This is a genomic window from Paraburkholderia sp. BL6665CI2N2 (assembly GCF_004366535.1).
In the GTDB taxonomy this organism is placed as follows: Bacteria; Pseudomonadota; Gammaproteobacteria; order Burkholderiales; family Burkholderiaceae; genus Paraburkholderia.
Map to the genome: position 1 here is coordinate 1,320,487 of NZ_SORC01000001.1, position 57,671 is coordinate 1,378,157.

A 57,671-nucleotide genomic window follows, 5' to 3' on the forward strand; every position below is an offset into this window, starting at 1 on the left:
CGATTGCATCCGGGCAGCGCGTGCGAAATGCGCAACCGGAAGGCGGATTCAGCGGAGAGGCAATTTCGCCGCGCAACAGCAGATGACGGCGCGCGCGCTCCACCACCGGATCGGGCACCGGCACGGCGGAGAGCAACGCGCGCGTGTACGGATGGCGCGGTGTGCCATATACCTCGCGCTTGTCGCCGAATTCCATCACCCGGCCCAGATACATCACCAGCACGCGGTGGCTGATCGCTTTGACCACGGCCAGATCGTGCGCGACGAACAGCAAGGAGAGCGACAGTTCGCGCTGCAAATCGCGCAACAGGTTGACGATCTGCGCCTGGATCGACACGTCGAGCGCGGAGACCGGCTCGTCGCAGATCACCAGTTGCGGTTCGCCGATCAGCGCGCGCGCAATGCCGACGCGCTGACACTGCCCGCCGGAAAACTCATGCGGATAGCGGCGCAGATGCTGCGCGTTGAGACCGACGCGTTCGAGCATTGTGAGCACGCGCCGCTGTACGTCGGCGCGCGCGATGTCCTGGCCGTGCGTCATCAACGGTTCGGAAACGATCTGTTCGATCGTCATGCGCGGATCGAGCGAAGCGAGCGGATCCTGGAAAATCATCTGCACGTCGCGGCGCAAACGCGAGGTATCGCGGCGCGCGCCGGGCAGCACGGTTTCGTCGCCGAGCCAGCGCACGCTGCCGCTCGCCACCGGCGCGAGTCCGATAATCGCGCGCGCCAGCGTCGACTTGCCGCAACCCGATTCGCCGACGAGCCCCACGGTTTCGCCGCGCCGCACGTTGAACGACACGCCGTCCACCGCGCGCAGCGTCGCTTTGCCGGACCACGGAAAGCCGCCGCGCGGCACGCCGAATTGCACCTTGAGATTGTCGACGCGCAGGAGCGTGGCCGCGTCCTGGTTTGCGATAGGCGTGGCGTTCATACGTGTTGTGCCTCCAGGATTTCGCCTACCGGCTTAAAGCATGCGCGCAGGGCGTCGGGATAGCCTTCTGCAGCAACAAGGGACGGCCGCGATTCGCGGCAGCGTTCGGTGCAATACCCACAGCGCGGCGCGAACGCGCAACCTGCGCCGACTTCGCCAGGCAGCGGCGGATTGCCTGGAATGGTTTGCAACGGACGGTCGTCGTCATCGTCGGTCAGACGCGGCAGCGCGTTCAGCAGGCCGAGCGTGTACGGATGCGTCGGCGCGGCGAACAGCGCGGTGGCGCTCGCCTGCTCGACGGTCTGGCCGGCATACATCACCATCACGTCGTCGCACAGGCCGGCCACCACGCCCATGTCGTGCGTGATCAGAATGATCGCCGTGCCGCGTTCGCGATTCAGTTCGCGCAACAGTTCGATGATCTGCGCCTGCACGGTGACGTCGAGCGCGGTGGTGGGTTCGTCGGCCATCAGGATTTCGGGCTCGGAGAGCAGCGCCATCGCGATCATCACGCGCTGGCGCATGCCGCCGGAAAACTCGTGCGGATACATGCCGATGCGGCGCGCGGCATCGGGAATGCGCACCGTTTCGAGCGTTTCGATCGCGCGGCGGCGCGCTTCGCGGCGCGACATCTTGCGATGCAGTTGCAGCGTCTCGGTCATCTGCCGTTCGATTGTCAGGAACGGATTGAGCGAGGTCATCGGGTCCTGAAAGATCATGCCGATGCGGTCGCCGCGAATCTTGTTCAGCGCTGCTTCGTTCATGGTCAGCAGATTCTCGCCGCGATAAGTCGCGCTGCCGGACACCTTGCCGTTGCCGGCAAGCAGGCCAAGCAGCGCCATCACAGTCTGGCTCTTGCCCGAGCCCGATTCGCCGACAATGCCGAGCGTGCGGCCCGCCTCGAGTGAAAACGACACGCCTTGCACCGCGTCGACGGGTGCGCCTTCGCGGCGCGTAAAGCGCACGCTGAGGTCTTTGACTTCGAGTAGCGGCATGTCAACGGTCCTTCGGATCGAATGCGTCGCGCAGACCATCGCCGACGAAATTCACGCAATACAGCGTGACGCACAGCATCACGGCCGGGCACAGCAGCAGCCACGGCATCGATTCGAGCTTCTGCGCGCCGTCCTGAATCAGCACGCCCCAGCTCGTCATCGGTTCCTGCACGCCGAGGCCGAGAAACGACAGCACCGATTCCGTCAGCACGATGTTCGGCACCGTTACGCTGGCGTACACCACGACCACGCCGAACAGATTCGGCACGATGTGACGCGCGATGATCGAACGCGAACTTACGCCGATCGCCTTCGCGGCGTCGATGAATTCGCGCGAGCGCAGCGACAGCGTCTGACCACGCACCACGCGCGCCATATCGAGCCATGAAAACGCGCTGATGGTGAGCACCACCAGATAGAAGGCGCGGCCGAACATGGTCATCATCAGAATGGCGATCAGCATGTAGGGAATCGCGTACATCATGTCGACGATACGCATCATCACCGCGTCGACGCGCCCGCCGAGATAGCCCGCGGTCGCGCCATACGCGACGCCGATCAGCCCCGACACCAGCGTGCCGAGCAGCCCGACTTCGAGCGATACGCGTCCGCCTTGCAGTGTGCGCGCGAGCAGATCGCGGCCGAGTTCGTCGGTGCCGAACCAATGCATGTTCTGCAAAGTGGGCGGCAGGCTGATTGCGCTCCAGTCGCTATCGATCGGGTTGTTCGGCAAAAGCCACGGACCGGCCACGCAGGCGATCACGATCAGCATCAGCACGACGAAGCCGGCGAAGGCGGCGCGGTTGCGCACGAAGCGCCACGCGGCGGTGGCGAGCGGGCCGCGCGAACGCGGCGCCCTGGCGATGGCCGCGAGCGGATCGAGCGCCGCGGCAGTCGATTGAAGAGAGCGGGGCATGGATCAGTACCGGATGCGCGGATCGAGCCACGCATACGCGAGGTCGACCAGCAGATTGAACAGCACCGCAACGGCGGTCGTCAGGACGACGAGGCCGAGCACGAGGGTGTAATCGCGATTGATCGCGCCGTTGACGACCAGTTGGCCGAGGCCCGGCAGCGCGAACACCGATTCGGTGACCACTGCCGCGGTGATCGACGAGATGCAGATCGAGCCGAGCAGCGAGACGACCGGCATCAGCGCCGGTTTCATCGCGTGACGCAGGACGATCGTGCGGCCCGGCAAACCCTTGGCGCGCGCCGTGCGGATAAAGTTGCCCGACAGCACTTCGATCATGCTGCCACGCATCACGCGCGCAATCGCGGCGACGTTGATGATGGTGAGCAGCACGATCGGCAGCACGCGGTAGCGCCACTCGCCTTCGCCCCAGCCGCCGGCCGGCAGCCAGCCGTGTCCTTCGGAGGTTTTCAGCAGAATTGCGAAGATCCACACCAGCACCGGCCCAAGCACGAACGGCGGCACCACGTTGCCGAGATTGCCGAGCACCATCACGAAGTGATCGACGAAGCGGTCGCGCCGCACCGCGGCCACCGTGCCGAGCGCGACGCCGATCACGAGCGCGATCGGCACCGACACGCCGCCCACGCCGAGACTCACCGGCAGCGCCTTCCACACCAGGTCGTTGACCGACCAGTCGGCGTAGCGGAACGACGGCCCGAGGTCGCCGTGCAGCAGCGAGCCGAGGTAGTGCAGGTACTGCAACCACAACGGTTCGTCGAGGTGATACTTGGCGTTGAGGTTCGCCAGCACGGCTGCCGAGAGTTGCTTCTCGGTGTCGAACGGGCCGCCCGGGGTGAGATGCAGCAGCAGATAGCACGCGGTGATCACGGCGAGAATCGTCGGGATCGCCCAGAGCGTGCGGCGCAGCGTATAGGCCAGCATGACGGTGCTCCCGCGTTTAGTGCTTGGTCAGATACATGTCTTGCGTGGCGCGCATGTCGAGGTAGTTGGTCGGCTTATAGCCGCCTACGTACGACTTGACCAGCCGGTCGGCCGAATACTGGAAGAGCGATACCACAGGGTAATCGTTCATGGCCAGATCGTGTGCCTGCGTGAACAGCGCGGTGCGCTTCGCGTCGTCGAGCTGCTGGTTGCCTTCGTCGATCAGCTTGTCGACTTGCGGGTTGCAGTAGCGCTGGTCGTTCTGCACGCTGTTGCAGCGGATCAGATCGAAGAACGAGTTGGCGTCGTTGTAGTCGACGAACCAGCCGTCGCGCGAGGCCTGCACCTTGCCTTCGTGGCGTTGCTTGAGCAGCACCTTGTATTCGACGTTTTCGAGCTTTGCCGTGACGCCGAGCTTGGTGCGCCATTCCGACGTGGCGAACAGCGCGACCTTCTTGTGCAGGTCGTTGGTGTTGTAGGTGAGCGTGAACGTCAGCGGCTTCGCGTCCGAATAGCCCGCGGTCTTCAGCAGGTTGCGCGCGTAGTCGATGCGCTTGGGCATCGGCCAGCTCGCCCACTCCGGCGTGAAGACGCCCGAGCCTTCGGTGCCCTTGGCGATCAGGCCGTACATCGGCACTTCACCGTCGGCGGTCAAACGCTTGGTCAGCAGGTCGCGGTCGAGCACCATTGCCAGCGCCTGGCGCACGCGCTTGTCTTTGAAGGCGGGGTCTTCGTTATTCAGGCTGTAGTAGTACGTGGCGATCTGCAGGCCGGTTTTCAGCTCGGGGCCGAACTGCTTGCTGACCTGCGCGTACACGCCTGACGGAATCGAATACGTGTAGTCGAACTGGCCGGCCTGGTACATGCGCATCGCCGTTTCGTCGTTTTCGATCGGCAGGTAGGTCACTTTCGTGATCACGACCTTGCCGTTATTCCAGTATGTCGGGCTTTTGGTCGCCACGAGACGGTTGCTCGGCTGCCAGTCGGTCAGCGCGTACGGGCCGTTGCCCACGAAGTTGCCCGGACGGGTCCAGTCGCCGCCGAACTTCGTCACGACCGCGCGGTTGACCGGCGTCATCGTCGCCATGGCTGTCAGCTGCGGGAAAAACGTGGCGGGCACTTCGGTGGTGACTTCGAGTGTGTAGGGATCGACCGCGCGCACGCCGAGGCTCGTCAGCGGCGCCTTGCCCGCGAGAATCGCCTTGGCGTTCTTCACGAATTCGACCAGCACCGTGTATTTCGAACCCGTCTTCGGATCGAGCACGCGTTGCCAGGAGTAGACGAAATCGGCCGCCGTGACCGGCTGCCCGTTGCTCCAGCGCGCATCGTGACGCAGCTTGAAAACCCATGTATTCGGTCCGCTACGCGACCACGACTCCGCGACACCGGGCACGATCGCGCCGCTCGCGTCCATGCGCGTCAGGCCTTCGAACAGGTCGAGCCCGATCGTATTGCCGGTCCATGACTCGATATGCGCGGGGTCGAGCGATTCGGTTTCGCCCGGCACCTGGCGAGTCATCTCCTGGCTGGCGGCGAGCGTGACGCCGGCGGGCACCGTAACGGCGAAAGCGGAAGGGGCAAACGTGAGGACGAGCGCGGTCAGCGCCGCCGTGTAGACGAACGGGGTTTTCATCGGTTGAGATCGCAGGAAAGGTCGAGAGAGAAACGCGCTGGCGCCAGGGCGCCCGTTTAGCTGCGTTGCTCGGGCCAGGGCGGCCCTTGTTGCTCGTGATGGTAGCGCGACATGCAGGATTCCTTACATTGCGTAATGCAGGCAATCCCTCGCCGGCTCAACCGGATAAGGTGCCCGCCCTTTAGAACAGTCTTGGTGTGCCCACCCAGACGACCACCGACTCGATGCGCGCGGTGTTCACCCAGCTGTGCGGCACCGTCGATTCGTAATGCGCGCTGTCTCCCGCGTGCAACACGAACGTCTTGCCTTCCAGCGTCAACGACACTTCGCCGTCGATCACATAAACAAACTCTTCCCCGGCGTGCGTCGTGACTTCCGAGCGCTTCTGCCCGGGCGGCATCCTCACCAAAATCGCTTCGAGCTGACGGCCGCCCGTCAAGTTGGTCAGCCGCGCAAACAGATTGGCCGAATCCGCAAAACCGAAAAACTTCAACTGATCGCCCCGGCTCACGCAGCGTTCCTCGCTGGGTGTGTCGACGAAATACTGCACCGTGACCCCGAGTGCGTGGGCGATACCGGCCAACGAAGTGATGGACGGTGACGCCAGCCCGCGCTCGACTTGCGACAAAAACGGCTTGGAAATACCCGCTGCGGTTGCCGTGTCATCCAGCGTGCGCTTGAGCCGTTGGCGCAGCGCGCGGATCTTGCTGCCGATTTCTAAAGCCGGATTGCTTTTTTGAATTGTCGTGACCATAGCAGGAGGAAATTAGCCCGTCAAAATTTGTTTGATATAAGTAAATATGGTTTGATTGCGGTCTTGGGCGGGACTGCGGGTCTTTTCAGCCCTGGGTGGTTGCGAGTGACCACATTTCGAGACTGGACTCTATGTTGCCAGAATCGAAACTAACCCCGGCCAAAACGGCCGTTTATTTCTGGAAACGGCGAACAATCGGCGTATCGACCGCGGTCTGCATGCTGATAAACGCGGTTATGCAATACGAGTATCAGGACGATTAAGCGTATGACACCAAAGGTTATTTCCGACGGCACGCGTCGATTTGGCGAAAAGACATGGCTGTAAGAGCAAGTAATCGACGCGGACTCAGTGGATTCCCTGAGTGACTTGGGATGTATCTGTTTGCAGAATCAGGCCCGCTTGCGGACGGGCGCGCATTGGGACACCACACGTGCGCATCCGGCCGCTGTTTATCATTTCGCCCGCAGCGATCCTGCGTGGCGGAGCACTGTCCGGCACGTTCCAACCGAACGGCGGCCGGCGCAAGGACATGACTATCACCGCCGATTCTTTCCACTGCGGGCTTTACGTCCGCCGCCGCGTGGTAACGCCTCTCTCTACGGCCCGCGGAATCTCCCTTGTCCGCCATGCTTTATCATTGAGCCCGCTCCGCATGCCGGAGTCCGAGCCCGGTGTGGCGCAGCGTCCTCCAAGAGGACTTGCTGCGGGGCGTTTCGCGAGGCGTGCGTCGATCCTTTCCCCTGGTTTCTCCGCTGGTTTGGCGCTTTAGCGCGCGCAAGAACGGGCTAAAGCGCTGCATCAATGCGCCTGTGCGCCTGTGGATCCACGTGATGGTGCGCGCTTCGCCGACTGTCTTTCCAGCTTCCGTTTCACGCGCCGCGCGGCCAGTTCGCGCGACGCCGCAACCGTTTGAACAAGAGGTACACGATGAATTCATCCAATCCGGCGGGCGCACACGTCTCGCAGACCCGTTCGTTCTCGACGGTCTTTCTGATCGAGATGTGGGAGCGCTTCGGCTATTACGGCATGGCCGCGCTGCTGGTGCTGTTCATGATCGACAAGCTGCAGTTCACCGACAGCCACGCCACGCTCACGTGGGGCGCGTTCACGGCGCTGGTGTACGCGTCGCCGTCGATCGGCGGCTGGATCGGCGACAAGATTCTCGGCGCGCGGCGCACGATGATCTTCGGCGCCGGCGTGCTGTCGGTCGGTTATTTCATGCTGGCGCTGCCGAATGACCAACTCGCCTATATGTACGCGTCGCTCGGCGTGATCGTGGTGGGCAACGGCCTCTTCAAGGCCAACGCGGCGAATCTGGTGCGCCGTATCTATGAAGGCGACGACGCGCGCATCGACAGCGCGTTCACGATCTACTACATGGCGGTCAACATCGGCTCGACGGTGTCGATGCTCGCCACGCCGTGGATCAAGGACCATTGGGGCTGGCATACGGCCTTCGCCGTTTGCTGCGCGGGGATGCTGTTGTCGGTGCTGAACTACTTCATCATGTTTCGCACGCTCGCGCATATCGGCTCCGCGCCGGACGCCGAACCGGTGCGCTGGAAGCGTGTCGGCGCGGTCGCGCTGGGCGGTCTCGCGCTCGGCGCTACGACCATGTTCGTGCTGCAGCATAAGGCGATCGCGGTGGCCTGCGTGTACACGGCGGGCGTCGCGATTCTGGCGATCTTCGGCTACATGCTGATGAAGTGCGAGCGCTCGGAGCGCTCCGGGCTGGTCGCCGCGTTGATCCTGACGGCGCAGGTGATCCTGTTCTTCGTCTTCTACGTGCAGATGTCGACGTCGCTCACGCTGTTCGCGCTGCGCAACGTCGATCCGCGTTTCATCCTGTTCGGCCAGACGTGGTTCACGTGGAGCGCCGCGCAGTTCCAGGCGCTCAACCCGATCTGGATCATGTTGCTGAGCCCGCTGCTCGCGCTGCTGTATACGAAGCTCGCGAAGAGCGGCAAGGACGTGCCGGTGGCGGTGAAATATGCGTTCGGTTTCGCCGTGGTCGCGGCCGGTTTCTTCGTCTATGCGGCAAGCGGCAACTACGCGGTGAACGGGCGCGTGTCGTCGTGGTTCATGGTGGGCGGCTACGGCCTGTATTCGCTCGGCGAATTGCTGGTGAGCGGCCTGGGGCTCGCAATGATCGCGCGTTACGTGCCGGCGCGCATGAGCGGCTTCATGATGGGCGCGTACTTCGTGGCGACCGGCGTGTCGCAATATCTGGGCAGCGTGGTGGCGAATTTCGCACAGATGCCGGCGGGCGATATGGATCCGCTGGAATCGTTGCCGCTCTACACCAAGCTGTTTACAGGCCTCGGCTGGCTCGCGGCGGTGGGCGCGCTGGTGGCGGTTCTGTTGCTGCCGTTGATGCGCAAGCTCTCGCGCGAACATCAGCGTTGCAGCGATGAGGCGCGTGAGAGCGCGCGGCAAACGGCGGCGTTGAATGGGGTGGTGGTGGAGTAATCACGCTCGGGTTGACGAACGAGGCGCACGCCATGACGTGCGCCGGTAAAACAGGAATGGCGCGCCTCGTAACGCAAGGCGCGCCATTTTTGCATCCGGAAGCGCCGCGCGCGCTGAAGTGTCCAAAGTGTCCATCCGATAGCACAGCCGGAGGTAATCTAACGGTTGCAATTGGTCTTCCCACGCAACCGTTTCCCAAACACCCAAGGTAGCCACCCGGATGGAAATCCATATCGCGGTAGAAGGTCATCACGATCTGTCCGGCCAGATCTATCGCCAGTTGCGCGCGGGTATTCTCGAAGGACGCCTTGCGGGCGGCACGCGTCTGCCGTCCACGCGCGACCTCGCCACGCAACTGGGCGTGTCGCGCAAGACCACGCTCGACGTGTTCGAGCGGCTGCTCTCCGAAGGCTATCTGAGCGCGCGCGGCGGCTCGGGCACCTTCGTCGCCGACGGTCTGGAGCGTCTGCCGGTGGAGCGCTCCGCGCATGCGCGGGCCGCGGAGTCGTCGCGCGAGCGGGCCAAGGCGAAGGCTGCCGCGCGCGCCCAGCCGCTGTGGGACGAGATGCCCGAGAGCCTGCCCCTGCCGAGGCCTTCGGTGGCGTCGCCGCAAGACTTCGTCGGCGGCGCGACTGACAAGACGCTATTTCCTTTCGACGTCTGGCGCCGCTGCGTGAACCACGCGTTGCGTGCCCAGGCGCGCGGCCCCGGCATCTATCGCGACACGGCCGGCGAGCAGGAGCTGCGCCTCGCGATCTCGCGCTACCTGGCCTTCAACCGCGCCGTCGCAAGCAACTGGGAAGACGTGATCGTCACGCAAGGCGCGCAGCACGCGCTCGATCTGCTGGCACGCATCACCTTGCGCACGGGCGAAGTCGCGGCGATCGAGGATCCTGGCTATACGCCGGCGCAGGCGTGCCTGAAGGCCACCGGCGCGCGCGTGGTGCCCGTGCCGGTGGACGCTGAAGGCCTGATCGTCAGCAAGCTGCCGGACAAGGCGCGGCTCGTTTACGTGACGCCCTCGCATCAGTTTCCGCTCGGCATGCCGATGAGTCTCGAGCGGCGCGTGGAACTGCTGGAATGGGCGCAGAAACGCGGCGCGGTGATCATCGAGGACGACTACGACTGCGAGTACCGTTTCGAAGGTCGGCCGATGGAGCCGCTGAAAAGTCTCGACCGCGCCGGACTAGTCGCCTATGTCGGCACGTTTTCGAAGACGATCTTTCCCGAGCTGCGAGTCGGCTATGTGGTGCCGCCGGCCTCGCTCTACGGTGCGCTCATCAAGGCGCGCCAGATTGGCGACTGGCACGGCTGCACGCTCACGCAAACGGCGCTCGCGTCGTTCATGCTCAACGGTGAATTCGCCAAGCATCTGCGGCGCATGCACAAGACCTACGCGGCACGCCGCGCGATGCTGCTCGATCATCTGCACGGCGGTCTCGCGCCCTGGTTCGATCCGATCGTGCCGACGGCCGGCATCCACATGGCGGCGCGTCTGAAGGCGCCGCTGACGGAAGAAGCGGTGGTGGGCGCGGCGCGAGAAGCATCGATCGGCTTGTATGGACTCGCGCGGTTTCATGTGCGCGCGAAGGCGCAGCCGGGCCTGATGTTCGGCTACGGCAATATCGCGGTCGAGCATATCGATGCCGCGCTCACGAAGCTCGCCGGCATCCTGCCGCGGCTCGCGCAATAGGCCCGCGATCCGCGCGTGCAGATTACTTATAGCTATCCGATGCCATACAAATCATTGTCATAAAGCCACCGTACGCTTGCGTCTCTGTAATTGTTTGTAAGGCAGAGCCGGCTCGATGGACCGGCGTGACAACACAACAAACCGGAGGGCGTAAGGATGCGAGTGACCTTGATGGCGGGCAAGCGGCTGCGCGCGCGTGGCGCGATCGGCGCGGTGGGAACCTTGGGTGCGCTGAGCGCGATCGGTATCGCCGTGGGTATCACGGCGTGCAGCAGCAGCGTGGACACACCTGCGCCGGCAGTGGCGAACGGCACGACCGCGACGCTCGCGTTGCTGGAAACCACCGACATCCATACCAATCTGCTGAGCTACGACTACTACAAGCTGGCGGAAGACAAGTCGCTCGGTCTGGAGCGCACGGCGACGCTGATCGCGGCGGCGCGCAAGGAATTTCCCAACACGCTGTTGCTCGACGACGGCGACACGATCCAGGGTACCGCGCTTGCCGATTATCAGGCGCAAGTCGCGCCGGTCGATTGCCAGACCACGCTCGGCGTCTACAAGGTCATGAATCTGCTCAAGTACGACGCGGGCACGATCGGCAATCACGAATTCAACTACGGCCTGCCGTTTCTGGCGCAAGTCACCGGCAGTGCGTTCGATGTGCCGAACATGAGCCCGGTTGCGTCGCAGCCGGCCTGCTCCGGGCCGAACTTTCCGCTGGTGCTGTCCAACGTGCTCGGCGCGAAATCGCAGCAGCCGATCTTCAAGCCGTACACCATTCTCGAACGCACGATCACGGCCACGACACCCGACGGCAAGACCGTCAGCGCGCCGATGAAGATCGGCGTGATAGGCTTCACGCCGCCCGCGATCATGGCGTGGGACAAGCGCTGGCTCGACGGCAACGTCTATACGCAAGGCCTCGTGGAAAGCGCGTCGAAGTATGTGCCGGAAATGAAGGCGAAGGGCGCGCAGATCATCGTGGCGATGTCGCATGGCGGCCTCGATAACTCGACCTATTCGCCGTCGATGGAAAACGGCAGTTACTATTTGTCGAAAGTGGCCGGCATCGACGCGATGCTGATCGGCCACTCGCACCAGGTTTTCCCCGATAAAAACAGCACCGTCACGCAATTCAATCTGCCGGGCGTCGACAAGGTGAAGGGCACCGTCAACGGCGTGCCGACCGTGATGGCGAATTTCTGGGGCAAGCATCTCGGCGTGATCAAGCTCGCGTTGAACTACACGAACGGCACGTGGACGGTGGACCGCACCTCGAGCACCGCGCAAGCACGCTCGATCCAGAACGCGGATAAAAGCTACGTCGCCGTCGATCCGTCGATCTCGCAGGCGATCGCCGCCGAACACGCCGCGACCATCAACTACGTGAAAACGCCGATCGGCACGACCGATTTCCGCATGACCACTTACTTCGGGGATGTGGGCGACGTGTCGGCAATCGAGATCGTGAACCAGGCGCAAGCGGCCTACACACAGGACTACATCAACGCGAATCTGCCGCAATATGCGGGCATTCCGGTGCTTTCGGTGAGCGCGCCGTTCAAGAGCGGCTTCGGCGGCGGTAACGATTTCACCGACGTCGCGCAAGGCAACGTGGCGATCAACAACGCCGCGGACCTGTACCTGTACCCGAACACGATCTACGCGGTGAAGGTGACGGGCGCCGATCTGAAGGCCTGGCTCGAAACCGCGGCGAAGCGTTTCAACCAGATCGATCCCGCGAACACCGCTTCGCAGGCGCTCGTCAGCACGTATCCCGGTTATAACTTCGACATGATCACGTCGAAGGATTTCAGCTACGAAATCGACGTCACGCAGGCGGTCGGCAGCCGGATTCGCAACCTGAAATATCAGGGCGCGGCGATTTCGGATACGCAGTCGTTCATCGTCGCCACCAACAACTATCGCGCGAGCGGCGGCGGGAATTTCCCGGGGCTCGACGGCAGCAAGACGATTTACGCGTCGCCGGACGCGAGCCGCGACGTGCTGATCGCGTACATCAAGAAAGTGCAGGCCATCAACGCGGCGAGCAACGGCAGCGATCGTAGCTGGCGCTTTACGAAGGTGGTGACGGCCGGTCCGGTGACCTTCCTGTCGGCGCCGAACCTGACGGCGCTCGCGCAGGCCAACGGCATTACCAACGTCGCGCAGATCCAGGCCGACGACGGCACCGGCAAGGGGCTCGCGGTCTACTCCGTGGACCTCGATCAATGAACGCGCGCTTCGCTTTGACGCTGGCGGCGGCCGTGACGATCTGCGCCGGGACATTCGCCACGGTGGCGGCCACGCGCGTGTCCAGCGTGCAGATCGACGACTGGCAAATGCAAGGCACGGCGACGCACACGGCTTGGCCGTTGTGGCAATTGCGGCTGACGTCCGCGTTCGGCAACGCGGCGGCGCGCGAAGCGCTCGCGGACGTGCTGGTGAGTTCGCCGCAGATCGACGAGCAACGCGAAGGCGTCGAGCGCTATCGCCGGCTTGCGCACGAGGGCGCTCCGCGTGCGCGTGCCACGCTCGGGCATCTGTTGTTGCGCGGGTTGCCCGGCGTCGCGCCGGACTACGTGGAAAGCCGCCGTTGGCTGACGCTGGCGGCGTCGCATGATTCACGCGATGCCCAGGCGGCCTACGATCTCGCGACGCTCTATCGCAACGGCTACGGCGTGGCGCGCGACGCCGGCGCGGCGATTCGCTGGCTCGAACAGGCGGCGCAAGCGGGCTTGCCGCTCGCGCAATTCCAGCTTGCCAACGAGTATCGCTTCGGCGCGACGCTGCCGCACGACGACGCGTTGGCGCTGCAATGGCTCACGCGTGCGGCCAATGCGGAGTTACCCGAGGCCAACCTCGCGCTGGCGATGGCCTATCGCAATGGCGAGCTCGGCATGGCGCGCGACGAGAACGAGTACTGGGCTCACGTGAAGGAAAGCGAACACGATCTCAAGCACGTCAACCGGCAGTAAAAGTGTTTTGACGCCCCCCGCGATTTTCTGTCGCAGGGCGAGATTGGCCGCCCCCTGCAGCGTTTTTCGCTGCAGGGGGCGTGTTTTTTCTGCCGCGTGAAAGTGCGCGGCGAGCGAGTCATGAAGTGTTTTTCTCGATCATCGAGCGATCCGCCGGCGATGCTCAGGCGCAGAAAGTGCCGTTATTCATGCATCGAAATGACTTGTAACGTACGTTACGTGTTGGTGTTGCCAGGCTCGCCGACGCATGTTTACCCGCTAAAACAGGCATCAAAATGTGTTGCGCAGTCTGCGCCGCGCAACAAACCTTCGCTGTTATACATAAAAGAGTCGCGCAAATCGTATTAGCGCTTGTAGAATCCGGCGTTGAAGCGTGCACATACGGTGTGCGCTTCGTGCAATTCACTGACCACAACAGGTAGGAGAAACATGCCGACTTCCGCAAAAAAGGTGGCCAAGAAGGCTGCTGCCCCGGTACCCGCCAAGAAGGTTGCTGCAAAGAAAGTTCCTGCGAAGAAGGCCGTCGCAGCTAAGAAGGTCGCCGTGAAGGCGTCCAGCGCTCCGTCGCCGATCAAGGACACCTTCACGAAGGCCTCGCTGGCTGCACACGTCGCTGAACGCGCTGCTGTGGAACCGAAAACCGCCAAGGCTGTTCTGGCCGCGCTCGAAGATACGATCCTCGGCGCCGTGCATAAGAAGGGCGCTGGCGAATTCACGCTGTCGGGTCTTCTGAAGATCGTCGTGCAAGCTGTCCCGGCGAAGAAGAAGCGCTTCGGCAAAGACCCGTTCTCGGGCGAAGAGCGTTGGTTCCCGGCCAAGCCGGCTAGCGTGCGCATCAAGGCACGTCCGCTGAAGAAGCTGAAAGACGCTGCTGCGGGCTGATCGAGCCTCACGCGTTGCCGCTGTTTTAACAATGGTTGACGCTTGATGCGAACCGAGGCACATGCCCTCGGTTCGATCCGCAGTACACGTTGTCCGAATCCCCGCGGGTGAGAATCCACGGGGATTTTTTATGCGTACGCGGCGTATTGCGATTTCGCCGGATGCCTCACATCAATCTGCTCTGTCCGTGCACCGCCGCGCCGCATATGCACTGTACTAGCGCATCATGGGCCGCCGCAGTACGATGACAGCGAAGCCATGCCGGCCGGGATGCGCTATTCGCGTGCATGCAGGCGGTTTAGTACGCTGAAAGCTCAATGGCATAGCGCTTGCTTGATCGATTGTCGAACACCGAATGCGCAGCGCATTCGCCTTCTATCCGACAACAAGAGCGGGGCGTGACATGCGATGCTATGACGAGATGCGTCATCATGACGATGCCGTGCGGCCACACTACGCGCGCTTTGAGCGGTGGCTGGTGAAGCAGGGCAACGAGGCGATCGCACGCAAGCGTGCGGAAGCCGACCTGCTGTTTCGCCGGGTCGGCATCACCTTCGCGGTGAACGGCGACCTGTCCGGCACCGAGCGGTTGATCCCATTCGACCTGATTCCGCGCATCATTCCGCGCGGTGAATGGCAGACGCTGGAGGCCGGTTTGCGTCAGCGCGTGCAGGCGCTCAATCTGTTCATCCACGACGTCTATCACGACCGCAATATCGTGCGCGCCGGCATCGTGCCGGCCGAGCAGGTCTACACCAACGCGCAATACCGGCCTGAAATGCAGGGCGTGAATGTGCCGCTCGGTGTTTACGCGCATATCGCCGGCGTCGACGTGGTGCGAGCGGGCGACGAGGGCGAGTTCTACGTGCTCGAAGACAACCTGCGGGTGCCGTCGGGCGTCTCCTATATGCTCGAAAACCGCAAGATGATGATGCGGCTTTTCCCCGAGCTGTTCGTGCAGAACCGCATTGCGCCGGTCGCGCATTATCCCGATCTGCTACTCGATACGCTGCGCTCGGTCGCGCCAGAAGGCGTCGACGATCCGGTCGTGGTGGTGCTCACGCCGGGCATGTACAACTCCGCGTATTTCGAGCACACCTTCCTCGCGCAGCAGATGGGCGTCGAACTGGTGGAAGGCAAGGATCTGTTCGTCGACGACAACTATGTGTTCATGCGCACGACGCAAGGGCCGAAGCGCGTCGACGTGATCTACCGCCGCGTCGACGATGATTTTCTCGATCCGCTCGCCTTCCGCAACGACTCGGCGCTCGGCGTGCCCGGTTTGCTGACCGCGTATCGCGCGGGCCGCGTCGCGCTCGCGAACGCGATGGGCACCGGCATCGCCGACGACAAATCGATCTACCCGTACGTGCCGGAAATGATCGAGTTTTACCTCGGTGAGAAGCCGATTCTCAACAACGTGCCCACGTTCCAGTGCCGCAAGCCGGATGACCTGGCGTACACGCTCGCGCATCTGCCGGAACTGGTGGTCAAGGAAGTGCACGGCGCGGGCGGCTACGGCATGCTCGTCGGACCGGCTTCGACGAAAGCCGAAATCGAATCCTTCCGTGAGCGGTTGATCGCGCGTCCCGCGGGCTACATCGCGCAGCCCACGCTCGCGCTCTCCGCATGTCCGACCTTCGTCGAAGCCGGCATCGCGCCGCGCCATATCGACCTGCGTCCGTTCGTGCTGTCCGGCAAGACCGTCACGATGGTCGCCGGCGGACTGACGCGCGTGGCATTGCAGGAGGGCTCGCTCGTCGTCAATTCGTCGCAGGGAGGCGGGACCAAAGATACGTGGATGGTCGACTGACGCGGTTGCCGATGCGGTTGCACAGGGTTCACGCAACCGCGCCCGCAACCCAACGCGCCGGGCAGCACGTGATACGCAACACGCGCGCCGCCGGTGCACACGGATAACCAGCGCGGGCCTTTTACCTCGACAAGGCCTCGCGTCATCAGATACGGAACGCCGTCATGCTAAGCCGAACCGCCGATCACCTTTTCTGGATGGCCCGCTACATGGAGCGCGCGGAGAACACCGCCCGCATGCTCGATATCAACCTGAAGGCGCTGCTGTTGCCGCAGACGCCCGACCAGGAGGCGCGCGCGCAACGCTCGGTGCTGCGCATCTCCGAACTCGAAACCGCCTTCGCGCAGCGTTACGACGAACCGACCCGCGAACACGTGCTCGATTTCATGGTGGCCGATGCGACCAATCCGTCGAGTATCCATTCGTGTCTGCAGGCCGCGCGCGAAAACGCCCGCGCCGTGCGCGGCACGCTGACGACCGAGTGGTGGGAAACCATCAACGACACGTGGCTCGAATTCAACGAGCGCGCCTCGGCGGGGCAGGCCGCGAGCAATCCGGGCGCGCTGTTCGAATGGGTCAAGTTCCGCTCGCATCTGTCGCGCGGCGTGACGATCGGCACCGCGCTTCAGGACGACGCATTCTTCTTCACGCAGCTCGGCACTTTCCTCGAACGCGCCGACAACACCGCGCGGATTCTCGACGTGCGCTTTGCCGACGTGGAACCGAATTCGCGCGATGCCGCGCGCCAGCTCGAAGATTTCTATTACTGGACCTCGATCCTGAGTTCGGTGTCGGCGCTGGAGATCTATCGCAAGGTGTATCGCGACGTCGTCACGCCGGCGCGCGTGGTCGAACTGATGATCCTGAATCAGCAGATGCCGCGTTCGCTGCTGGCGTCGCTCGAAGGCGTCTGCGTGAATCTGGCGATGCTGCGCACCTCCGGCTCCAACCAGTGCGAACGGTTCGCCGGCAAGCTGCGCGCCGAACTCGTGTACTCCGACATCCGGCAGATTTTCGAAGCCGGCCTGCACGCCTATCTGACACAGTTCCTCGCTCGCGTGTTCGAGCTGGGCAATCTGGTTGCGCGTACCTATCTGATGTTGCCAGTCGCCTGACGGAGTTTCTTTATGTACCTGACGATCCGCCACGACACGTCCTATCGCTACGAAGCGACTGTCCATTATTCGATCCAGCAACTGCGTCTGACGCCGGCGAGCGGCGCCTCGCAGGTCGTACGGCGCTGGAGCATCGACGCACCGGGCAAGCTCGACGCGACGTTCGACGCTTACGGCAACGTGCTGCACACGCTGGTCATCAACAAGCCGCATAGCGAGATTCGTCTGCACGTGGCCGGCGAAGTGGACACGATTGCGCTGATCGACGGCCATTTGCCCGACGCCGTCGGCCCGATTCCGCTCGAGCATTTCACCTGCTCGACGCGCTTGACCGAGGCCGATGCGGCGGTCCGTGAGCTGGCCGAATCGGTGCCGAGCTTGACCAGTTCGGCGAATCTGATCGCGCTCTCCGAACAGATCGTGCAGCGCGTGAAGTACAACCCGGGCATTACCGAAGTCACCAGCACGGCCGCCCAGGCGCTCGAACTCGGCAACGGCGTATGTCAGGACCACGCGCATCTGATGCTCGCGTGCTGCCGCGCGCGCGGCATTCCGGCGCGCTACGTGAGCGGCTATATCGAACCCGGCGAGGTGACGCACGGCGCGAGCCATGCGTGGGTCGACGTGTGGGTCGAAGGCAAGGGCTGGATTTCCATCGACGTCACGCATGCGGCGTTTGCCAGCGAACTCTATTGCCGCCTCGCAGTCGCGCGCGACTACGAAGCCGCCGCGCCAGTGCGTGGCCGGCGTATCGGCGGGCTGGAAGAGCAGCTTAAAGTGTCCGTTACGGTCAGCGGGCAACAGTCGCAGTAGACGCGCAACGAGGGCGGCTCACAAAAAGGGCTCCGGAGGCGCCAGTGAGTGCCAGCCCTCATATCGCCATTCAGAATAGGCCCGCCACGGCCGATAAACGGGATATAACGGGATAGAGGCGCATGCGCGCCGCATTACAATAGCGCCGTTCAGTTGTTTTTTTGCGGGTACCTTTTCTTATGACTTACTGTGTCGCGATGTCCGTCGACGACGGTCTCGTGTTCCTCTCGGACACGCGCACCAATGCGGGCGTCGATCACATCAGCACCGCGCGCAAGATGTCGGTGTTCGAGTTGCCGGGCGAACGCATGCTCACGCTGCTGGGCGCCGGCAATCTGTCGCTGACTCAAGCGGTGTTGCACGAGTTGTCCGAGCCCACCGATCCTTCCCAGCCCACGCTCTGGAGCGCGCCGACCATGGCCGACGCCGCCCGCGTGATCGGCCGTGCGGTGCGTTGCGTGCATCAGCGCGAGGCGGAGGCGTTGCAGGAATTCGGCGTCGACTTCAATTGCAGCTTCATTCTCGGCGGGCAGATCGCGGGCAACCGGCCGCGTCTGTTCATGATCTACGCGGCGGGCAATTTTATCGAGGCGTCGGCGGTCAATCCGTATTTCCAGATTGGCGAGGCCAAGTACGGCAAGCCGATCATCGACCGCGTGTTGACGCCGTCCACGCCGCTCGACGAAGCCGCCAAGTGCGCGCTGATCTCCATGGACTCGACGCTGCGCTCGAATCTGTCGGTCGGCCTGCCGCTCGATCTGCTGGTCTACCAGAAGGACACGCTGCGCGTCACGCGCTTCGTTTCGATCGATCACGACAACGCGTACTTCGAAATGATTCACCGGACGTGGGGCGAGCGGCTGCGCCAGGTGTTCGGCGAGATCCCCGATCCGGACTGGCAGGAATCGCCGAATGTGCCGCTGTTGCAGCGGGAGCGGGCGCTGGTGCTGCATCGCGCGCCGGTGGGCGCTGACGGCATCGAGCATGAACTCGACGCGAAGCCCGCGCAGACGTTGGCGCAGGCGGAGAGGGGCAAGGCGCAGCGGAAGTAGGCCGAAGACAGACGCGGTCGCACGCGTCGGGCCGGTGTGAAGTGCGGGCTCGGCGGGAAGCAGTACAGCAGAGGTCGTCAGGAGCCTGAAGCGGGCTTGCTGGCGGCCTTTTTCATTGGGTGATTGAGAAGAATCAAAGAAAGAACTCAGGACGAAAAAAAACCAGCCACAGGCTTTCGCCAGTGGCTGGTCTTCAACTGCGTGTTGCTTCAGCAGTCCGTCAAGTTCGATTAGAACTTGTGGCGGATGCCCAGGCTGACCAGTTCTTGCGAGCTGGAAGCCGAGTTGTAGCTGTACGAACCGATTGCCGCGCCTGCGTTGACCAGCGTGCCGTCCGAACTGCGTTGCTGACCGCTTGCGTGCTGATATGCGCCGACCAGGTAGATGTCCGTGCGCTTCGACAGGTTGTAGTCGCCGCCCAGGGAAACCTGGTGATACGTTGCGCTCGAATCGCCGCTAGCCTTGGTGTAGATGTAGCCCACGCCAACCAGCATTGCCGGCGTTGCCTGGTAACCCAGGTATGCGCCACCGACGTTGTACTTCTGGGTCGAACCGAAGCCCGAGTTCGCGTCCGGCTTGTACTGTGCGTTGCTGTAACGCAGGTTGGCCGTGAACGGGCCTGCGACATATTGCACAGCAACCGAAGCGATGCCGATCGACTTGGCCGCGGCGTATGCGCCGTTGACCTGGTTGTCGAACGTGCCGTCCGACGTGCTGCCGTTCCAGCCAGCTGTCGGCGGCGTGCCGGCGGTGCGGCTAGCCAGCGTGTTGCCGTTGTCCATGCGGAAATAACCAGCAGCCACGCTGAACGGGCCCGTTGCATAGGTTGCAGCGCCCGACCACGATTGACCCGAACCCGTTGCGCCAGCCACGCCGCCCAGAGCGTACATGCCTTCGAACTGGAAGCCGCCCCACACCGGCGAGGTGTACTTGATGGCGCTGTTCGTGCGCGAGGAGTTGTCGTTGTTGTCGACGTCGCCCGGCGTGGTGAAGGTCGAACCGAAGTAGTTGTCAGCCGTCAGCGGCTGAACCAGGTCGACCAGCGGGTCGTATTGACGACCCAGCGTGAACGTACCCCACTGATCACCCGTCAGGCCGACATACGCTTGACGACCGAACATACGGCCGCCTTGACTCAGCTTGCCGTTGTTCACGTCAAAGCCGTTTTCCAACTGGAAGATTGCCTTCAGGCCACCGCCGAGGTCTTCCGTGCCCTTCAAGCCGAAACGCGGACCTTGCAGGTTGCCGCCGACCAGGCCGACCTGATTCGAGTTCTTGCCGTTCGCGTCAACCGTGTTGTGAGCGTACTGGATCGATTCGTCGATCAAACCGTACAGGGTCACGCTGCTTTGAGCATGTGCCACGCCAGTGACGCCGAGGAGCGCCAGCGAGAGGGTAGACAGTGCGATTCGTTTCATCCATTTCTCCACGCAGATGATTAGTTTCTTTGTTGCGGAAAGGAGAATAGCTCACCGGGTCAATCGGCAAGAACTGGAAAAAAAAGAGTGTCTCCAAAAACTGACAAATCACGCAAAGCCTTGTATTTAAAGCGCGTTAACGATTATTTCTGTTTCAGCAACATTTATTCGTTGACTCAGCATTATTGTTGTTTTGATGACAGTGACGACTCCAATACGCGTACTTTCGACATTGATTTGTAGGCTAAATGTAATGATGTCGTCTAATTTTCCGGCTCGTTCTGTAGCGTTTCCATAAGAATTGAAGCAGATCTGGCTTGACGGAGCCGCTAGACAGGTTTTCGTCGTTGTGAGCAGGCGCACCCATGCAGGCGCTTGCAGGTGCGGCCCGTGAAGCTGGGCCGCGACTGGATGCCTTAGCGTTCGCTGTTATCGGAATTGCGGCGCGCAACCATTGCTGCAGCCAGTCCGGCGGTCGCCGCCACGAGCACCGAAGTCCACGGATGCCGCCTTACGTAGCGGTCGGCCGCAACGGCTTTGCGGCTTGCTTCGATCAATGTGACCGCGGCGATGCGCGTCGCTTGCGCTTCAGCGAGCACGACCGTGCGCCCGACCTTGAGCGCCGTTGCCCCCGCCGACGGCCGGTTTCTGGCTTGCGTCTGGAAAGTCGCCGCCGGCGCGGCGCCGTCCAGCGCGCCGGCCCTCGCGGCGCGCATGGCGGGAGTGAGAGCGGCGTCGCCCGGCGCGGCGCGTTCGTCCGCTTGCGCATCGGCGTGCGGCACCGCATCCGCGCCAACAGTCGATGCCGCCAGCACCGAGGCGAGCTTGGCACGGCTGCCCGGCGGCGTCTCGTTCTGCATACCCCAGCCTCCGCGCGGATCATGCATGCGCCCGCGCGCCGCCGAGAATTCCGCACCGAGCAGCAGCACGGCGGCGGAGAAATACAGCCACATCAGCAGCACGGCGAGCGAACCGGCCGCGCCGAACGAGGTGGCCATGCCGGCGTGCGCGAGATACAGCGCGAACAACTTTTTGCCCGCCGAAAACAGCACGGCCGCGACGATCCCGCCGACGAACGCATCGCGCCAGCGCACGCGCGCATCCGGCAAAAACTTGAGCAGGCCCGCGAAAGCGAACGCCAGCACGAGCAAGCCGACGCCGAGTTGCAGAAGATTGCCGATCACGACGTACGGCGAGTCGCCCCACAGCCACTTGCCGACGAAGGTGATGACGGTATCGAGCACCAGCGACACAATCAGCAAAAACGCGACCCCGAGCACCAGCCCGAACGAAATCAGCCGCACTCGCACGAGTGCCATCACGCTCGACGAACGCGGCCCGGTATTCGGCCAGACTATATTGAGTGCGCTATTGAGCGACGAAAAGGTCGCGGAGGCGCCGATCACCAGCGTCACGAGCGAGATCACCGCCGCGATGCCACCGGCGCTGCCGCTGTGATGCGCGTTCTCGACGATCGTCTGGACGCCCGCGGCGGCCTGATCGCCGAGCAGTCCGTGGATATGGGTGAACAACTCGCCGCGCGCGGCTTCGGCGCCGAAGAACCAGCCGGCCACGGCGATCACCATCACCAGCGTGGGCGCAAGCGAGAACGCCGCATAGAAAGCGATGCTTGCGGCCATGGCCGCGCAGCGGTCTTCGGCAAACTGTTTGAAGGCGCCGATGGCCCAGTTGGCCTGTTTGCGGGCCACTTGCTGAAGGTTCTCGGCGGAAAGCGTGTCGATGTCCATGGTCGTGTTTCCCAATGGGTGCTGGCGCCGCGCGGGCAATTCGAGGTGGCGGGTGCGGACCGGGTGTGTGCGGACAGATCGGGCTGCTTCGCCGCAGTCTTCGCGTTCAAGCCTTTCGCAAACCTTGTGCCCGTCACTATAACAAGCGCGACCGGCGCGCGCCGCGTGCGTGCCGGTCACGTGCCGGCACCGTCGACGCACCATGAGCCAGGTGTGCCGTTAGAATGCGCAGGGATCCTCAAACACTTTGCTCACTATGCACTCGCACGAACTCGTACAGCGGCTGGACGTCATTGCAGCGGAACAATTGGACGCGCATTTGCCTGCGCATGTGGTCGAGCAATTGCCGGCGCAAGGCGTCACGGTTTTCTCCGTCACCGACGACGCGTCGGACACCGCCGCATTCAGCGCGCGCTACGGCTTCGGTCTGGAAGACTGCGCGAACACGATCGTGATCCGTTACAAGAAAGAGGGCGGCGAGCATTACGCGGCGGTGGTCTCGCTGGGTTCGCTGCGGCTCGACATCAACGGCGCGGTGAAGGCGGCGCTGGGCGCGCAGCGGCTTTCGTTCGCCAAACGGGAAGCGGCGGTCGAGCATAGCGGCATGGAGTTCGGCGGTATCACGGCCTTCGGTCTGCCGGACGACTGGCGCATTCTCGTCGATGCCGCCGTCATGGAGCGGACCCAGATCGTCATGGGCGCGGGCGTGCGAGCCGCCAAGTTGTTGCTGGCGCCTGACGTCCTGCGTCAGTGGCCGCGCTGCGAAGTTGCCTCGCTGACGCTGCCGGCGGAATAAATCGTCCCTCACCCCGCGCGCACATAGTCAGGTATGAAGGCGCCGCCGCGTCCATCGCGTCGTGAGCCGCGCCTGCCAAACCCTCGTCCTGGCCCTGCGCCCGAAGCCGATCGGCAAAGCCTGAAGTTTTCTGTCCCGCTCCGCCGTTAATCCGAAGAGTCGCATGAATCGCCGCGGCGTCCGCAGGGGTGTGCACGTTGCCGGAACGACGCGGGCCTGCGCTTGAGCGTACGTCAGGCCAGCGCGATACCGGCGCGGCTCAGCAGGCGCTGGTTGCGTTCGGACAAGTTCTTCATGCTCAATTCCTTGCCGGCTTTTCGATAACGTTCGACCAGCGCTTGCAATGCCGCCAGGGCCGAATGATCTGCCAGCAGCAGATCGCGGCAGTCGACGGTGACGCGCTCGGGATCTTCCGCCGGGTCGAAAAGCTCGTGAAAGCGGGTGGTCGATGCGAAAAACAGCGTCCCGCGTGGCGCGTAAATCTTGTCGCCGGCGCGGTCTTCGACATGCGCGTGGATTTCACGAGCGTGCTGCCACGCAAAATTGAGCGCGGCGATCACGATGCCGCACAACACCGCGATCGCCAGATCGGAAAACACGGTGATGACGCTGACCGCCACGATCACCAGCGCGTCGTTACGCGGCACCTTGCCGAGCACGCGCAGCGAACCCCACGCGAAAGTCTGTTGCGCCACCACGAACATCACACCGACCAGCGCCGCCAGCGGAATGCGTTCGATCAGCGGCGACAGGAACAGGATGTACATCAGGATCATCACGCCGCTGACCACGCCGGACAGGCGCGACCGGCCGCCCGAATTCAGATTGATCATGGTCTGGCCGATCATGGCGCAACCGCCCATGCCGCCGAACAGACCCGAGGCGATATTCGCGGCGCCGAGCGCGAGGCATTCACGATTCGGCTGGCCGCGCGTTTCGGTGATCTCGTCGGTCAGGTTGAAGGTCAGCAGCGTTTCCAGCAGACCGACGATCGCCATCAGCACCGCGTAGGGCAGCACCACATGAAGCGTGTCCAGATTCAGCGGGACGCCCGGCATATGCAGACTCGGCAGGCCGCCCGCAATGTGCGCCATGTCGCCGAGCGTGCGGGTCGGCACAGGCAGCCACTGCGTGAAGAGACCCACGCCGACGATCGCCACCAGCGCGGGCGGCGCCGCGCGCGTGAGCCGCGGCAGCAGATAGACGATCGCCATGGTCAGCGCGACGAGTCCGCACATCACGAGCAGCGCGCTGCCGTGCAGCCATTGCTCGCCTTGCGGCGTGCTCTGCCTGAAGTGCGCGAGCTGCGCCATCGCGATGATGATCGCCAGTCCGTTGACGAAGCCGAGCATGACCGGATGCGGGACCATGCGGATCAGTTTGCCGAGCCGCAGCGCGCCGAACAGCACCATCAAGATGCCGCTCAGGATCACGGTGGCAAGAAGATATTGCGCGCCGTGTTGCACGACGAGCGCCACGATGACCACCGCCATCGAACCGGCGGCTCCGGAAATCATGCCGGGTCGTCCGCCGAACAACGCCGTGATGGCGCAGATGAAGAAGGCGCCGTACAGCCCCATCAACGGATTGAGATGGGCGACCAGCGCGAAGGCGATGCATTCCGGCACCAGCGCGAACGACGAGGTCAGTCCTGCGAGGACATTGCTTTTGATGCCGGGCAGCGTGGCGAGCCAGCCGTGAGTGGGACGAGCGGTGTTCATCTTGAGCGAGGTGGGAAGTCCGGGCTAACGGCGTGCATGCAAGCGAGACGCGCGTCCGCAGACAGATGAGTGTCCCGGCCTGGGGCGCAGCGGGGGCCGGGCAAGATTGCAAAAAGCGTGGATTTTACAGCAGGGCGGTCTGGATGACCGGGAGGCGGGTAACGCGGCGGCAGCTTCCGCTCCGCGCGAGTTAGAGATGCCAGACAGCCGGCGAGGCGGCTGCCTGGCAGTGCGCGTGGACGCTCACGTTCAGATCATCAGACGCGAAACCTTGGTGCCTTCGAGCGATACGCCGGCCATCAGTCCGCCGTTCGTCAGCACAAAGGCTTCGACCGGGCTGGTGGCGGTAGAGGTATCCACCGCGCCGTTCGCGCCGATCTTCAGCAAAGCGACGGTGGCGTCCGCACCGGCCGCCCAGCCCTGGCTGCTCGTGAATTTGTCGAGTGCTTCTTGCGTCATGAACAGGAAGATCAGGGCCTTGGACTGCGCTCCGATCTGCAAACCGAACGAGCCCGCGACGGTGCTGTAGTAACCCGCCGTGCGGCCACCCACGCGCAATGCGCCTTCGCCGTATTGGCCGCCGACCCAGAAGCCCGCCGAAATGACGTTCGGGAACACCAGAACGCCGCGCGCCTTGGCCACCAGTTCACGTGAGCCTGTGACGTTCTCGTAGAGACGCGACAGCGTGGAATCGACCCCGGCATTGATGCTGTCCCGTTTGCCCGCGTTGGCCGAAGGCGATGCGCTCGAGGACGGCGACGTGGTCGTGCAGCCGGCAAGGCCGAGTCCGGCGGTGGCGAGCGCGGCGCTGGTCGTCATGATGAATTGTCGTCTACGCATGATTGTTTTCCTTTTGCGTTATTGGTGTTATGAAAGTGGCGTTGTTCGTTTCCGTTCAGGCGGTAAGGGCGTGACGCCGACAAGCCCGTACGCTGATTGCTAACCAGCACATAGCGTGCCCGACCCCGCGGTGCGCTGTTCAGTACTGGGTGCGGCGCGCGTGGGCGGGCCACGCGCGAATTGCCGTCGGCCGTCGCCCGCCTGCTCACTACTACACCGACGGCCGGATGTTCTGGTTGTGACGGAACAGGTTGCGTGGATCGTAGCGGTTTTTTACAGCGACGAGGCGTTCGTAGTTCGGCCCGTACGCATCGGCGACGCGTCCGCCTTCCTCTTCCGTCATGAAGTTGACGTAGACGCTGCCCAGCGCGAACGGCGCGGCGGCATCGAAAAATGCGCGGGCCCAGCCCACAGAGCGCTCGTCATCGCTCGCATCGTCCCAGCGGCCGTGCACGTTCATCGCGTACACCGTGTCGCGGCTCGAATAGGCGGTGGCTTCGACTGGCACGCTCCGGGTCTGCTCGCCGATCTGCCCGAAAAAAATCTCGCATTGCGGCGTCGGCAGGTTAGCGATCGCGTTGAGCAGCGCGTCGATGAGGCCGTCCGGAATGTCGACCAGATTGTGCGATTTCCAGTAGTTGCGCGCGCCCGGCGTGAGCAGCGGGTCGAACGCCTGTTGCCACATGGCATACGGCATCGGGCCGAGATGTTCGCCGAGCGGCGTTCCGAAAGCGCGGACGAATTCCACCGTGGACGGACCGCTTTCGACGGCGCCGGTATAGCACATTGCGAAGACGATCACCGGCTTGCCGTGGACTTCGGGCGGCAGAAACGGCAATGGCGGCGCGAGCCGCAGCACGGCCCACACGCTCAGTTCCTTCGGCATCGCGGTTTGTGCCGCGCGGTATTTCACCAAGGCGTCCTTTGCCTGCTCGATCGGCAGGACCACGAGGCCGCCGTATACGAGCGGTCCGACCGGATGCAGGACGAACTCGAAGCGCGTGACCACGCCGAAATTGCCGCCGCCGCCGCGAATCGCCCAGAACAGGTCTTCGTGCGAATCGGCGCTTGCGTGGACCAGTTCGCCTTCGGCGGTGACGACGTCGGCCGACACCAGATTGTCCACGGTCATGCCATATCTGCGGCTCAGCCAGCCGAAGCCGCCGCCGAGCGTCAGGCCCGCGACGCCGGTGGTCGAGTTGATGCCGAGCGGCGTGGCGAGCCCGAAGGCCTGCGCTTCATGGTCAAAATCGCGCAGCGTCGCGCCCGGTTCGACATACGCGCGACGCGCCGCGGGATCGATCTGCACCGATTTCATCTGCGACAGGTCGAGCACGACTCCGTCGTTGCACAATGCGCTGCCGCCGATGTTGTGGCCGCCGCCGCGAATCGCGAGCGGCAGGCCGTTCTCGCGCGCGAAGGCCACGCCCTGGCGCACGTCGGCAACGCCCGCGCAACGCAGGATGATCGCCGGATGCCGATCGATCATCGCGTTCCAGATGCTGCGTGCTTCGTCGAAGGTCGCGTCGCCGGGTAACAGAACCTGACCGCGCATGGCGGTTTTCAGTTCGTCGACGGCGCTGCTGGACACATTAACCATGGCTCAGTCTCCTGACATAGTGGAAGAGTTTCGCAGAACACTATTCAGCTGACCAAAGCAAATTGGAAGTGTCCTGAAGGCTTGTTTGCGTCCAGTAAACGAGCCTGCCTTCTGAAGTCAAACGAAGGTAAACCCGCGTTTATTACCGGTTGAGCGCGCGGGCTGGCGCGGCAAGCTTGCGGGAGCCTTGACGGTGGCGAAGACCCGCCCGGTGCCACGGATGGTGGAAATGCTTCGGACAAAGATACTGCGGGAATGTGTTGGGTGCGCCGCTGCGTGGTGGGTGCGCAGCGACACTTCCCGGTCCGGCTCGCTCGCGCGTGGGAGCGCGCGAGTGGTGAACGAACCGCTTAACCCTTCACGAGGCCGCCGTCGACGATCAGGTTCTGGCCGGTCACCGCGCGTGACCACGGCGACAGGAAGAACAAAACTGCATCCGCGAATTCTTCCGGTGTCGTAACGCGGCGCACTGGCGTGGAGCTCGCGATCAGGTCGAAGACGAATTCCGGCGTGGCCGTGCTCGCGTCGGTGGTCCGCAGCAGTCCGCCCGACACCATGTTCACCGTGATGCCGTCCGGACCGAGGTCGTGGGCAGCGGTGCGCGTAACCGACAACAGCGCCGCCTTGGCCGCCGTGTAGTCGTGATAGGGAACGACGGGGTTCTGAAACAGATTGGTACCCACGTTGACGATGCGGCCGAACCCACGCGAACGCATGCCGGTAACGGCCGCCTGAATCGTGTTGAGCGCGCCTTTGAGCGAGCCGTCGAGTTGCTGCTGGAAACGCGCCCAGGCGATGGAATCGATTTTCGGGCGAGCATCGCCATCGAACCGGAAGTCGGCCAGCGCGTTGTTGACCACTGACACGATGGGTTGGCCGGTTTGCAACTGCGCTTTGTCAAACAGGCGCGCGACGGCGGCCGCGTCCGTGACGTCCGCTCGAAGTGGCAGCACCCGATTGCCGAATTCCTCTTTCAGTGCGAGCGCCGATGTTTCGCTGTTGCGATAGTTGACGACCACACTCGCACCTTCGCGCAGCAGTGCGCGCGTGATCGCCGCGCCGAGTCCGCGAGCGCCCCCCGTGACCAGCACCCATTGTTCGGATAGAAGCATCTTTTTCCTGTTGTCGATGGAGTTGCGATGCTCGTATTGTCGCCCGAATCGGAATTCACACCCGGTCCGTGCGATGGCGCATATATCGCTGACGAATTCATGAAGGGAGTGGCCGTGAGTTTGCGCGGCAGTCGGAATGCGCTGCGGGCCGAATGTTTTATACCGCGAGCAGGGCGGCTGGTCCGATGACGGGCTGCTTTTATTCACGCGACGGTCTTATGCGTTGACGAAGCGCGGGGGCGATCATGGCGCTGGGCAAATAGCCCGAGTTGCGCCGTCTGTGTGATTGCACTCACTCCTGCATGGGCAACTTCTGTTTTGTGTTCGGATGCACACGTATGTGAAGCATTCGAACCATGGTTGCATGGTTAGTCTGATCACGTGGATTAAAGAAAACGTAAAAAAATAATAGTTTGTACTGCGTATCTATGGACAGTAACTCTCTCCTATTTATAAAGCTGGCAATTGACGATCTCTGACAGTTCAGCTGCGCAATTCATCGTAAAAACTGTGGCGATATCGCACTGCGTGGGGTAACGCACGGTCGCTGAATGGCACTGCGCATAACTTCAACGTCCATCAGGCCCAGCTGTGCGTTTTCAAAACCGGGGTTCGCGCACAGCCAGTTGTCCTCTCTCGAATCACGTTGAATCGGACCGGGGTTTTCCGTGCGAGAGATGCCGAAAGTCATGTGGTTTTAGCGTGACGCGAGGCGATGACGACCGGGCGTTGAGGTTTCATTTTTAACAGTGAACAGAGATTCGCTTGTTACCAGGGCCGGTCGCTAAAAGCATATAGTTAGGAGAATGAAATGAAAAAGCAAAACGGGGACGCACTGGTGCTGGGGACGCGCCGGGCGGTATTCGCAGTTGCTGTGAGTCTGTATGCGGCGATGGCGGGTGCGCAAACTGATCCGGCCGCGTCGGCCGCGCCGTCGGTCAGTTCGAACGTGATGATGTTGGCGCAGGCGTTGCCGGATGATTGTGCGGGCACGCCCGGCTGCATCCGGCAAAGCAGAAGCCTCGTGATGCCTGGTGGAAGTGGATTCGCCGCGGGTGGGGTGGGGGCGGTAGCGGCCGGGGGCACGCAAAGCGGCGGCGGGACTTCGTCAACCGGGACGGCTACTGCGGGCAATAGCGGCGGGAGTGGTTCGGGCTCGTCGGGACTGGGTTCCGGGAGCACGGGCAGCGGCAGTGGTAACGGCGGAACCGGCACCGGAGGTGATGGCGGCAACGGCGGCGCCGGCGGCGGCACCGGAGGGGATGGCGGTGATGGCGGCAGTGGAGGTGACGGTGGCGACGGCGGCGACGGCGGCCATGGTCATGGCCATCATGGGCACCACGGTCATCATGGCCACCACGGCGATGGCGGTCATCATGGTGACGGCGGTCATGGCGGCGACGGTGATGGAGACGGCGGCCATGGTGATGGTGGTCACGGCGACGGTGGCCATGGTCATGGCGATGGTGGTCATGGAGATGGCGGTCACGGAGATGGCGGTCATGGTCACGGTGACGGTGGCCATGGTGAAGGCGGCCACGGTGACGGTGGCCATGGCGATGGTGGCCATGGTGACGGCGGTCATGGTGGCGGTGGCCATGGAGATGGCGGTCATGGTGAAGGCGGTCACGGCGACGGTGGCCACGGAGAAGGCGGCCACGGAGACGGCGGCCATGGAAATGGCGGTCATGGCAACGGCGGTCACGGAGATGGCGGCCATGGTGAAGGCGGTCATGCCGACGGCGGCCACGGCGATGGCGGTCATGGCGACGGCGGTCACGGCGATGGCGGTCATGGCGACGGTGGCCATGGTGAAGGCGGTCACGGCGATGGCGGTCATGGTGACGGTGGCCATGGCGACGGCGGTCACGGCGATGGCGGTCATGGCGACGGTGGCCATGGTGAAGGCGGTCACGGCGATGGCGGTCATGGTGAAGGCGGTCATGGTGACGGTGGCCATGGCGACGGTGGCCATGGAGATGGCGGTCATGGCAACGGCGGTCACGGTGAAGGCGGTCATGGTGACGGTGGCCATGGCGACGGCGCTCACGGCGAAGGTGGTCATGGAGACGGCGGTCACGGCGATGGCGGCAAGGGCGGGAACGGTCCTGGTGACGGCGGTCATGGCAACGGTGGCCATGGAGAAGGTGGCCACGGTGACGGCGGCAATAGCGGAAACGGTCCTGGCGCGGGCGGTCCCGGCAATGGTGGTCACGGCGACGGTGGTCACGGCGACGGCGGCAAGGGCGGAAGCGGTGCCGGCGTAGGTGGCTCGGGCAACGGTGGTCCTGGCGCAGGCGGCCCAGGTAACGGCGGCAACGGTGGCTCCGGCAATGGCGGCAAAGGCGGCGGCGGCCCCGGCGCAGGTGGGTCGGGCAATGGCGGTCCCGGCGCAGGCGGCCCGGGCAACGGCGGCAACGGTGGCTCCGGCAATGGCGGCAAAGGCGGCGGCGGTGCCGGCGCGGGTGGCTCGGGCAACGGCGGTCCTGGCGCAGGCGGCCCGGGCAATGGCGGCAACGGTGGCTCCGGTAACGGTGGCAAAGGCGGCGGCGGTCCTGGCGCAGGTGGCTCAGGCAACGGTGGTGCGGGCAACGGCGGCAACGGCGGCAAAGGCGGCGGCGGTGCCGGCGCGGGTGGCTCGGGCAACGGTGGTCCTGGCGCAGGCGGCCCGGGCAACGGCGGCAACGGTGGCTCCGGCAACGGCGGCAAAGGCGGCGGTGGTCCTGGCGCGGGTGGCTCGGGCAACGGCGGTCCTGGCGCAGGCGGCCCAGGCAACGGCGGCAACGGTGGCTCCGGCAACGGCGGCAAAGGCGGCGGTGGTCCTGGCGCAGGTGGCCCGGGCAACGGTGGTCCTGGCGCAGGCGGCCCCGGCAATGGCGGCAAGGGCAACGGTGGTCCTGGCGCAGGTGGCCCCGGCAACGGCGGCAACGGCGCAGGCGGCCCAGGCAACGGCGGCAACGGCGGCAACGGCGCAGGTGGCCACGGTCACGGCGGCGACGGCGGTCCCGGCGCAGGTGGCCACGGTCACGGCGGCGACGGCGGCAAGGGCGGAAATGGCCCAGGCGCGGGCAACGGAGGCCAAGGCCATGGTGGCGGCTTCGGCGGCGGCTTTGGCTCAGGCCACGGCGGCGGCTTCGGCGGCGGCTTCGGCGGCCATGGCGGTGGCTACGGCGGTGGCGGCGGAGGCCACGGCGGCGGCAACCACTAACGGAGCGACGTTCCTTCATCGCACGGAGGCCGGGAGACCGGCCTTCCTACCGATGCCAAACGGAGCGAGCGAACGACCATCGCCCGCTCGCTCCCATCTTCAACCTCGGCAAACTAATCGCTCAAAAAACCAGTACGAAATCCCACGTCACACCACTTCAATCACCCTCTCCTGCACCACCAGAAAAACCTTCTCCCCAGCGACACGACCGTCCTCTCGCGTCCCTCCAGTAAAGCTCCCGAACGCAGGCAACACGCCGCCCGCCGCCCCGAACCGGAAACACGGAACCCGTACCGAATCGTTGCGCGTCGCAATCCGATACACCGGATGCACATGTCCCGCGAGCGCATACGCACCTTCCACCTTCTGCGGGTAATGACACAGCGCCCACGGCCCGACACGCCAGGGCTCCTGGACATACTCGACGTCGAGCGTCGCCGGCAGCGCGCCCGCATGGCGGTCGTGATTGCCTTCGACCAGCACGACCCGCAGCCGCGCATGCCGCGCGCGCCAGACGTGCAATGCGTCGAGTGTCTCGGCCGCGTGCGCCTCGCGCGCATGCAGCAGATCGCCGAGAAACACCAGCATGGCCGGCTCGAACTCCGCGATCAGAATATCCAGCCGCATCAGGTTGTCGGCGGTTGAACCGATCGGCACCGGAACGCCGCGTGCGCGAAACACGGCGTCCTTGCCGAAATGCGCATCGGCGACGAACAGACAACGCAGCGCCGGATCGAACGCCGCGCGCAAGCTCGACAGCACGAGAGGATGCCCGGCAATCTCCACTGCCAACGAAGCCGGCCTCATGTGCGGGCCGCCTTCTCGAGTTCGGCCAGCATCCGCTCGACGCGATCCGCCAGCTTCTCCGTGCTGACTTTTTCCCGCAGGCGTCCGACAATCAGCGGAAACGCGAACGGCGTCGGCTTTTTCGGTCGCGTGACGACCACGCGGCTCGCGTTCATGCGTTCGAGCGCAATGCGAATGCGGTGGGCGTCGAGTTCCTGCAGAAGCACTTCATCGTCGGCCTGATTGAGCAACAGATTGCCGCGATCGTGATTGCGAAAGATCTCGTAGAAGAGACCACTCGACGCCTGCAGTTGCCGCGCGCTTTTCTGCTGCCCTGGATGCCCCTGAAACACCAGCCCAGACACGCGCGCAATCTCGCGAAAACGCCGCATCGAGAGTTCCGACGAATTGAGGCTGGCGAGAATGTCGTGATCCAGTTCGTTTGACGAGAGCAATCCGCTTTCGAGTTGCGCAGCCCAATCGAATGGTTGCGCGGACAACAGCTCGAAACCGTAGTCGTTCATTGAAATAGAAAACGTACCGGGTTTTTCGCGCGCGACGCGCCATGCCAGCAGCGCGCCCAAACCGATATGCGCCGTGCGCCCGGCAAATGGATAGCAAAAGAAGTGGTGCCCTTCGCGCAATTTCACCAACTCGACCACCAGCACGCCCGGCTCGGGCAAGGCCGACCACTTCTGCTGCAATTCGAGCAGCGGCCGCACGGCGCGCATTTCGGGTTCGTCATAGATGCCGGCGGCGGCGCGCGCGAGCATCGTCAGCGTGGCGTCCGCGAGTTCGGAGGAAAGCGGCATACGGCTGCCCGCCCATTGCGGCATGGCTCCGCGCGACGAGGTCGCGCGCCGCACCCACGCGGTCATATCCTGTACGCGGATCAATTCGAGTGCACGTCCGCCGAAAGTAAAAATATCGCCCGGTTTCAGCCGTGAAATGAACGATTCCTCGATCGCGCCGATCCGGCCGCCGGCAAGGTAAGCGACATTCAACGTGCCGTTCGCGACGATGGTGCCGATATTGTTGCGATGCCTTCGCACCAGATCCTCTCGCGGCACGCGGTACAAGCCGTCGCTTTCGCGCACCACGCGATGATAGTCGGGATACGCACGCAACGCCGTGCCGCCGCCTTCGACGAAGCCGAGCGCCCAGTCGAACTCCGCCTGCGTCAGTTGACGGTAGGCATAGGTGCTGCGAATTTCGCCGTACAGTTCGCGCGCCTCGAAACCGCCTCCGATCGCCACGGTGACGAGATGCTGCACCAGCACGTCGAACGGTTTCTCAGGCGTTTCGCGGCCTTCTATCTGACGCTTCTCGACGGCTTCGCGCGCGGCGGCGGCCTCGACCAGTTCAAGCGCATGCGTGGGCACGATCGTGACACGCGACGGCCGCCCCGGCGCGTGACCCGAACGGCCCGCGCGCTGCATCAAACGCGCGACGCCCTTGGGCGAGCCAATCTGAAACACGCGCTCCACCGGCAGAAAGTCGACGCCCAGATCGAGGCTTGATGTGCACACCACCACTTTCAACAAGCCGCTCTTGAGACCACGCTCGACCCATTCGCGCACTTCCTGATCGAGCGAGCCGTGATGCAGCGCGATCAGGCCGGCCCATTCGGGCCGCGCTTCGAGCAGTGCCTGATACCAGACTTCGCATTGCGAGCGCGTATTGGTAAACACGAGCGAGGTCTGAGCCTCGCCGATCGCCTCGGCCACGGCGCCGACCTGGCGCATGCCCACATGACCGCCCCACGGAAACCGCTCGATGGTCTCCGGAATCACCGTATCGACGATCAGTGCTTTCGGCAGCGCGCCATGTACGCTTACGCGTGGCGTCTTCACGGACGCGAGCAGAACACCGGCGGCGAAAGACAGATTGCCGAGCGTCGCCGACAAGCCCCATACCTGCACCTCAGGACGCCAATGCGCGAGCCGCGCGAGCGCGAGTTGCGTCTGCGTGCCGCGCTTGTTGCCGAGCAGCTCATGCCATTCGTCGACGATCACCAGCCGCACGTGTGCAAGCACATCGCGCGCATCGGGGCGAGTGAGGATGAGCGAGAGACTCTCCGGCGTTGTGACCAGTGCCGACGGCATGCGCCGGTTCTGCCGCGCGCGCTCGGCCGACGACGTGTCGCCGGTGCGCAAGCCGACGCTCCACGGCACGGCCAGTTCCGCCGCCGAACTTTGCAACGCGCGCGCGGTGTCCGCGGCGAGCGCGCGCATCGGTGTGATCCACAGCACTGTGAGCGGCTCCGGGTGCGTGCGGGGCGTACTGCGTTTTCGCGCGCTTGACGTGGCTGCGAAGGCGGCCACTGCGCCGAACCAGACGGCCCATGTTTTGCCGGCGCCGGTCGTGGCATGCAGCAAACCGCTCGCGCCACGGCCGATTTCCTGCCAGACCTCGCGTTGAAATTCAAATGGTTGCCAACGGCGCGCCTCGAACCATTCGGCGAGTTTTTCGGAAAACGGGCGCTGCGCAGCGGCTTCGTCGATGGAAAAGGGCAGCGGCTCGAAGGACGGTTCGCGCGCGTCGAGCCGCGCCTGCTGCTCACGGCTGCGCGGAATCCGGCGCGGCCGGGGCGTACGGCGCCGCTCCGGCACAGCGGAAGGTGCCGGGACTGTGGTTTCGTCGGAGTCAGCCGGCTCGGTCATCGAAAACGCTCTTTAGCATCGGATTCGCGTGTCGGCGAACAACTCGAAGGAGGGGGTTTCCTATGTGGACCGCTAAACCGCTCAGGTGGTTCACCTCGAATCTTCGCACTTACATGTGGCGTGCCGCTCATGTTTAAATGCCGGGGCATTGCCTGCCGCGATCCAAGGTCGAACGCGCGCAGTCATAACGCAACAGTCCTTTCATCACGGAGCGCACGTTGAATCACACACAGGCATTGCTGCCGCAAACCTCATTGCGAATCGCGGCTGCGCAAGCGCAACCGGTGTGCGGCGATGTCACGGTCAACATCGCCAGAACGGTCGAATTGACCGCTCTGGCCGCCGACGCCGGCGCAAAACTGGTGGTTTTTCCCGAGAAATTCCTGACCGGCTACGAACCCGACCTGATCGCCGGCGATCCCGCGAAATACGCTTTCGATGCACACGACGCGCGGCTCGAACCGATCCGGGCCATCTGTCGGCAGCGCGAAATCGCGGTCATCGTCGGCGCGGCGACGCGCGGCGAGGGCGGCCTGCATATCTCTTCGCTCGTATTCAGCCGTACCGGCGCGCAGCTCGACTCGTATCACAAGCAATACCTGTACAGCAGCGAGACAAAGATCTATCGCCCGGGCACGCAAGGCCGCATGCTCGAACTCGACGGCTGGCGCCTCGCACTCGGCGTGTGCTACGACTCGGGTTTTGCGGAGCATGCGCGGCATGCGGCGGTCAATGGCGCGCACGCGTATCTGGTGAGCGCACTCTTCAGCGTGCAGACCGGCTACCATCAGTCGCGCATCTGGTTTCCCGCGCGGGCATTCGACAATACCGTGTACGCGTTGCTGTCGAATCATGTCGGCACCACCGGCGGCTGGGCCACGTGCGGCGCGAGCGCGATCTGGAGCCCGTCTGGCGACGTCATCGTGGAAGCGAGCCGCGAGCGTGAAGAAGTGATTTCCGCGCTACTCGATCCGGCCGTGCTGGCCGACGTCCGCGAACGCGAGACAGTGCTCGCGGACTTTCGCGCGCGCAGCGAGGCGCCCCATGCGATCCGTTACAATGAAGCGCACCACCCATCTGGAGACTCGCTTTGAAATCTATCGTTGCATTGGTCGCAGCTGCTCTTCTGTCTTCGACGGCAATGGCCGCCGCGCCCACCACCGAAAAACTGCCTTCCGGCGTCGTGGTCGAACACCTCACGCAAGGCACGGGAGCCCAACCGGCTGCCGAAGATGTCGTGAAGGTCAACTACCGCGGCACGCTCGCCAACGGTACTGAGTTCGATAGCTCGGCGAAACACGGTGGCCCGGCCACGTTCCCGCTGAATCGCGTGATTCCGTGCTGGACGCAAGGCGTGCAGAAGATGAAAGTGGGCGGCAAGGCCAAACTGACCTGCCCGGCTGCGACCGCTTACGGTGATCGCGGCGTCGGCGTGATTCCGCCGAATAGCGATCTGACCTTCGAGGTCGAACTGGTCGGCATCGTCAAATAAGCAGCACGACGTGAACTGAGACTGAGCCCCGCTCCGAATTTCGCAGCGGGGCTTTTCTTTTTCCGGGCACTGCGTCTGCCCACTGCCAGGTACTCCCGCAATGAAGCGCGAAAACAATCCCGTACAGGTGGCCAGCATCGGATTTACCGGCAAGACGGCCCAGCAATTTTTCGATCTGCTGAAAAACGCCGAGGTGCGGACTGTGCTCGACATTCGCCTGAGCAACACGTCGCAGCTGGCCGGCTTCGCGAAGAAACAGGATCTGCCTTTCTTTCTCGACAAGTTGTGCGGCGCCGCTTACCAGGAAATGCCTGAGCTGGCTCCGGAGCCCGACTTGTTCAAGCGCTATAAGGCCAACGAACTGACGTGGGACGAGTTCTCCGCGGCCTACGTCGAGTTGATCGCCAAGCGCCGGGTGGAAAGCAATCTGGACGTCGATCTGTTCCGCTCGGCGTGCCTGCTTTGCAGTGAACATTTACCTCACCATTGCCACCGGCGACTGGCGCTCGAGTATCTGAACTCGCATTGGAATAGCCGCCTGAAAATTACCCACCTGTCGTAACAGCCCGTTCGATAGCGGCGTCTTTGCCCAACTGGAGAACGCCGGATTTCACTCGGACGGCGCGAAAAGCATCGAGATATAAACGATCGTGGAGACGACCGTAATGCCGACTCCGATGAAAACTTTGGTGCGATTGAATTCCAGTCCGCCGTTAATGGCCACGCAGATGCCCACCACGGACGCCAGGGTGCCGATCGTGGCCAGCAAGACGTGAAGCTTGCTGCGTATCAACTTGCGCCGTTCCGGACTGGCGCCTTCTTTCCACTTGTCGAGTTTCACGGGGATTGTCCTTTGCGTTAGCGTGTACTGAGCCCGAAGGTTTGGACGGGGAGAGTGGTGCGGTCCGGTTATGCCCTTTCGCATTACGAATGGTTTCCAATGGGACACAGCATAGCCGAGCCGCCGGACAGTGCAAATAATAAAAGCGGAAAGATTGTTGCAAGTCTATTTGGCGGCGCGCGCGCGTAGCGGACTCGGCCAGAAACAGGGCGGCGAGCGTTTTTTTAAAGTCCTGGTGCGTTCGGTCGTCTACTATCTACTCACGCGCCGACACGGCATCCCCCTCGCTGCTCAGTCCAGAATCCCCCGTCGTCATTCGTCGCGCTTCAGGAGCGCCAGCCATGAATATCGACTTTCACTACGGTGTCATCTATATTGCCGCCCGCGTGGCGGGGATGCCGGCCGACCACGCGATCACCGTGGCGCACGCCTGCCAATATGTGGACGATGCGACGACCGCGGGCATATTACGCTTCAAGGGCGGCGAGACGTTCGAACGCTTCGCTACCGCCCACAAGTTGTTCGATTACGCCACCACGGAGGACGACAAGAACCGGCTGGTGTGGACGCCCTTTCATTTTCTGCCGGCGGCCGAGGGCTCGACGTTGCACGAGAAGGCCGTGTGCCGGCCGGATAGCGCGGTCGCGCGTGAGGTGGTGCGGCGCGCCATCCTGCGCCGGGACACCGAAACGGGACTGCATCGGCTGGGCGTGACGCTTCACACGTATGTCGATACATGGGCGCATCAGGGGTTCGCCGGGATCGAAAGTCCGTGGAATCGGGTTCATCTGCTGGAAGCTCAGGACTGCACCCGCAAAGGCTGGTTCGCCAAACTCAGACTCGCCAGCGAGCACCTGCTCGAACACATCGAGGAGGATGTGCTGACCGTTGCGCTGCCGGTCGGTCACGGTGCTGCCTTGCACTATCCTGACCAGCCGTGGGCGAAATGGCATTACATCGACGGTAGAAACGAGTTCGTCCAGCGACACAATCTACCGGATTTCGTGCAGGCGGCCGAAATGGCGTGCCGCGCGGTGCGTGCCTATCTGGCGGGTCGGCAAGACTTCGAGAACCTGCCCGGCATGCCGGACGATGTGACCGACGTGCTCACGAACCTGCTCAATACGAACCGGCTCGAGGACGACAACGATCGCTTGCGGCATATCTGCCGAGTCGTGAAGGCGGGCGGCATTCCGGGTTTGAAAGAGTCGATTCCGGACTATGTGCCAAAAGGTCCCGGCTCCTGGAAGTACATGGCCACCGGTTTGATGTTCGGCGACGATACCGGCGACAAGCCCGAGTGGACGAACGCTTTCGAGAAAAGCGATTACCGTCTATTTCACGACGCGGTCAAACAGCACCGCTTCGTGACCACGCAGGAGATTCTGCCCACGCACGGATTGCGAATCGCCTGAACGGGGCGCGAGCGCCCCGAACCCGGATTATTGCAATCTGGCCTGCTGACGTTGCGCAGCCTGTTCTTCCGCATGCTTTTTGGCCATATGCCGCCCGACCAGACAGCCGCCGACCGCGCCGACCACCGCGTGATGTCCGGCGTAGTGTCCCGCCACTCCGCCTACAACCGCCCCCTTCATGCAGCCGGCCGCGTTTGCCGTGCCGACCGCAGCCGAAGTAAGCGCCACCGCCCCGAGGGCGGTTCTGATGTAACCAGCTTTCATCTGAAAAGTACCGTGCAATTAAAGAGGGGTTCTAACATGGTGCTATACGGCGTCATTTCAATAGCCATTCCAGTGCCGTTCACGCCATTCATGTTCGCGCCAGTGCTCGCGGCGCCATTCGCGTTCGCGCCATTCACGACGTTCGCGCCACTCGCGTGCGTGCCAGTCACCGTAGCCGTAGCCGTCGCCGCCGTAAACAACCGGCACCGGAGCCGGGCCCCGCGCGACATAAACGGGCGGCGGCGGTGCAACCACGCCGACTGGAATACCGACTCCGACCGCCACATCCACGTGTGCCGAGGCTGCCGACGATGCCGCCAGCACTGCCAGACCGAATACCGCGCCGATGATCTTCTTGTTCATTTGCCTTCTCCTTGCATATCGAAGTGCGGTGCTTCCGATTGCCTCAGGTTCACCCTTGCGGGTTTTCCAGAGCTTTGCGTCGAGTTACGGTTTGGAGTGTAGAAGGGCGGTCCGGACACAGGTGAAACAGCGCTGCGAGATTGGTAACGCGGGGTTACGACGCTGCCGGATAGCGCATTGCCTCTCGGGAAGCCCGCATCTCATGGCTGAAAAAAGTGTTTTTATAAGAGCGGGTGGACGCGCGAACGTACTCAGGCAATAAAAAATGTACTACTGCCCTTTGAATCTCCTAATGCTTGCCTATAGTAGAAGCGGCTCTTGCCGCGATGCACGGGCTGCCTTTCAGTGCGACACAATGCCGTCGTCGATCGCCGGCCGGGAATTGGAAAGACAGTAAATGGGAAGGGAGAGTGGCAAAGAAAAAAGTCAGAAAAGTGTGGCGACGAAGTAAAGAACCCGAAAAGTTCGTACTCCACCGAATGCATGATCGACTCAGAGCCGTGTTTTTATAGTCACGCCGATCTGCCTTTCTCGCGTCATTCGTGGCATAGTTCGATCGATTACCACATAAGGAGCAATCAAATGCCCACATTAGAGCAAATCCAGGCAAAGCTTAAAAAGCTTCAGGCGCAAGCTGACGTCCTTCTGGCCAGGAAAGCGCAAGTCGCGGTCGACCAGATTCGTGATCTGATGCTCAAGCATGGCCTGACTACCGCGGATATCGAAGCCAAGGCAAAAGCCCGGCGCGCCGCGAGAGGCTTGAACGGCGGTGGCAAGGCGAAAGCCGTGAGCTCCGGTAAGTCATTGGCAAAGTACCGCGACCATAAAACCGGCGCGACCTGGACGGGCCACGGCCGCGCGCCGGGTTGGATTGCCGGCGTGAAAGATCGCGCGCAGTTCCTGATCGAAGGCGCGAGCGAACTGAAGTCGGCGGCGAAGAGTGCTGTCACCCAGGCGAAAGGCAGCAAAGGTCAGCCGAAAGGCGCGCAACCGCCCAAGTACATCAATCCGAAAACAGGCGCGACCTGGAGCGGCCGCGGCCCGGCACCGGCATGGCTTGCCACCGTCAAGGACCGCACCAGATTCCTGATCGATAGCGCCTCGGCAACTGTGGCGGATGCGGGTCACAAAGCTGCGAAAAAGGCCGGTAAAGTGAAATCGGCGGCAGCTAGCGGCGTAGTGAGCAAGAAAGCCGCAGCCCGAAAAGTCGTGGCGAAGAAAGCAGGCGCGGCCAAAAAGACGGTTGCAAAGAAAGCCACTGCGGCAACTAAAAAAGTAGCAGCAAAGAAGGGCGCGGCGAAGAAGAGCGTCGTGGCCAAGGCAGCCAGGAAAGCACCGGTTCGCAAGGCCGCGGCCAAAAGAACCGTCGCGACGAGTGCCGCGGCCACGCCCGCAGCAGCGCCGGCGTCAGCCGGCGCATGAGCGCAACCGAGTCGTAAAGTAGATGACCCGTACGCTTGAATCAACCCAGCAGGAAGACCAGGTCGTCCTGCTGGACTCCGTTCCTTATCCGGCAGAAGATGCCGCCGAACCCTTTATCGTCGCGAGTGACCGCCGGGTCATTCTCTCTTATCCGATTGCGGAGTCCGACTTTGAATGGTTCGGACCATTCGATCCCGACGACGATCCATTTTGCGCAGTGCTATTTCCGGACGCCGTATTTCATCGTCTGGGTCCGCCCGGCGACGCCGATCTTGAGATTCACCCGCTCACCTCGCAGGGTCTCGCCGGCTATTCGGTTCATGAAGTCATGAATTCGTCGCTGGCCACCGAGCTTGCGGCGGTGGCATCGACAGGCCCCGCGCTGCGCCATTTCGTCATCACGTTTCAGGCGTCCACATTCGAATGTGTGGCGTCGGACTATACGGTGGTCGGTGTCTACGGCGCGGGCGAAATAGCCTCCCGGGAAGCGTTCTCATTAGTCAGGTAATGGGATGGAGTAGCAAGGTGCGGGCCTGCATTGGGCACGCGCAATGCGTCCTGCGTTCGTCGTAAAGGCCGGGCCGAGGTCCGGAATGTTCGTCAAACCGCAGGACGCGCACGCGACACGTCCCGCCTATTAGCATCGAGGCCACGCATGCTGACGATTCCGATTACTGCTTTCGTCACGCTCGTCATCATCCTGGTGATTGCCAATTTATCGAGCGGCGAAAAGAAGATCGAGCATAAGATCGATCGCCTTTACGCGAGCGACGATCCGCAATTCCTTCGCTCAATGGGTTTGCTGCTTGGGCCGCCGGTCATTTCGGGCAATCGCTTCGAGATGCTGCTGAACGGCGACTGCATTTTTCCCTCGATGCTGGAAGGCATCCGTTCCGCACGTCGAACGATTACATTTGAAACTTTTATCTATTGGTCCGGCGAGATTGGCGAGCAGTTTGCGCAGGCGCTCGCGGATAAAGCGCGCGAGGGCGTCGCGGTGCATGTGCTGCTCGACTGGGTCGGTTCGTCGAAAATGGATAAGCGCTATTTGGATATGCTTCGCGATGCTGGCGCGGAAGTGATTCAGTATCACAAGCCCCATTGGACCGGCCTGGGCCGCATGAACGATCGCACGCACCGCAAGCTGCTGGTGGTCGACGGCCATATCGGCTTTACGGGCGGTGTGGGTATTGCGCCGGAGTGGACCGGCCACGCCCAGGATGAAAAGCATTGGCGCGATACGCATTTCCGCGTGGAGGGTCCGGTGGTTGGCCACATGCAGGCCGTATTCATGGACAACTGGGTCAAGGCAACCGGCAATGTGCTGCACGGCCCAGCCTATTTTCCCGATGTCGAGCCAATGGGTGACGGCCTCGCGCATATGTTCAGCAGCTCGCCCTCGGGCGGCAGCGACGACATGCAGTTAATGTATCTAATGGCGATCACGGCGGCGACGCACTCCATTCATCTGGCGAGTGCCTATTTCGTTCCCGACAAGCTGACCATTAACGCGATCGTCGAGGCGGCGAAACGCGGCGTGAAAGTGCGGATCATCATGCCCGGCAAACGGATCGACACGCATACCGTGCGGGAAGCATCGCGCGCGTGCTGGGGCGATCTGCTCAGAGCGGGCGTGGAAATGTACGAGTATCAGCCGACCATGTTTCACTGCAAATTGCTGGTGGTGGACGAATACCTGGTTTCAGTCGGCTCGACCAATTTCGATAACCGTTCGTTCAAGCTCAACGACGAAGCGAATCTGAATATTTACGACCGCGACTTCGCCAGGCAGCAGACCGCCGCTTTCGCCGACGATATAAAGAAGTCGCAACAGATCACGCTCGAAGCATGGATGCATCGGCCGTTTACGGAAAAGCTGATCGAGAAGTTTGTCCCGCTGCTGGATTCGCAGCTCTGATGAATCCTCTGATTACCGACCTGCGCCAGAGAGATAGGCTTCGATAGGTGATAGAGAAGGGCGCGCGCCGCTTTCCACTTCCATGGCAGGAAGCGGTGTGCCAAGAAGCGCTTTTGCACGTTGATATGCTTGAGTGAATCCGCGCAACTCGTGTGTCACGGGACGATCGTCCAGGCGGCGTCGAAACAGCGCTTGCTCGATACTGCGGTCGATTAGCGCGAGTTGACTGTCGATATAGTCGAGGCATGACTGCCTGCAACCTGCGGAAGTACTCGCTACGGCCAATAGCGCCGGCACAATCGAAATCGTCAGAAAGCCGCCGGCTGGAATGCGCGCCAACGCGCCGGGCGAGTCGAACAGGTCTTTGCGCAGCGATTCGAATACGGCACGGCCCCACACTTCGCGTTCTCTTTCCAGCGCGCGGCGGCGGCGCGCCAAAGCGTCCCTCGCATTCGCGTCTTTTATCTCGCCTTCCGCAGTCATTAGTACGGCGTCCGCGCGCTCACCTTCCTGAATGCAATCGGTGCCGAGGTACGCGGCGCTCTGATTGCGCCCAGCTAGCACGAGATGTTGCAACGTATCCGGTACGAGTGGATCAAGTGGCACCACTTCGCACGTGACCGGCTTGCCGTTCAGATGGATGGCGCAGCGTCCGTCGTCAGCGAGTGCGGGGCAGCGTGCCAGCGAGGGGTAATCGTAGCCCTGCGTCATGATGCTGAAGATGTCGCCGGTTCGATAGAGCAGCGTGTCAGCGATCGAATCGAAGGCGGCGATATCGGCCGCGTCGAGCACGGTTTCATGCCGACCCACGCGCAATCGCTCACCCACGCGCCTGCGCGGCACGCGGCCGATCGCAATACAGCCGATGATCCGGTCGCGATGCCGGAACAACTCGGGCAGTGCCATGGCCGGCGGACTATTGCAGCATTTGCCGCACGCCGTGCACACGAACGAGAAAGCGTTCACCACGGCCGTCGCACCGAGTCCTGATAGCGCGTCAGAATGAAATGCGCGACGTCGAGCGAATGGTAGGCGGCCACCAGTTGCGCAACCCAAGGCTGAGTGCGGTCGGCGTCTCGCACCGTCAACACGTTGGCGTAGGGCGAGCGCGCATCTTCGAGACCGAGGCTATCGCGCGCCGGGTAAAGACCCGCGCGCGCCGCGTCGTCGCTATCGATCACGGCGAAGGCCACGCTATCTAGCGTGTCGAACAGACGTGCGCGCGGCACCTGGCGGATCCGCAGATTCAGCCGGTTGCTCGTGATGTCGGCGAGAGTCGCGTGAAGGCCGGCCGTGTCCCTGAAAGTCAGCAACGTGAAGTTCTGTAGCAGGATCAGGGCGCGCGCAGTGCCTTCCCGGTCGTCAGGAATCGCGATCGTCGCGCCGCGTTGCAACTGGCCGAGATTCGTCAGTTTGCGCGAGTACAAGGCGATGGGAAACGTCACGGTGGTGGCGACGCTCGTCAGCGCAAAGCCGTGCTGTTTGCGCTGGGCGTCGAAGCGTGGCTCGTCCTCGAAACTCGCCGCGTCGATCTGCTTCGCAGCGAGCGCGGCGTCGATACGTTCGGGCTGATCGAATACGACCACGTCCAGCGTGAGGCCGCGACTGGCCGCGACGCGGCGCACTTCGTCCATGATCTCGGCATGCGCGCCCGGACTCACACCCACTTTGATGACTTGGGGCGCGGCGGCTTGCACGTGCTGAACCATCGAAGCAGCGACCAGCAGCACCGCCGTCACGAATCGCCGAGCCTTCATGATGCGTCCCTTAGCGCCGTGCGAAAACCGATATGCGACGCCGGCAAATCCGCTTCCTGCTGTTCGCGCGACGCCGCCCGATAGCGCACGCAATAGTCGCGCGAGCACAGGAACGAGCCGCCTTTGATGACCATCGGCGTGTCGTGTTTGCGGCTGAGCGGCGCGACCGCCGCGGTGTCGCCGTTGGTGTGCGACTGGTGCGGACCCGTGTAGACATCCCTGGTCCACTCCCATGCATTGCCGATCATGTCGTAGAGTTTGAAGTCGTTGGCGGCATAGCAGCCGACGGGCGCGAGACCGACGTGACCGTCCTCGTTCGTATTGAGTACGGGGAACACACCTTGCCAGTAATTCGCGCTCGGCTCGCCGTGTTCGTCGCGCGGCGCGGTGTCGAGGTCCGCACCTTCGCGGCCTGCTTTGCCCGCGTATTCCCACTCGGCCTCGGTGGGCAGATCGCGGCCCAGCCAGCGCGCGTAGGCGAGCGCGTCGGCTTGCGTGACCATCGTCACGGGCTGATTCAGACGGCCTTCGAGCGTGCTGCCGGGTCCGGTCGGATGATTCCATGCGGCGCCTTTCACCCATGTCCACCATGCGAGATCGCGCGCGTTCATCTCATCGCGTGTCGGCGTGTGAAACACCACGGCGCCACCCTGGCGCTCCGAATCGCTGACGTAGCCCGTCGCCTTCACGAACGCCGCGAACTGCGCATTCGTCACATCGGTCTGATCGATCCAGAAACCGGCGACGCGCGTCTTGCCATCCCTGGCAGGACGCTCGTCTTCGTAACCGAGCTTGCTGCCAAATACGAAGTCGCCGCCATGCAAATGCACCATGCCGGCTTTCGGATTGTCGCGCCAACGCGAGGGTAAACCGGCGTAGCGCTCGCATTGCTGCTCGGAGCCGAGTGCGGCTAACGGGCGCGACGTGTTGAGTTCATCGAACGCGCCTTGCTTGCCAACGCCGCTAAAGACCGCCGAAGCGGCCGTCGCGGCGGTAAAAGCGGTGGCGAACGCGACCGTGGCGATCGCGGCGTACATGCTGTACAGCGCCGCGTTGCTCTTCAACTTGAATCTGACGGTCATTGCGTGCTCAGTAGTAACCGTGCGGACGCAACGGTTCCACGCCGCCGACGCTGCTCATATAGCTGTTCCACTGCTGCACGAGACCGTCGATCACCGAGGGATTCTGCGTCGATACGTCCTGCGTTTCTCCGCGATCGGCGCTCATGTCGAACAGTTGCCAGTGACCATCCACGGGGCCGAGCGGCGGTTCCGTCCACAACGCTTTCCAGCGGCCGTCGGCGCTGCGCAGATAGCCGCGGCCGTAGGCTTCGTCGCCGAACGACGCGTTCTGCACCGCGCTCGTCGCCTGATCGTTCAACAGCGGCAGCAGCGACCGCCCGGTGACCGGATAGACGTAGCGGTTGTTGTAGACCACCTTGCCCTTGTTCTGATCGACGCCGGTGAGCGTATTGACGAGCGGCGGCGCGGCCTGCGTGGGCGGTGAAATCTGTGCGACGGCGAGGAACGTCGCGGTATTGTCGGTGACGTGCGTGAAGTCGCGCAGTGTCGGCTTCTGCGTGGTCTGACCCGGCAGATGGACGATCAACGGCGTGGACACGCCGCCTTCGCCCGAATAACCCTTGGTCAGACGGAACGGTGTGGCGCTGACTTCGGCCCAGCGCAAACCGTATTGCAGACGTTGCGCGTTCTGCTTGCCGTTGTCGGTGCCGAGTGCCGAGTAAACCGGATCGGCGGCGTTGGCGGTGTCGGTCGCGGTCGGGTCGGCGCCGGAGTCGATCGGCCAGCCTTCCGCGCCGTTGTCCGACTGGAACATGATGAAGGTGTTGTCGTACTCGCCGATATCCTTCAGGTGCTGGATCAGCAGGCCGATGTTGTGATCGAGATTCTCGACCATGCCCGCGTAGATTTCCATATATCGCGCCTGGGCCTTCTTCTCGGCGGGCGAGAGGCTCGCCCATGTCTTGTTCACCGTGCCCGCGCCATAGTCGGTATAGCCTTGCGCCGCGCTATGCACGGCGCTCACGTACTTCGCGTTCACCGTGCCGTTGTTCGCCGTGGCCGCGGTGGCGACGAGCGTTTCCGATGCGCCGCCGTACGGCACGAAGTCGTTCGGAATGATGCCGAGCGCCTTTTGCCGCGCGATGCGCGCGTTGCGGATCGCGTCGTAACCGGCATCGTATTTGCCGGCGTAGTTGTGCAGATAAGGCTCGGGTACTTGCAGCGGCCAGTGCGGCGACGTGTAGGCCGCGTAGGCGAAGAACGGCTTGCCGTCGCCCTTGTTCGAATCGATGTACGAGATCAGACGCTGCGTATAAAAGTCGGTTGAATAGAACACTGCGGGGCTGCCGCCTGCGCCGCCCGGTTGTCCCGGCTGACCGGGCTGCACGTATTTGCCGTCTTCGGTGTAGTTCCGCGAGTTCGCGGGTTCGTGCGCGAAGTGATTGGTCGCGGCGCCGCCAAGCAATACATAGCTATGTTCGAAGCCCCATTGGTCGGGCGTTTGTCCGCCGCCCGTCGTGCTGCCGACAATGCCCGAGCCGATATGCCATTTGCCGGCCATGTACGTGTGATAACCGCCGTCCTTCAGCAGTTGCGCAACGGAGAGCGCGCGGTCGTTCAGATAGCCCTCGTAACCCGGCAGTCCTTTGCGCTCGTCGGTCGGCACGCCCATGGTGCCTTCGCCGACCAGATGGTGATCGGTGCCGGAGATCAGCATGGAACGCGTAATCGCGCAGACGGTGCCCGTATGGTGATTCGTCAGGATACGGCCCGATTGCACTAGCGCGTCCAGATTGGGCGTGTTGATTTCGCCGCCGAACGCGTGGATGTCGGAATAGCCGAGGTCGTCGGCCATGATGTACAGAATGTTCGGGCGCTTCTGGGCGACTACGGGTGTGGGCGTCGGGCCGGGCAGATTGTCGTCGCCGCAGGAGGCGAGAGCGATGAGACTGGCGACGGCGGCGCCGATCATGCCAAGGCGAAAAGAAGGGCGCTGCGATCGTTGTGTTGTCATTGTTGTGCGGACCGGATATGTCGGGTCGCCGATGGTAGCAATGACGCCAGAACGCCCAAAGTTCGATTTCTGCGTTGCTTTGTTCGATTGCCGATATAGGCATTGCAGCGTGATAACGGGTATCAGCCAAGCGCCGCATTTAGCCTTTGAGCGTAAACCTAGTTGCCTGGATCGAGCACGGGCTTGTCCGGATTCGCAAGCGTTTTGTAGGGGAGTTGTACGGCGTGCGGATTGGTGACGGTATCGTCAATCACACGCTCGACGTCCGCGGTTTTCGCGAGTTCGGTGAGGAAGCTCTGCTTATCGAAGCCCGGCGCAACGCAGCCTTCCACGTAGATGAAGCGGCGTTGCAGCGTCAGCCAGAGCGTCGACTGTTCGCGCCAGTGCGTGGCGAAATTGATGTTGGTGAGGCGACGCTGCACCGCCTCGGCGATTTCCACGTCGTACAGATAGGCGTTCGATAAACGGCAGCGGCCTTCCACCCAGCAACTATTGCCGCGTTCGATCCGGTAATGGCTGTCGTCGAGCCATTCTTTCTCGGTTTCGAGCGGCCCCAATGGCACCGGACAATCGCCGATTGCTTTGGAGATCTGAAAGAACGGATCGTGGCCGCGATTGACGCGCGCCGGTTCGGCATGGGCGTGAATAGCAGTTGCGGCGAAACAGATCAGCAGACTCGCTAGCCGTAATGGGATCGTGCGTTTCATCCTCATCAGCTCCGAATGTTGGGCATTGAGTAGAGTAGACGGAACGATAGCAGTGGTTGAATGTATGCAGCGCCGATTATGCGATGATCGCCGATCGGCGTCAGTCAGGTCTTCACCGGTTCGTGCGCCGGTTTTCGACCGCGAACTTGATCAACTCGGCCTGGCCTTCAATATCGAGCTTGCGTTTCAGATTCAGCCGATGCGTTTCCACCGTACGCACGGAGAGATCGTTGCGCTGGGCGATCTGCTTACTCGACAACCCTTCGGCAAGCGCGTCGAGAATGTCGCGCTCGCGCGGCGTGAGCCGTTCGACAGGCGACTGCATCGCCGAAGCCTGAATCAGACGTGCGCCGAGTCCCGCGCTGAAAAACTGTTTGCCTTCGAGCACCGCGCCAATGGCCTGGATGATTTCGGTGGAGGGCGAGTCCTTCAGCACGTAGCCGCTCGCGCCCGCGCGCACGGCCTGCGTCACGTACTCGAGATTGTCGTGCATGGACAGCATGAGCACGCGAATTGCCGGGAAGCGCTCGTGAAACATGCCGGCCAGCGCGATGCCGCTCATTCCGTTCATGCCTACATCCATCAGCACGAGCTGGGGCTCCGCGCTCGCGGCAAGGGCGAGCGCTTCCTGCGCATTGCCCGCTTCGCCGACCACTTCGAGGTTGCGCACCGCTTCGAGCCGTGCGCGCAAACCGTCGCGCACGAGCGGATGATCGTCGACGAGAATCAGACGGGCGATAGCGGGTGAGGCGTCGTTCATGGTCAGGTTTCCTGCAAGGCCGGCAATGCCGGCTCGGTCGATCCCAGTGGCACGCGCGCGGTGATGAGCGTGTGGCCGGCTTGCGAGCTGAGCGACAGTGTGCCGCCCAGCGCTTCGAGCCGCTCGCGCATGTTGCGCAGACCCACGCCCGAGCGCCGGCCGACGAACACATGCGTCACGTCGAAACCGCGCCCGTTGTCCGCGATGTTCAGCGTGACCGCGTCGTTCGATATTTCCAGCGCGAGCGCCGCGCTCGACGCGTGCGCGTGGCGCACGATATTCGTCAACGCTTCCTGGGCGATCCGGAACAGCACGGTGTTGACTGCATCGGGTAAAGCCGCGGCGTGCGTGTGCGCGATCTGCGTGAAGCCGATCTCGATGCCCGACTGCTCGCTGAGTTCGCGCGAGAGTTGTTCCAGCGCGGCGGCCACGCCGAGATCGTCCAGCATCGACGGACGCAGCGCGTGAGAAATGCGCCGCACTTCGCGCAAGGTATCGCCAAGCCGCGTCAGGCTGGTGGTAAGTGCGGCCTCTGCCGCTGGCACGCGCACTTCGCTGCGCTCGAAGCGCGCCAGCGCGGATTCGAGCAGCAGCTTCACGGAGACCATCATCTGGCTGATGCCGTCGTGCAGTTCGCGCGACAGGCGTGCCCGTTCGTTTTCCTGCGACTCGACCACCTGCTGCGCGAGCCGTTTCAGTTTGGCGTCCGCGCTGCGGTATTCGGTGACGTTGAGCACGAGCGCGCACAGCGCGATCACGGCGAGCCCGGCAACGGCGATGGCGTCGATCCATTTCATCGTACGATCGATATTGGCGGCCGCGCGTTCGTCGATACGCGCGAGCGTGTTATCCACGTCGTCGAGATAGATGCCGGTGCCGATCATCCAGCCCCAGCGCTGCAGCGGCACTACGTAGCCGAGTTTCGACGCCACCTTGCCCGTCGACGGACGATGCCACAGATAGCGTACATACCCGCCGCCGCGCGAGGCTGCGGCGAGCAGTTGCTGAATGGTCAGCGTGCCTTGCGGATCGCGCAGTTCCCACAGGTCGCGCCCGACGAGGTCCGGCTCGCGCGGATGCATCAACGAACGGCCGTGCATGTCGTAGACGAAGAAGTAGCCGTCCGTGCCGAAGTCCATTTTCTGCAGCACGTCGAGCGCGCGTGCGCGCAGCGTCGCGTCGTCGCGCGCATTGTCCTGGCCGGCGTCGTAGAGCGGCTCGATCGCGGTGGTGGCGAGCTCGACGTAATGCTTGAGCTCGATCTCCTTGCTGGCCATGTATGCGGCCTGCGTGCTCGCGTGTTGCGTCTCGGCGAGCGCCGTGGCCTGCCGTTGCACACCCACTTCGATGCTCGCGATGGCGGCCAGGAAGGGCACGATCGCCAGCAGGACAATCTTGGCTTTCAGTTTCATCGTTGAAAAGACGGCTGACCGGCTACGTAGTACTACGTAGCCGGCTTACGTAGTTGCGCGCTTGTGAGGACGCTCACGAAGGCGAATACTACATCCCCACGGCATAGTGCGCCTTGCAGGCGGCTGCGCCCACCGCCGCGCGCGTCGCGTGGCGTCATAAGCACCCGGTTGGCCGGCTCATACCCGCTAACCGGTTTTCACGTGCCGGACCACGAGTCGTAGCGCGTGGTGTCAATAATAGACTTAGGAGACGATTGTGGAGACATCCCAACCTGCCGGCCGCTCATGGCTATGGCTGATCCTGCTGCTTCCGTACATCGCACTGCTGTGGCTGCCGTTCTATAACGACACGCGTCCGTCGTTCGCGGGCTTTCCTTTCTTCTACTGGTATCAGTTCTTGTGGGTGCCGTTGACCTCGCTACTGATTTACGCCGTGTACCGAGGTGTCAAATGAGCGACGTCAATCCTGTGAATCCGGTTGCGATGACCGTCTTTATCGCGTTCTTCGTTCTCGTCACCGTGATCGGCTTCTTTGCCGCGCGCTGGAAACGGGGCGACCTGACGCAATTGCACGAGTGGGGCCTGGGCGGCCGCCAGTTCGGCACGGTCATTTCATGGTTCCTCGTGGGCGGCGACTTCTATACCGCCTACACGGTGATCGCGGTGCCCGCGCTGGTCTATTCGGTCGGTGCGTATGGCTTCTTTGCGTTGCCGTACACGATCATCGTTTATCCGTTCGTGTTCGCCGTAATGCCGAAACTGTGGAAGATCGCTCACGCGAAAAACCACATCACGGCAGCGGACTACGTGCAGGGCGAATACGGCGGCAAGTGGTTCCCGGCGGCTGTCGCGATCACCGGTATTGTGGCGACCATGCCATACATTGCGCTGCAACTGGTGGGCATGCAGGTCGTGATCAAGGGGCTCGGCGTGACCGGCGAAATGCCGCTGATCGTCGCCTTCGTGATCCTCGCGTTGTATACGTATGCCAGCGGCCTGCGCGCGCCGGCCATGATCGCGTTCGTCAAGGACATCATGATCTACATCGTGGTGATCGCGGCGGTGTGGCTGATTCCGGCCAAGCTCGGCGGCTATGCGCATGTGTTCGACGCGGCCGATACGTATTTCAAGGCCAAGGGCGGCGCGACCGGCATCATTCTGAAGCCGACGCAATTCACCGCGTATGCGTCGCTGGCTTTGGGCTCGGCGCTGGCGGCGTTCATGTATCCGCATACGATGACGGCGGTGCTGTCGTCCTCGTCGGCGAATACGGTGCGCAAGAATGCGATCTTCCTGCCGGCGTACACGCTGCTGCTCGGTCTGATCGCGTTGCTCGGCTATATGGCGATTGCGGCCGGCGTGCATGTGAAGTCGGCCTCGGACATGGTGCCGGCGCTGTTCAACACGCTGTTCCCGTCGTGGTTCGTCGGCTTCGCGGCGGCGGCGATTGCGATCAGCGCGCTGGTGCCCGCGGCGATCATGTCGATCGGCGCGGCCAATCTGTTCACGCGCAATTTGTGGCGTCCGCTCGTTTCGCCGAATATCTCGCCGGAAGGCGAGGCTTCCACCGCGAAGATCGTCTCGCTGGTCGTGAAGTTCGGCGCGCTGCTGTTCATCGTGTTCCTGCCGACGCAGTACGCGATCGACCTGCAACTGCTGGGCGGCGTGTGGATTCTGCAGATCTTCCCGGCAATCGTGTTCTCGTTGTACACGCGTCGTTTGAACACGCCGGGCCTGTTCCTCGGCTGGCTGGCCGGGATCGTGCTCGGAACCGGGCTGGCGATTTCGCAAGGCCTCAAGCCGGTGTACGCCCTGCATTTCGGCGATGCGGTCTATCCGGTGTATATCGGCCTGATCGCACTGACGGTCAATATCGTCGTGAGCTTTGTCGTGTCGGTTCTGTCGCCGCGCAGGGTGGTGGCCGCGGCCTGAACGATTGATGTCGAGGTAGAGCAACGCCGCGGAGCTTGTTTGTCCGCGGCGTTTTCTTTATTGCGGCCCGTAGCGCTAACCGTGCCGTGCGAACCGCTCCACGCTGAACGGCCGCGGGTCCACGAGCGTTGCTTCGCCCGTTATCATTTCAGCGAGCAGACGGCCGGTTATCGGACCCAGCGTCAACCCGTGATGCGCGTGGCCGAACGCGAACCACAAGCCCGGATGTTTTTTCGCGGGCCCGATGATCGGCAGCATGTCCGCTGTACAAGGACGGCGGCCCATCCAGGGTTCGTCGTCGAGACGCTTGCCTAAGGGGAACAGCGTGCGGGCAACCGGCTCGACCGCGGCGAGTTGCGTCGGCGTTTTGGGCGCTTCGAGATCCGCGATTTCCGCGCCCGTCGTCAGGCGGATACCACGTGCCATGGGCGCCAGCAGGTAGCCGCCTTCCGCGTCGAGCACCGGATGATTCAGGCGTGCCGTGCCCTGCGGCGCGTAGTGCATGTGATAGCCGCGTTTGACGGCGAGGGGCAAGCGGTAACCCAGGCGCGTGCTCGCGCGCTCCGACCACGGCCCCAACGCCACGACCGCGGATGAAGCGGAGATCGTTCCCGCTTCCGTATCGACGTACCAGCCATCGCGCAGCGTATCCGCATCGCCGATAAAAAACCGTCCGCCGAGCGCTTCGAAATATCTGGCGTAGGCGGTGACGAGCGCGTTCGGGTCGCTCACGGAATCGGAGTCCGGATAGCGCAGGCCGCCCAGCAAGGTCCTGTCGAGATCGGGTTCGAGCTGTTGCAGGCGGGCGGCGTCGAGCGCTTCGAACTCGACTTCATATTCGCGATGCCACCGTTCGGCGAGCCGGGTTTCCGCGTCATGAGCCGCTGCGGTGCGGAACACTTTCATCCAGCCGATCGGGCGTAAAAGCGCGCTCGCGCCGGCCTCGGCGGCGAGCGCGCGGTGCTCGCTCACGCAATGCTCGATCAGCGTCGCGTACGACTTCGCAATGGCGGCGTGCCGCGTTGGATGAGAGTTGCGCCAGTACTGCCAGAGAAATGGCGCGGTCTTGAGGATCGCGTCGGCATGGTAACGAACGTCGGGCGACTGGTTGCGCGCATAGCGCAGCAACGTGCCGAGTCCGCGAGGAAACGCGTAGGGATAAACGCCTTCGCGCTGGATCAACCCGGCGTTGCCGAACGAGGTCTCGTTGCCGGGCAGCTTGCGATCGACCAGCGCGACCTGGCGGCCGCGTTTCTGCAAATGCGCGGCAATGCACACGCCGACAATGCCCGCTCCGAGCACAACGGTATCGAATTTCATTCTGCTTATAGGCCTCGCTTAAAGTCGCTTTGTTCGAAGAGTGCCGCGATCCAGTCGACAAACGTTCGGGTCGCGCGGCGCCGTCCACAGGCGCGTTGAGGCGGGCGTTCATCTTACATGGAGTCGTTCGCTTTATCCGACCTGAGCCGGCGGGTTCGACGCTCGACCACTCCGCCGCTCAAGTAAAATGCGCCTCGCGCACGGCCTGCGAATCGACTTGCAGCCGCTCAGGTGTCGACAGCGTGTAAACTGGCGACTTTTTTGCTTCCGGTGGTATGTCGCAACCCCCCCAGCGCACCGCCCTCAGCGGCCCGGCGCTCATTCGCTTACTGGCACGCCTCGCGGATGTCGATGTTCCCGAATCCAGGCAATCGCTCTCGGACCGGCTCAGCCAATGGCTCGGCTGGACCGACGCCATTGCGCTGTCCTCGGTACTGAACGGCAACCCGCCCGCCGTTGCCGCCGGCGCGCGCGGCTTCGGCGGCGCGGAGGAGTCGGAGTACGTCCGCGCGCGCAGTTCGCTGGCGAAGACCATCACGGGCGATAGCGTGTTCGCGGCCGACAGGCGGCGCGGGCCCGCACGCGCGTCCGCGCATGCGTCGTCGCAGAGTGTGCCCGCCGAGCCGGTGGCCGATTACGCGGTGTTCCGTCAACGCTATCTCTCCATCCAGCAGTCGATGGAAATGGCGATCGGCAATCTGCGCGGCCGCCTGCGGGGCATGCTGGCCACCAGAACACCCGCCATGGCGCGGCTCGCCGTGGTGGACGCGGTAATGGAGCGCGCACTGAGCGAGCGTGAGCGCAATCTGCTGGCCGCCATACCCGCGCTGCTGGCCGGGCACTTCGAGCGCTTGCGCGCGGCCGAGCAGGTGACGCTGGCCGCCGCCCAGGTGTCGGACGAAGCCGCCGGCGACGCAGCCAGCAACACAGCGGCAGTCACCGCCGGCGCATGGCTGAATGTGTTCCGCAAGGACATGCAAACCGTGTTGCTTGCCGAACTGGATATTCGTTTACAACCGGTCGAAGGGTTGCTCGCCGCCCTTCGCGCCAGCTAACTGGGACACTATGTCCAGATATCGTTTTGATCTCGTTGTGTTTTTGGCTGGTCTGGCCGCTGTGTGCTGGATCGCCGCCGGCTATCTCGGTTCGAACCCGCTGGCACTGGCCGTCACCTTATTGATCGGCGTGTGCTATCTGGCGGGTTCGCTCGAATTGCACCGCTACAACCAGGCGACCGCCACGCTCACGCAGGCGGTTGCCGGGCTATCCGGGCCGCCGCCGAGTCTCGGCGCATGGCTCGAGCCCTTGCATCCGAGCCTGCGGCACGCGGCGCGCCTGCGCGTCGAGGGCGAGCGGGTGGCCTTGCCGGGTCCGGCACTCACGCCTTACCTGGTCGGCTTGCTGGTGCTGCTGGGCATGCTCGGCACGCTGCTCGGCATGGTGGTGACCTTGCGCGGCACCGGCATGGCGCTGGAAAGCGCGACCGACCTGCAGGCGATCCGCGCTTCGCTCGCCGCGCCGGTCAAGGGTTTGGGCTTCGCGTTCGGCACTTCGATTTCGGGCGTGGCGACGTCCGCCATGCTGGGTCTGCTGTCCGCGCTGTGCCGGCGCGAGCGCCTGCAGGCCGCGCAGATGCTCGACGTGAAGATCGCGACGACCCTGCGCATCTACTCGCAGAGTCATCAGCGCGAAGAGGCCTTCAGGCTCCTGCAGCGCCAGTCCGAGGTGATGCCCACGCTGGTCGACCGTCTGCAGACGATGATGTCGGCCATCGAGCAACACAGCCTCGCCTTGAACGAGCGGCAGATTGCCAGCCAGGAGGCTTTCCACGGCAGGGCCGAGGCCGCTTATGCGCGCCTCGCGAGTTCGGTCGAGCAGTCGTTGAAGGAGAGCGTGGCGGACAGCACGCGCGCCGCCGGCGCGGCGCTGCAGCCGGTCATGCAAGCCACGATGGCCGGCCTCGCGCGCGAGACGAGCGCGTTGCACGACACCGTTGCGCACGCCGTGCAGCGGCAACTGGACGGGCTGTCGAGCGGCTTCGAGACGACCACCGCGACCGTCGCGGATATCTGGAACAAGGCGTTGGCGGGACATCAGCGTTCGAGCGAGGAACTGGCGCAGCATCTGCGCGCCTCGCTGGATCGCTTCACCGACACTTTCGAGCAACGCTCGGCCGGCCTGCTGGACGGCGTTTCCGCGCGACTGGAAAACACGGCGGGCAACGTTTCGAAGGCCTGGAACGAGGCGTTGGCGCGTCAGGAGAGCGTCGGCGAAAAGCTCGCGGCGAACAACCAGCAGGCATTGGCGGCGGCCGCCGCGACCTTCGAGCAGCACGCGGCGTCTCTGCTGCGTGGCGTGGGTCAGTCGCACACGGACTTGCAGACCGAACTGGCTTTGAAGGATGAACAACGGCTCGCCGCCTGGACTGCAACACTCGGCGCGATGGCGGCGACGTTGAGCAAGGCGTGGGAGCAGTCGGGCGCACAAACCGCGAGCCGTCAGCAGGAAATCTGCGAGGCGCTGGCGCAAACCGCGCGCGATATCTCGGCACAGACGCAAGCGCACGCCAGCAACACGATCGCGGAGATCGACAGGCTCGTCGAGGCCGCAGCCGAAGCGCCGAAAGCGGCGGCGAACCTGCAGGCCGAACTGGCTTCGCGCGACCAGCAGCGTCTGGCCGCCTGGACCGAGACGCTCGGCGCGATGGCGGCCACGTTGAGCAAGGAATGGGCGCAGTCCGGCGCGCAAACCGCGAACCGTCAGCAGGAAATCTGCGAGGCGCTGGCGCAAACCGCACGCGATATTTCGGCCCAAACGCAGGCGCACGCCAGCAATACGATCGCCGAAATCGACCGGCTCGTGCAGGCCGCGGCCGAAGCGCCGAAGGCCGCGGCAAATCTGCAAGCCGAACTGGCCTCGCGCGATCAGCAGCGTCTGGCCGCCTGGACCGAAGCGCTCGGCGCAATGGCCAACACCTTGAGCGCGGAATGGGAACAGGCGGGCGAGCGCACCGCGAGCCGTCAGCAGGAAATTTGCGAGACGCTGGCGCAAACCGCGCGCGACATCTCCGCCCAAACGCAGGCCCACGCCAGCGAGACGATCGCCGAGATCGGCCAACTCGTGCAAGCCGCTTCGGAAGCGCCCAAGGCCGCGGCGGAAGTCGTCGCCGAATTGCGTCAGAAGCTCTCCGACAGCATGGTCCGCGATACCGCGATGCTGCAGGAGCGCAGCCGCTTGCTGGAAACGCTGGAAACCCTGCTCGACGCCGTCAATCACGCATCCACCGAGCAGCGCACGGCCGTCGATGCGCTCGTCGCGACATCGGCGGATTTGCTGGAGCGCGTGGGCACGCGCTTCACCGACAAGATCGAACTCGAAACCGGCAAGCTGGGTTTGGTGGCCGCGCAAGTCACCGGCAGCGCCGTCGAAGTGGCGAGCCTCGGCGACGCATTCGGCACCGCCGTGCAAGTGTTCGGCGAGTCGAACGACAAACTGGTGACGCACCTGCAGCGTATCGAAACCGCGCTCGACAAATCCCTCGCGCGCAGCGACGAACAACTCGCGTACTACGTGGCGCAGGCGCGGGAAGTCATCGATCTGAGCGTGATGTCGCAGAAGCAGATCGTCGAAGACCTGCAGCAGCTTGCCGCCCGGCGTGCGTCAGCAGGAGCTGAAGCGGCATGAGCGAGGACATCGACGGCGGCGTGGAGCAGGTCGCGCCGATCTGGCCGGTTTTCGGCGACCTGATGTCGGTGCTGCTGGGCGCCTTCGTGCTGATCCTCGTGGGCGTGATCGGCGTACAACTGGAGCTGTCGAGCAAGCTGGAGCAGGAAGTCAAGCAGCGTCAGTTGGAAACGCAGCGCCGCAAGACGCTCGAACAGGCGCTCGCGGGTCCGCTCGCGGCTGGGCGCGTGACGCTGGTGAATGGGCGCATCGGGATCAGCGGCAATGTGCTGTTCGCGCTGAACTCCGATCAGTTGCAGCCGCAAGGCCGGGATTTGCTGAAGAGTCTGGCCGGGCCGCTGTCCGCGTATCTCGGCGCCAATGACGAAATCCTGATGGTGAGCGGCTTTACCGACGATCAGCGCTTGCGCGAAGGCAACCGCCGTTTCGCGGACAACTGGGAATTGTCGGCGCAGCGCGCG

Annotated in this window: 49 protein-coding genes (2 of these 49 only partly in view); 22 read left to right on the top strand and 27 right to left on the bottom strand. The window is 63.3% G+C overall.

Features of this window, described 5'->3' with window-relative positions:
• The 6 genes from B0G81_RS05920 to B0G81_RS05945 form a co-directional block, all read right to left on the bottom strand.
• On the bottom strand, positions 1–934 hold the 5' portion of the coding sequence (locus tag B0G81_RS05920) for an oligopeptide/dipeptide ABC transporter ATP-binding protein (RefSeq protein WP_134133864.1). Its footprint begins 92 nt before the window's first position; 934 of the gene's 1,026 nt are visible here — the first part of the coding sequence; the start codon lies at positions 932–934; the stop codon falls past the left edge of the window.
• Complete coding sequence (locus B0G81_RS05925; protein ID WP_134133865.1) at positions 931–1,929, bottom strand: oligopeptide/dipeptide ABC transporter ATP-binding protein; 999 nt, start codon at positions 1,927–1,929, stop codon at positions 931–933. Before B0G81_RS05925 ends, B0G81_RS05920 begins: the two co-directional genes overlap by 4 nt.
• A gap of 1 nt (position 1,930) precedes the next feature.
• Positions 1,931–2,845 (bottom strand): ABC transporter permease subunit, encoded by a 915-nt coding sequence (locus tag B0G81_RS05930; RefSeq protein WP_241974794.1) that lies wholly within the window; start codon positions 2,843–2,845, stop codon positions 1,931–1,933.
• 3 nt (positions 2,846–2,848) lie between these two features.
• On the bottom strand, positions 2,849–3,787 hold the full coding sequence (locus B0G81_RS05935) for an ABC transporter permease subunit (protein ID WP_012426329.1): 939 nt from the start codon (positions 3,785–3,787) through the stop codon (positions 2,849–2,851).
• Positions 3,788–3,803: 16 nt separating this feature from the next.
• Positions 3,804–5,420 carry a peptide ABC transporter substrate-binding protein gene (locus B0G81_RS05940; RefSeq protein WP_116123286.1) on the bottom strand — a complete coding sequence of 539 codons (1,617 nt, stop codon included), beginning with the start codon at positions 5,418–5,420 and terminating at the stop codon, positions 3,804–3,806.
• Positions 5,421–5,601: 181 nt separating this feature from the next.
• Positions 5,602–6,174 (bottom strand): cupin domain-containing protein, encoded by a 573-nt coding sequence (locus B0G81_RS05945; protein WP_012426331.1) that lies wholly within the window; start codon positions 6,172–6,174, stop codon positions 5,602–5,604.
• 930 nt (positions 6,175–7,104) lie between these two features.
• Here B0G81_RS05945 and B0G81_RS05950 point away from each other — a divergent pair.
• The 9 genes from B0G81_RS05950 (at position 7,105) to B0G81_RS05995 (ending at position 18,995) form a co-directional block, all read left to right on the top strand.
• A complete protein-coding gene (locus B0G81_RS05950; RefSeq protein ID WP_134133866.1) occupies positions 7,105–8,646 on the top strand; it encodes an oligopeptide:H+ symporter in 1,542 nt (513 codons plus the stop codon).
• 220 nt (positions 8,647–8,866) lie between these two features.
• Positions 8,867–10,339, top strand: coding sequence for a PLP-dependent aminotransferase family protein (locus B0G81_RS05955; RefSeq protein ID WP_134133867.1), 1,473 nt, complete (start codon positions 8,867–8,869; stop codon positions 10,337–10,339).
• A 156-nt stretch (positions 10,340–10,495) separates the two neighbouring features.
• Positions 10,496–12,577: a bifunctional 2',3'-cyclic-nucleotide 2'-phosphodiesterase/3'-nucleotidase gene (locus B0G81_RS05960; protein WP_134133868.1), complete on the top strand. Its 2,082-nt coding sequence runs from the start codon at positions 10,496–10,498 to the stop codon at positions 12,575–12,577.
• The gene (locus tag B0G81_RS05965) at positions 12,574–13,320 is read left to right on the top strand and encodes a tetratricopeptide repeat protein (protein ID WP_134133869.1); all 747 of its coding nucleotides are present in this window, start codon (positions 12,574–12,576) and stop codon (positions 13,318–13,320) included. Before B0G81_RS05960 ends, B0G81_RS05965 begins: the two co-directional genes overlap by 4 nt.
• A 429-nt stretch (positions 13,321–13,749) precedes the next feature.
• Complete coding sequence (locus tag B0G81_RS05975) at positions 13,750–14,202, top strand: HU family DNA-binding protein (protein WP_035559188.1); 453 nt, start codon at positions 13,750–13,752, stop codon at positions 14,200–14,202.
• A 403-nt stretch (positions 14,203–14,605) separates the two neighbouring features.
• Positions 14,606–16,015, top strand: coding sequence for a circularly permuted type 2 ATP-grasp protein (locus B0G81_RS05980; RefSeq protein ID WP_012426335.1), 1,410 nt, complete (start codon positions 14,606–14,608; stop codon positions 16,013–16,015).
• Positions 16,016–16,179: 164 nt separating this feature from the next.
• The gene (locus B0G81_RS05985; protein ID WP_106277087.1) at positions 16,180–17,130 is read left to right on the top strand and encodes an alpha-E domain-containing protein; all 951 of its coding nucleotides are present in this window, start codon (positions 16,180–16,182) and stop codon (positions 17,128–17,130) included.
• Between the two features lie 12 nt (positions 17,131–17,142).
• Positions 17,143–17,943, top strand: a complete 801-nt coding sequence (locus B0G81_RS05990) for a transglutaminase family protein (RefSeq protein ID WP_106277088.1) — start codon at positions 17,143–17,145, stop codon at positions 17,941–17,943.
• A gap of 179 nt (positions 17,944–18,122) precedes the next feature.
• A complete protein-coding gene (locus B0G81_RS05995; protein WP_106277090.1) occupies positions 18,123–18,995 on the top strand; it encodes a proteasome-type protease in 873 nt (290 codons plus the stop codon).
• Between the two features lie 230 nt (positions 18,996–19,225).
• Here the strand turns inward: B0G81_RS05995 and B0G81_RS06000 are convergent, their stop codons facing one another.
• Together B0G81_RS06000 and B0G81_RS06005 are read right to left on the bottom strand one after the other, a co-directional pair.
• The gene (locus B0G81_RS06000) at positions 19,226–20,413 is read right to left on the bottom strand and encodes a porin (protein WP_134133870.1); all 1,188 of its coding nucleotides are present in this window, start codon (positions 20,411–20,413) and stop codon (positions 19,226–19,228) included.
• Positions 20,414–20,829: 416 nt separating this feature from the next.
• Positions 20,830–22,161, bottom strand: a complete 1,332-nt coding sequence (locus tag B0G81_RS06005; protein WP_134133871.1) for a YihY/virulence factor BrkB family protein — start codon at positions 22,159–22,161, stop codon at positions 20,830–20,832.
• A gap of 256 nt (positions 22,162–22,417) precedes the next feature.
• On the opposite strand from B0G81_RS06005, the gene B0G81_RS06010 reads away from it, so the two are divergent.
• The gene (locus B0G81_RS06010) at positions 22,418–22,957 is read left to right on the top strand and encodes a YbaK/EbsC family protein (protein ID WP_134143008.1); all 540 of its coding nucleotides are present in this window, start codon (positions 22,418–22,420) and stop codon (positions 22,955–22,957) included.
• 233 nt (positions 22,958–23,190) lie between these two features.
• Here the strand turns inward: B0G81_RS06010 and B0G81_RS06015 are convergent, their stop codons facing one another.
• The 8 genes from B0G81_RS06015 to B0G81_RS06055 all read right to left on the bottom strand — a co-directional run bounded on the left by B0G81_RS06015 (position 23,191) and on the right by B0G81_RS06055 (position 34,887).
• Positions 23,191–24,678 (bottom strand): SulP family inorganic anion transporter, encoded by a 1,488-nt coding sequence (locus B0G81_RS06015; RefSeq protein WP_134133872.1) that lies wholly within the window; start codon positions 24,676–24,678, stop codon positions 23,191–23,193.
• Between the two features lie 249 nt (positions 24,679–24,927).
• A complete protein-coding gene (locus B0G81_RS06020) occupies positions 24,928–25,518 on the bottom strand; it encodes a YSC84-related protein (protein ID WP_106277098.1) in 591 nt (196 codons plus the stop codon).
• Positions 25,519–25,729: 211 nt separating this feature from the next.
• Complete coding sequence (locus tag B0G81_RS06025) at positions 25,730–27,118, bottom strand: FAD-binding oxidoreductase (protein ID WP_134133873.1); 1,389 nt, start codon at positions 27,116–27,118, stop codon at positions 25,730–25,732.
• A gap of 350 nt (positions 27,119–27,468) precedes the next feature.
• Positions 27,469–28,230: a 3-oxoacyl-ACP reductase gene (locus B0G81_RS06030; protein WP_134133874.1), complete on the bottom strand. Its 762-nt coding sequence runs from the start codon at positions 28,228–28,230 to the stop codon at positions 27,469–27,471.
• 1,108 nt (positions 28,231–29,338) lie between these two features.
• A complete protein-coding gene (locus B0G81_RS45330; protein WP_166678927.1) occupies positions 29,339–30,460 on the bottom strand; it encodes a hypothetical protein in 1,122 nt (373 codons plus the stop codon).
• Positions 30,461–30,799: 339 nt separating this feature from the next.
• Positions 30,800–31,318 (bottom strand): hypothetical protein, encoded by a 519-nt coding sequence (locus B0G81_RS06040; protein WP_166678928.1) that lies wholly within the window; start codon positions 31,316–31,318, stop codon positions 30,800–30,802.
• A 267-nt stretch (positions 31,319–31,585) separates the two neighbouring features.
• A complete protein-coding gene (gene pdeM / locus B0G81_RS06050; RefSeq protein WP_134133876.1) occupies positions 31,586–32,245 on the bottom strand; it encodes a ligase-associated DNA damage response endonuclease PdeM in 660 nt (219 codons plus the stop codon).
• Positions 32,242–34,887 (bottom strand): ligase-associated DNA damage response DEXH box helicase, encoded by a 2,646-nt coding sequence (locus tag B0G81_RS06055; RefSeq protein ID WP_134133877.1) that lies wholly within the window; start codon positions 34,885–34,887, stop codon positions 32,242–32,244. Before B0G81_RS06055 ends, pdeM begins: the two co-directional genes overlap by 4 nt.
• 218 nt (positions 34,888–35,105) lie before the next feature.
• Here B0G81_RS06055 and B0G81_RS06060 point away from each other — a divergent pair, with 218 nt between their 5' ends.
• From B0G81_RS06060 to B0G81_RS06070, 3 genes are all read left to right on the top strand, one after another.
• Entirely contained in the window at positions 35,106–35,981 is an 876-nt protein-coding gene (locus tag B0G81_RS06060; RefSeq protein WP_134133878.1) for a carbon-nitrogen hydrolase family protein, read from the top strand.
• A 47-nt stretch (positions 35,982–36,028) separates the two neighbouring features.
• Positions 36,029–36,379 (top strand): FKBP-type peptidyl-prolyl cis-trans isomerase, encoded by a 351-nt coding sequence (locus B0G81_RS06065; protein WP_012426354.1) that lies wholly within the window; start codon positions 36,029–36,031, stop codon positions 36,377–36,379.
• 100 nt (positions 36,380–36,479) lie between these two features.
• On the top strand, positions 36,480–36,941 hold the full coding sequence (locus B0G81_RS06070; protein ID WP_134133879.1) for a DUF488 domain-containing protein: 462 nt from the start codon (positions 36,480–36,482) through the stop codon (positions 36,939–36,941).
• Positions 36,942–36,989: 48 nt separating this feature from the next.
• Here B0G81_RS06070 and B0G81_RS06075 read toward each other — a convergent pair whose 3' ends face one another.
• The gene (locus tag B0G81_RS06075) at positions 36,990–37,220 is read right to left on the bottom strand and encodes a DUF2964 family protein (RefSeq protein WP_106277115.1); all 231 of its coding nucleotides are present in this window, start codon (positions 37,218–37,220) and stop codon (positions 36,990–36,992) included.
• Between the two features lie 341 nt (positions 37,221–37,561).
• On the opposite strand from B0G81_RS06075, the gene B0G81_RS06080 reads away from it, so the two are divergent.
• Complete coding sequence (locus tag B0G81_RS06080; protein WP_134133880.1) at positions 37,562–38,635, top strand: DUF6765 family protein; 1,074 nt, start codon at positions 37,562–37,564, stop codon at positions 38,633–38,635.
• 27 nt (positions 38,636–38,662) lie between these two features.
• Here B0G81_RS06080 and B0G81_RS06085 read toward each other — a convergent pair whose 3' ends face one another.
• Together B0G81_RS06085 and B0G81_RS06090 are read right to left on the bottom strand one after the other, a co-directional pair.
• The gene (locus tag B0G81_RS06085; protein ID WP_134133881.1) at positions 38,663–38,899 is read right to left on the bottom strand and encodes a hypothetical protein; all 237 of its coding nucleotides are present in this window, start codon (positions 38,897–38,899) and stop codon (positions 38,663–38,665) included.
• A 57-nt stretch (positions 38,900–38,956) separates the two neighbouring features.
• On the bottom strand, positions 38,957–39,262 hold the full coding sequence (locus B0G81_RS06090) for a hypothetical protein (protein ID WP_106277121.1): 306 nt from the start codon (positions 39,260–39,262) through the stop codon (positions 38,957–38,959).
• Positions 39,263–39,844: 582 nt separating this feature from the next.
• Between B0G81_RS06090 and B0G81_RS06095 the strand changes: the two genes are divergently transcribed.
• The 3 genes from B0G81_RS06095 (at position 39,845) to cls (ending at position 42,602) form a co-directional block, all read left to right on the top strand.
• Complete coding sequence (locus B0G81_RS06095) at positions 39,845–40,684, top strand: H-NS family nucleoid-associated regulatory protein (protein WP_116123304.1); 840 nt, start codon at positions 39,845–39,847, stop codon at positions 40,682–40,684.
• 22 nt (positions 40,685–40,706) lie between these two features.
• Positions 40,707–41,192, top strand: a complete 486-nt coding sequence (locus B0G81_RS06100; RefSeq protein WP_134133882.1) for a hypothetical protein — start codon at positions 40,707–40,709, stop codon at positions 41,190–41,192.
• Positions 41,193–41,339: 147 nt separating this feature from the next.
• Positions 41,340–42,602 (top strand): cardiolipin synthase, encoded by a 1,263-nt coding sequence (gene cls / locus B0G81_RS06105; protein WP_134133883.1) that lies wholly within the window; start codon positions 41,340–41,342, stop codon positions 42,600–42,602.
• A 12-nt stretch (positions 42,603–42,614) separates the two neighbouring features.
• On the opposite strand, the gene B0G81_RS06110 is transcribed toward cls, so the two are convergent.
• From B0G81_RS06110 to B0G81_RS06140, 7 genes are all read right to left on the bottom strand, one after another.
• Positions 42,615–43,571, bottom strand: a complete 957-nt coding sequence (locus tag B0G81_RS06110; protein WP_243856366.1) for a hypothetical protein — start codon at positions 43,569–43,571, stop codon at positions 42,615–42,617.
• A complete protein-coding gene (locus tag B0G81_RS06115; RefSeq protein ID WP_208328512.1) occupies positions 43,565–44,359 on the bottom strand; it encodes a MetQ/NlpA family lipoprotein in 795 nt (264 codons plus the stop codon). The genes B0G81_RS06110 and B0G81_RS06115 overlap by 7 nt, the downstream gene beginning before the upstream one ends.
• A complete protein-coding gene (locus tag B0G81_RS06120) occupies positions 44,356–45,441 on the bottom strand; it encodes a formylglycine-generating enzyme family protein (RefSeq protein ID WP_134133884.1) in 1,086 nt (361 codons plus the stop codon). Before B0G81_RS06120 ends, B0G81_RS06115 begins: the two co-directional genes overlap by 4 nt.
• A gap of 7 nt (positions 45,442–45,448) precedes the next feature.
• Entirely contained in the window at positions 45,449–47,395 is a 1,947-nt protein-coding gene (locus tag B0G81_RS06125; RefSeq protein WP_134133885.1) for an arylsulfatase, read from the bottom strand.
• 158 nt (positions 47,396–47,553) lie between these two features.
• A complete protein-coding gene (locus tag B0G81_RS06130; protein ID WP_106277132.1) occupies positions 47,554–48,102 on the bottom strand; it encodes a hypothetical protein in 549 nt (182 codons plus the stop codon).
• 112 nt (positions 48,103–48,214) lie between these two features.
• Positions 48,215–48,868, bottom strand: coding sequence for a response regulator transcription factor (locus B0G81_RS06135; RefSeq protein WP_181920222.1), 654 nt, complete (start codon positions 48,866–48,868; stop codon positions 48,215–48,217).
• The gene (locus tag B0G81_RS06140) at positions 48,865–50,274 is read right to left on the bottom strand and encodes a cache domain-containing protein (RefSeq protein WP_134133886.1); all 1,410 of its coding nucleotides are present in this window, start codon (positions 50,272–50,274) and stop codon (positions 48,865–48,867) included. The genes B0G81_RS06135 and B0G81_RS06140 overlap by 4 nt, the downstream gene beginning before the upstream one ends.
• A 256-nt stretch (positions 50,275–50,530) precedes the next feature.
• On the opposite strand from B0G81_RS06140, the gene B0G81_RS06145 reads away from it, so the two are divergent.
• Together B0G81_RS06145 and B0G81_RS06150 are read left to right on the top strand one after the other, a co-directional pair.
• Entirely contained in the window at positions 50,531–50,728 is a 198-nt protein-coding gene (locus B0G81_RS06145) for a DUF3311 domain-containing protein (RefSeq protein WP_012426370.1), read from the top strand.
• Positions 50,725–52,206, top strand: a complete 1,482-nt coding sequence (locus B0G81_RS06150) for a sodium:solute symporter (protein WP_116123312.1) — start codon at positions 50,725–50,727, stop codon at positions 52,204–52,206. Before B0G81_RS06145 ends, B0G81_RS06150 begins: the two co-directional genes overlap by 4 nt.
• A 75-nt stretch (positions 52,207–52,281) precedes the next feature.
• Here B0G81_RS06150 and B0G81_RS06155 read toward each other — a convergent pair whose 3' ends face one another.
• Positions 52,282–53,526, bottom strand: coding sequence for an FAD-binding oxidoreductase (locus tag B0G81_RS06155; protein ID WP_134133887.1), 1,245 nt, complete (start codon positions 53,524–53,526; stop codon positions 52,282–52,284).
• Between the two features lie 275 nt (positions 53,527–53,801).
• Between B0G81_RS06155 and B0G81_RS06160 the strand changes: the two genes are divergently transcribed.
• The 3 genes in view from B0G81_RS06160 to B0G81_RS06170 are tightly spaced (at most 10 nt apart) and all read left to right on the top strand, a layout consistent with a single transcriptional unit that may run on beyond the window.
• Complete coding sequence (locus B0G81_RS06160) at positions 53,802–54,581, top strand: DUF3348 domain-containing protein (RefSeq protein ID WP_134133888.1); 780 nt, start codon at positions 53,802–53,804, stop codon at positions 54,579–54,581.
• Between the two features lie 10 nt (positions 54,582–54,591).
• Positions 54,592–57,210, top strand: a complete 2,619-nt coding sequence (locus tag B0G81_RS06165) for a DUF802 domain-containing protein (RefSeq protein ID WP_134133889.1) — start codon at positions 54,592–54,594, stop codon at positions 57,208–57,210.
• Positions 57,207–57,671, top strand: the 5' portion of a protein-coding gene (locus B0G81_RS06170; protein ID WP_116123316.1) for an OmpA family protein. The gene runs 183 nt beyond the window's last position; only the first 465 of its 648 coding nucleotides appear in the window; it begins with the start codon at positions 57,207–57,209; its stop codon lies off the right edge, out of view. Before B0G81_RS06165 ends, B0G81_RS06170 begins: the two co-directional genes overlap by 4 nt.

Bases quoted from the DNA above. Each gene is read 5' to 3' on its own strand.
- B0G81_RS05925 (WP_134133865.1), bottom strand. From the start codon at position 1,929: ATGCCGCTACTCGAAGTCAAAGACCTCAGCGTGCGCTTTACGCGCCGC.
- B0G81_RS05930 (WP_241974794.1), bottom strand. From the start codon at position 2,845: ATGCCCCGCTCTCTTCAATCGACTGCCGCGGCGCTCGATCCGCTCGCG.
- B0G81_RS05935 (WP_012426329.1), bottom strand. From the start codon at position 3,787: ATGCTGGCCTATACGCTGCGCCGCACGCTCTGGGCGATCCCGACGATT.
- B0G81_RS05940 (WP_116123286.1), bottom strand. From the start codon at position 5,420: ATGAAAACCCCGTTCGTCTACACGGCGGCGCTGACCGCGCTCGTCCTC.
- B0G81_RS05945 (WP_012426331.1), bottom strand. From the start codon at position 6,174: ATGGTCACGACAATTCAAAAAAGCAATCCGGCTTTAGAAATCGGCAGC.
- B0G81_RS05950 (WP_134133866.1), top strand. From the start codon at position 7,105: ATGAATTCATCCAATCCGGCGGGCGCACACGTCTCGCAGACCCGTTCG.
- B0G81_RS05955 (WP_134133867.1), top strand. From the start codon at position 8,867: ATGGAAATCCATATCGCGGTAGAAGGTCATCACGATCTGTCCGGCCAG.
- B0G81_RS05960 (WP_134133868.1), top strand. From the start codon at position 10,496: ATGCGAGTGACCTTGATGGCGGGCAAGCGGCTGCGCGCGCGTGGCGCG.
- B0G81_RS05965 (WP_134133869.1), top strand. From the start codon at position 12,574: ATGAACGCGCGCTTCGCTTTGACGCTGGCGGCGGCCGTGACGATCTGC.
- B0G81_RS05975 (WP_035559188.1), top strand. From the start codon at position 13,750: ATGCCGACTTCCGCAAAAAAGGTGGCCAAGAAGGCTGCTGCCCCGGTA.
- B0G81_RS05980 (WP_012426335.1), top strand. From the start codon at position 14,606: ATGCGATGCTATGACGAGATGCGTCATCATGACGATGCCGTGCGGCCA.
- B0G81_RS05985 (WP_106277087.1), top strand. From the start codon at position 16,180: ATGCTAAGCCGAACCGCCGATCACCTTTTCTGGATGGCCCGCTACATG.
- B0G81_RS05990 (WP_106277088.1), top strand. From the start codon at position 17,143: ATGTACCTGACGATCCGCCACGACACGTCCTATCGCTACGAAGCGACT.
- B0G81_RS05995 (WP_106277090.1), top strand. From the start codon at position 18,123: ATGACTTACTGTGTCGCGATGTCCGTCGACGACGGTCTCGTGTTCCTC.
- B0G81_RS06000 (WP_134133870.1), bottom strand. From the start codon at position 20,413: ATGAAACGAATCGCACTGTCTACCCTCTCGCTGGCGCTCCTCGGCGTC.
- B0G81_RS06005 (WP_134133871.1), bottom strand. From the start codon at position 22,161: ATGGACATCGACACGCTTTCCGCCGAGAACCTTCAGCAAGTGGCCCGC.
- B0G81_RS06010 (WP_134143008.1), top strand. From the start codon at position 22,418: ATGCACTCGCACGAACTCGTACAGCGGCTGGACGTCATTGCAGCGGAA.
- B0G81_RS06015 (WP_134133872.1), bottom strand. From the start codon at position 24,678: ATGAACACCGCTCGTCCCACTCACGGCTGGCTCGCCACGCTGCCCGGC.
- B0G81_RS06020 (WP_106277098.1), bottom strand. From the start codon at position 25,518: ATGCGTAGACGACAATTCATCATGACGACCAGCGCCGCGCTCGCCACC.
- B0G81_RS06025 (WP_134133873.1), bottom strand. From the start codon at position 27,118: ATGGTTAATGTGTCCAGCAGCGCCGTCGACGAACTGAAAACCGCCATG.
- B0G81_RS06030 (WP_134133874.1), bottom strand. From the start codon at position 28,230: ATGCTTCTATCCGAACAATGGGTGCTGGTCACGGGGGGCGCTCGCGGA.
- B0G81_RS06040 (WP_166678928.1), bottom strand. From the start codon at position 31,318: ATGGCCTTGGCCTCCGTTGCCCGCGCCTGGGCCATTTCCGCCCTTGCC.
- pdeM (WP_134133876.1), bottom strand. From the start codon at position 32,245: ATGAGGCCGGCTTCGTTGGCAGTGGAGATTGCCGGGCATCCTCTCGTG.
- B0G81_RS06055 (WP_134133877.1), bottom strand. From the start codon at position 34,887: ATGACCGAGCCGGCTGACTCCGACGAAACCACAGTCCCGGCACCTTCC.
- B0G81_RS06065 (WP_012426354.1), top strand. From the start codon at position 36,029: ATGGCCGCCGCGCCCACCACCGAAAAACTGCCTTCCGGCGTCGTGGTC.
- B0G81_RS06070 (WP_134133879.1), top strand. From the start codon at position 36,480: ATGAAGCGCGAAAACAATCCCGTACAGGTGGCCAGCATCGGATTTACC.
- B0G81_RS06080 (WP_134133880.1), top strand. From the start codon at position 37,562: ATGAATATCGACTTTCACTACGGTGTCATCTATATTGCCGCCCGCGTG.
- B0G81_RS06085 (WP_134133881.1), bottom strand. From the start codon at position 38,899: ATGAAAGCTGGTTACATCAGAACCGCCCTCGGGGCGGTGGCGCTTACT.
- B0G81_RS06090 (WP_106277121.1), bottom strand. From the start codon at position 39,262: ATGAACAAGAAGATCATCGGCGCGGTATTCGGTCTGGCAGTGCTGGCG.
- B0G81_RS06095 (WP_116123304.1), top strand. From the start codon at position 39,845: ATGCCCACATTAGAGCAAATCCAGGCAAAGCTTAAAAAGCTTCAGGCG.
- B0G81_RS06100 (WP_134133882.1), top strand. From the start codon at position 40,707: ATGACCCGTACGCTTGAATCAACCCAGCAGGAAGACCAGGTCGTCCTG.
- cls (WP_134133883.1), top strand. From the start codon at position 41,340: ATGCTGACGATTCCGATTACTGCTTTCGTCACGCTCGTCATCATCCTG.
- B0G81_RS06115 (WP_208328512.1), bottom strand. From the start codon at position 44,359: ATGAAGGCTCGGCGATTCGTGACGGCGGTGCTGCTGGTCGCTGCTTCG.
- B0G81_RS06120 (WP_134133884.1), bottom strand. From the start codon at position 45,441: ATGACCGTCAGATTCAAGTTGAAGAGCAACGCGGCGCTGTACAGCATG.
- B0G81_RS06125 (WP_134133885.1), bottom strand. From the start codon at position 47,395: ATGACAACACAACGATCGCAGCGCCCTTCTTTTCGCCTTGGCATGATC.
- B0G81_RS06130 (WP_106277132.1), bottom strand. From the start codon at position 48,102: ATGAAACGCACGATCCCATTACGGCTAGCGAGTCTGCTGATCTGTTTC.
- B0G81_RS06140 (WP_134133886.1), bottom strand. From the start codon at position 50,274: ATGAAACTGAAAGCCAAGATTGTCCTGCTGGCGATCGTGCCCTTCCTG.
- B0G81_RS06150 (WP_116123312.1), top strand. From the start codon at position 50,725: ATGAGCGACGTCAATCCTGTGAATCCGGTTGCGATGACCGTCTTTATC.
- B0G81_RS06155 (WP_134133887.1), bottom strand. From the start codon at position 53,526: ATGAAATTCGATACCGTTGTGCTCGGAGCGGGCATTGTCGGCGTGTGC.
- B0G81_RS06160 (WP_134133888.1), top strand. From the start codon at position 53,802: ATGTCGCAACCCCCCCAGCGCACCGCCCTCAGCGGCCCGGCGCTCATT.
- B0G81_RS06165 (WP_134133889.1), top strand. From the start codon at position 54,592: ATGTCCAGATATCGTTTTGATCTCGTTGTGTTTTTGGCTGGTCTGGCC.